The sequence below is a fragment of the Bacillus sp. XF8 genome (genome assembly GCF_017498755.1).
Lineage (GTDB): Bacteria > Bacillota > Bacilli > Bacillales > Bacillaceae_G > Bacillus_A > Bacillus_A bingmayongensis.
Genome location: NZ_JAGDQK010000010.1, coordinates 173,015 through 230,685, shown reverse-complemented (window position 1 = coordinate 230,685; position 57,671 = coordinate 173,015). Strand labels below are relative to the sequence as shown.

Annotated in this window: 50 protein-coding genes, 3 pseudogenes and 1 riboswitch (1 of these 54 cut by a window edge); of the genes and pseudogenes, 47 read left to right on the top strand and 6 right to left on the bottom strand. The window is 35.0% G+C overall.

All coding sequences use genetic code 11. The features are described 5' to 3' along the window. Positions 1 to 294 precede the first annotated feature (294 nt). The 7 genes from J4P91_RS07905 to J4P91_RS07875 all read left to right on the top strand — a co-directional run bounded on the left by J4P91_RS07905 (position 295) and on the right by J4P91_RS07875 (position 9,916). On the top strand, positions 295 to 1,818 hold the full coding sequence (locus J4P91_RS07905) for a sensor histidine kinase (RefSeq protein WP_207993503.1): 1,524 nt from the start codon (positions 295 to 297) through the stop codon (positions 1,816 to 1,818). Further along, a complete protein-coding gene (locus J4P91_RS07900; protein WP_207993502.1) occupies positions 1,781 to 2,440 on the top strand; it encodes a response regulator in 660 nt (219 codons plus the stop codon). Before J4P91_RS07905 ends, J4P91_RS07900 begins: the two co-directional genes overlap by 38 nt. Before the next feature lie 395 nt (positions 2,441 to 2,835). Further along, the gene (locus tag J4P91_RS07895; RefSeq protein ID WP_207993501.1) at positions 2,836 to 3,927 is read left to right on the top strand and encodes a hypothetical protein; all 1,092 of its coding nucleotides are present in this window, start codon (positions 2,836 to 2,838) and stop codon (positions 3,925 to 3,927) included. A gap of 975 nt (positions 3,928 to 4,902) precedes the next feature. Continuing rightward, positions 4,903 to 6,063, top strand: coding sequence for a non-hemolytic enterotoxin subunit A (nheA, locus tag J4P91_RS07890; RefSeq protein WP_207993500.1), 1,161 nt, complete (start codon positions 4,903 to 4,905; stop codon positions 6,061 to 6,063). Between the two features lie 52 nt (positions 6,064 to 6,115). Further along, a complete protein-coding gene (gene nheB, locus J4P91_RS07885) occupies positions 6,116 to 7,324 on the top strand; it encodes a non-hemolytic enterotoxin subunit B (protein ID WP_207993499.1) in 1,209 nt (402 codons plus the stop codon). A gap of 183 nt (positions 7,325 to 7,507) precedes the next feature. Further along, positions 7,508 to 8,596, top strand: coding sequence for a non-hemolytic enterotoxin subunit C (gene nheC, locus J4P91_RS07880; protein WP_207993498.1), 1,089 nt, complete (start codon positions 7,508 to 7,510; stop codon positions 8,594 to 8,596). A 372-nt stretch (positions 8,597 to 8,968) separates the two neighbouring features. Next, positions 8,969 to 9,916, top strand: a complete 948-nt coding sequence (locus J4P91_RS07875) for a DNA-binding transcriptional repressor DeoR (RefSeq protein WP_207993497.1) — start codon at positions 8,969 to 8,971, stop codon at positions 9,914 to 9,916. Positions 9,917 to 9,977: 61 nt separating this feature from the next. Here the strand turns inward: J4P91_RS07875 and J4P91_RS07870 are convergent, their stop codons facing one another. Further along, entirely contained in the window at positions 9,978 to 10,340 is a 363-nt protein-coding gene (locus tag J4P91_RS07870; protein WP_207993496.1) for a hypothetical protein, read from the bottom strand. Positions 10,341 to 10,503: 163 nt separating this feature from the next. Between J4P91_RS07870 and deoC the strand changes: the two genes are divergently transcribed. The 4 genes from deoC to J4P91_RS07850 all read left to right on the top strand — a co-directional run bounded on the left by deoC (position 10,504) and on the right by J4P91_RS07850 (position 14,242). Beyond that, complete coding sequence (gene deoC, locus J4P91_RS07865; RefSeq protein WP_207993495.1) at positions 10,504 to 11,175, top strand: deoxyribose-phosphate aldolase; 672 nt, start codon at positions 10,504 to 10,506, stop codon at positions 11,173 to 11,175. 112 nt (positions 11,176 to 11,287) lie between these two features. Beyond that, on the top strand, positions 11,288 to 12,469 hold the full coding sequence (locus J4P91_RS07860) for a NupC/NupG family nucleoside CNT transporter (protein WP_207993494.1): 1,182 nt from the start codon (positions 11,288 to 11,290) through the stop codon (positions 12,467 to 12,469). A 36-nt stretch (positions 12,470 to 12,505) separates the two neighbouring features. Further along, positions 12,506 to 13,807: a pyrimidine-nucleoside phosphorylase gene (locus J4P91_RS07855; protein ID WP_207993493.1), complete on the top strand. Its 1,302-nt coding sequence runs from the start codon at positions 12,506 to 12,508 to the stop codon at positions 13,805 to 13,807. 39 nt (positions 13,808 to 13,846) lie between these two features. Further along, the gene (locus J4P91_RS07850) at positions 13,847 to 14,242 is read left to right on the top strand and encodes a cytidine deaminase (RefSeq protein ID WP_207993492.1); all 396 of its coding nucleotides are present in this window, start codon (positions 13,847 to 13,849) and stop codon (positions 14,240 to 14,242) included. A gap of 149 nt (positions 14,243 to 14,391) precedes the next feature. Here the strand turns inward: J4P91_RS07850 and J4P91_RS07845 are convergent, their stop codons facing one another. After that, a complete protein-coding gene (locus J4P91_RS07845; protein ID WP_207993491.1) occupies positions 14,392 to 14,622 on the bottom strand; it encodes a DUF896 domain-containing protein in 231 nt (76 codons plus the stop codon). Between the two features lie 506 nt (positions 14,623 to 15,128). Here J4P91_RS07845 and J4P91_RS07840 point away from each other — a divergent pair. The 15 genes from J4P91_RS07840 (at position 15,129) to mobB (ending at position 32,330) form a co-directional block, all read left to right on the top strand. Further along, positions 15,129 to 16,025: a LysR family transcriptional regulator gene (locus J4P91_RS07840; protein WP_017152231.1), complete on the top strand. Its 897-nt coding sequence runs from the start codon at positions 15,129 to 15,131 to the stop codon at positions 16,023 to 16,025. Between the two features lie 58 nt (positions 16,026 to 16,083). Then, on the top strand, positions 16,084 to 16,917 hold the full coding sequence (locus J4P91_RS07835; RefSeq protein ID WP_207993490.1) for a YitT family protein: 834 nt from the start codon (positions 16,084 to 16,086) through the stop codon (positions 16,915 to 16,917). Positions 16,918 to 17,534: 617 nt separating this feature from the next. Continuing rightward, positions 17,535 to 19,679 (top strand): DNA topoisomerase III, encoded by a 2,145-nt coding sequence (gene topB, locus J4P91_RS07830; RefSeq protein ID WP_207993489.1) that lies wholly within the window; start codon positions 17,535 to 17,537, stop codon positions 19,677 to 19,679. Between the two features lie 537 nt (positions 19,680 to 20,216). Further along, positions 20,217 to 23,156 (top strand): formate dehydrogenase subunit alpha, encoded by a 2,940-nt coding sequence (gene fdhF / locus J4P91_RS07825; RefSeq protein ID WP_207993488.1) that lies wholly within the window; start codon positions 20,217 to 20,219, stop codon positions 23,154 to 23,156. 15 nt (positions 23,157 to 23,171) lie between these two features. Then, positions 23,172 to 23,654 carry a helical membrane plugin domain-containing protein gene (locus J4P91_RS07820; RefSeq protein ID WP_207993487.1) on the top strand — a complete coding sequence of 161 codons (483 nt, stop codon included), beginning with the start codon at positions 23,172 to 23,174 and terminating at the stop codon, positions 23,652 to 23,654. 179 nt (positions 23,655 to 23,833) lie between these two features. Beyond that, positions 23,834 to 24,178, top strand: coding sequence for a Na-translocating system protein MpsC family protein (locus J4P91_RS07815; protein ID WP_017152226.1), 345 nt, complete (start codon positions 23,834 to 23,836; stop codon positions 24,176 to 24,178). A 16-nt stretch (positions 24,179 to 24,194) separates the two neighbouring features. Beyond that, on the top strand, positions 24,195 to 24,992 hold the full coding sequence (gene fdhD, locus J4P91_RS07810) for a formate dehydrogenase accessory sulfurtransferase FdhD (RefSeq protein WP_207993486.1): 798 nt from the start codon (positions 24,195 to 24,197) through the stop codon (positions 24,990 to 24,992). A gap of 66 nt (positions 24,993 to 25,058) precedes the next feature. Next, positions 25,059 to 26,075 carry a GTP 3',8-cyclase MoaA gene (moaA, locus tag J4P91_RS07805; RefSeq protein WP_207993485.1) on the top strand — a complete coding sequence of 339 codons (1,017 nt, stop codon included), beginning with the start codon at positions 25,059 to 25,061 and terminating at the stop codon, positions 26,073 to 26,075. A gap of 251 nt (positions 26,076 to 26,326) precedes the next feature. Then, the gene (locus J4P91_RS07800; RefSeq protein WP_207993484.1) at positions 26,327 to 27,112 is read left to right on the top strand and encodes a formate channel; all 786 of its coding nucleotides are present in this window, start codon (positions 26,327 to 26,329) and stop codon (positions 27,110 to 27,112) included. A 69-nt stretch (positions 27,113 to 27,181) separates the two neighbouring features. Continuing rightward, complete coding sequence (locus J4P91_RS07795; RefSeq protein ID WP_207993483.1) at positions 27,182 to 28,198, top strand: molybdopterin-synthase adenylyltransferase MoeB; 1,017 nt, start codon at positions 27,182 to 27,184, stop codon at positions 28,196 to 28,198. An 18-nt stretch (positions 28,199 to 28,216) separates the two neighbouring features. Next, positions 28,217 to 29,503, top strand: coding sequence for a molybdopterin molybdotransferase MoeA (locus J4P91_RS07790; protein ID WP_207993482.1), 1,287 nt, complete (start codon positions 28,217 to 28,219; stop codon positions 29,501 to 29,503). Positions 29,504 to 29,535: 32 nt separating this feature from the next. Then, positions 29,536 to 30,000, top strand: coding sequence for a molybdenum cofactor biosynthesis protein MoaE (locus J4P91_RS07785; RefSeq protein WP_207993481.1), 465 nt, complete (start codon positions 29,536 to 29,538; stop codon positions 29,998 to 30,000). Positions 30,001 to 30,004: 4 nt separating this feature from the next. Beyond that, on the top strand, positions 30,005 to 30,241 hold the full coding sequence (moaD, locus tag J4P91_RS07780) for a molybdopterin converting factor subunit 1 (protein WP_207993480.1): 237 nt from the start codon (positions 30,005 to 30,007) through the stop codon (positions 30,239 to 30,241). 332 nt (positions 30,242 to 30,573) lie between these two features. Continuing rightward, complete coding sequence (locus J4P91_RS07775; RefSeq protein ID WP_207993479.1) at positions 30,574 to 31,623, top strand: P-loop NTPase; 1,050 nt, start codon at positions 30,574 to 30,576, stop codon at positions 31,621 to 31,623. A 152-nt stretch (positions 31,624 to 31,775) separates the two neighbouring features. Next, complete coding sequence (mobB, locus tag J4P91_RS07770; RefSeq protein ID WP_207993478.1) at positions 31,776 to 32,330, top strand: molybdopterin-guanine dinucleotide biosynthesis protein B; 555 nt, start codon at positions 31,776 to 31,778, stop codon at positions 32,328 to 32,330. A 401-nt stretch (positions 32,331 to 32,731) separates the two neighbouring features. On the opposite strand, the gene J4P91_RS07765 is transcribed toward mobB, so the two are convergent. After that, a complete protein-coding gene (locus J4P91_RS07765; RefSeq protein WP_207993477.1) occupies positions 32,732 to 33,925 on the bottom strand; it encodes a nucleoside transporter C-terminal domain-containing protein in 1,194 nt (397 codons plus the stop codon). Between the two features lie 369 nt (positions 33,926 to 34,294). Beyond that, positions 34,295 to 34,373, top strand: a riboswitch (ZMP/ZTP riboswitch). 57 nt (positions 34,374 to 34,430) lie between these two features. Between J4P91_RS07765 and J4P91_RS29900 the strand changes: the two are divergent. The 6 genes and pseudogenes from J4P91_RS29900 to J4P91_RS07740 form a co-directional block, all read left to right on the top strand. After that, positions 34,431 to 34,691 (top strand): annotated as a pseudogene (locus J4P91_RS29900) (amino acid permease); the annotation flags it as partial. A 56-nt stretch (positions 34,692 to 34,747) separates the two neighbouring features. After that, on the top strand, positions 34,748 to 35,080 hold the full coding sequence (locus tag J4P91_RS29895) for a hypothetical protein (RefSeq protein WP_026049232.1): 333 nt from the start codon (positions 34,748 to 34,750) through the stop codon (positions 35,078 to 35,080). Between the two features lie 512 nt (positions 35,081 to 35,592). Beyond that, a complete protein-coding gene (brnQ, locus tag J4P91_RS07755; protein ID WP_207993476.1) occupies positions 35,593 to 36,942 on the top strand; it encodes a branched-chain amino acid transport system II carrier protein in 1,350 nt (449 codons plus the stop codon). 197 nt (positions 36,943 to 37,139) lie between these two features. Continuing rightward, positions 37,140 to 37,559, top strand: a complete 420-nt coding sequence (locus J4P91_RS07750) for a VOC family protein (protein ID WP_017152213.1) — start codon at positions 37,140 to 37,142, stop codon at positions 37,557 to 37,559. A 301-nt stretch (positions 37,560 to 37,860) separates the two neighbouring features. Continuing rightward, positions 37,861 to 39,540 carry a copper resistance CopC/CopD family protein gene (locus J4P91_RS07745; protein WP_243763749.1) on the top strand — a complete coding sequence of 560 codons (1,680 nt, stop codon included), beginning with the start codon at positions 37,861 to 37,863 and terminating at the stop codon, positions 39,538 to 39,540. Positions 39,541 to 39,595: 55 nt separating this feature from the next. Next, positions 39,596 to 40,222 (top strand): YcnI family copper-binding membrane protein, encoded by a 627-nt coding sequence (locus tag J4P91_RS07740; RefSeq protein WP_207993475.1) that lies wholly within the window; start codon positions 39,596 to 39,598, stop codon positions 40,220 to 40,222. Between the two features lie 47 nt (positions 40,223 to 40,269). Here J4P91_RS07740 and J4P91_RS07735 read toward each other — a convergent pair whose 3' ends face one another. Then, positions 40,270 to 41,181, bottom strand: a complete 912-nt coding sequence (locus J4P91_RS07735) for a DMT family transporter (protein WP_207993474.1) — start codon at positions 41,179 to 41,181, stop codon at positions 40,270 to 40,272. Between the two features lie 98 nt (positions 41,182 to 41,279). Between J4P91_RS07735 and J4P91_RS07730 the strand changes: the two genes are divergently transcribed. From J4P91_RS07730 to J4P91_RS07705, 7 genes and pseudogenes are all read left to right on the top strand, one after another. Then, positions 41,280 to 42,152: a LysR family transcriptional regulator gene (locus J4P91_RS07730; protein ID WP_207993473.1), complete on the top strand. Its 873-nt coding sequence runs from the start codon at positions 41,280 to 41,282 to the stop codon at positions 42,150 to 42,152. A gap of 120 nt (positions 42,153 to 42,272) precedes the next feature. Continuing rightward, complete coding sequence (locus J4P91_RS07725; protein WP_207993520.1) at positions 42,273 to 42,704, top strand: Rrf2 family transcriptional regulator; 432 nt, start codon at positions 42,273 to 42,275, stop codon at positions 42,702 to 42,704. A 115-nt stretch (positions 42,705 to 42,819) separates the two neighbouring features. Then, positions 42,820 to 43,470: a DsbA family oxidoreductase gene (locus tag J4P91_RS07720; RefSeq protein ID WP_017152207.1), complete on the top strand. Its 651-nt coding sequence runs from the start codon at positions 42,820 to 42,822 to the stop codon at positions 43,468 to 43,470. Positions 43,471 to 43,545: 75 nt separating this feature from the next. Beyond that, entirely contained in the window at positions 43,546 to 44,148 is a 603-nt protein-coding gene (locus J4P91_RS07715; protein ID WP_207993472.1) for a nitroreductase family protein, read from the top strand. 170 nt (positions 44,149 to 44,318) lie between these two features. Next, on the top strand, positions 44,319 to 44,450 hold the full coding sequence (locus tag J4P91_RS29385) for a hypothetical protein (RefSeq protein ID WP_017152205.1): 132 nt from the start codon (positions 44,319 to 44,321) through the stop codon (positions 44,448 to 44,450). Positions 44,451 to 44,864: 414 nt separating this feature from the next. Further along, on the top strand, positions 44,865 to 45,899 hold the full coding sequence (locus J4P91_RS07710) for an AI-2E family transporter (protein WP_017152204.1): 1,035 nt from the start codon (positions 44,865 to 44,867) through the stop codon (positions 45,897 to 45,899). Positions 45,900 to 46,052: 153 nt separating this feature from the next. Beyond that, a pseudogene (locus J4P91_RS07705) lies at positions 46,053 to 47,291 on the top strand (transglutaminase domain-containing protein); the annotation flags it as partial. Between the two features lie 95 nt (positions 47,292 to 47,386). Here the strand turns inward: J4P91_RS07705 and J4P91_RS07700 are convergent. Further along, positions 47,387 to 48,331 (bottom strand): L-lactate dehydrogenase, encoded by a 945-nt coding sequence (locus tag J4P91_RS07700; protein ID WP_026049228.1) that lies wholly within the window; start codon positions 48,329 to 48,331, stop codon positions 47,387 to 47,389. A gap of 254 nt (positions 48,332 to 48,585) precedes the next feature. On the opposite strand from J4P91_RS07700, the gene J4P91_RS07695 reads away from it, so the two are divergent. Together J4P91_RS07695 and J4P91_RS07690 are read left to right on the top strand one after the other, a co-directional pair. Next, positions 48,586 to 50,028: a flavin monoamine oxidase family protein gene (locus J4P91_RS07695; RefSeq protein WP_207993519.1), complete on the top strand. Its 1,443-nt coding sequence runs from the start codon at positions 48,586 to 48,588 to the stop codon at positions 50,026 to 50,028. 279 nt (positions 50,029 to 50,307) lie between these two features. After that, complete coding sequence (locus tag J4P91_RS07690) at positions 50,308 to 51,234, top strand: CobW family GTP-binding protein (RefSeq protein ID WP_017152200.1); 927 nt, start codon at positions 50,308 to 50,310, stop codon at positions 51,232 to 51,234. A gap of 88 nt (positions 51,235 to 51,322) precedes the next feature. On the opposite strand, the pseudogene J4P91_RS07685 reads toward J4P91_RS07690, so the two are convergent. Next, positions 51,323 to 51,571: pseudogene (locus J4P91_RS07685) on the bottom strand (SDR family oxidoreductase); the annotation flags it as partial. A gap of 166 nt (positions 51,572 to 51,737) precedes the next feature. On the opposite strand from J4P91_RS07685, the gene J4P91_RS07680 reads away from it, so the two are divergent. From J4P91_RS07680 to J4P91_RS07655, 6 genes are all read left to right on the top strand, one after another. Beyond that, complete coding sequence (locus J4P91_RS07680; protein ID WP_207993470.1) at positions 51,738 to 52,961, top strand: serine hydrolase domain-containing protein; 1,224 nt, start codon at positions 51,738 to 51,740, stop codon at positions 52,959 to 52,961. Between the two features lie 292 nt (positions 52,962 to 53,253). Further along, entirely contained in the window at positions 53,254 to 54,471 is a 1,218-nt protein-coding gene (locus J4P91_RS07675) for a substrate-binding domain-containing protein (protein ID WP_207993469.1), read from the top strand. A 111-nt stretch (positions 54,472 to 54,582) separates the two neighbouring features. After that, entirely contained in the window at positions 54,583 to 55,356 is a 774-nt protein-coding gene (locus tag J4P91_RS07670) for an ABC transporter ATP-binding protein (protein WP_207993468.1), read from the top strand. Continuing rightward, on the top strand, positions 55,334 to 56,038 hold the full coding sequence (locus J4P91_RS07665) for a branched-chain amino acid ABC transporter ATP-binding protein (protein WP_207993467.1): 705 nt from the start codon (positions 55,334 to 55,336) through the stop codon (positions 56,036 to 56,038). Before J4P91_RS07670 ends, J4P91_RS07665 begins: the two co-directional genes overlap by 23 nt. A 25-nt stretch (positions 56,039 to 56,063) precedes the next feature. Further along, a complete protein-coding gene (locus J4P91_RS07660) occupies positions 56,064 to 56,924 on the top strand; it encodes a branched-chain amino acid ABC transporter permease (protein WP_017152194.1) in 861 nt (286 codons plus the stop codon). Between the two features lies 1 nt (position 56,925). After that, on the top strand, positions 56,926 to 57,671 hold the 5' portion of the coding sequence (locus J4P91_RS07655) for a branched-chain amino acid ABC transporter permease (protein ID WP_051128664.1). 259 nt of this gene lie beyond the right edge of the window; the window shows 746 of its 1,005 coding nt (coding positions 1-746); it begins with the start codon at positions 56,926 to 56,928; its stop codon lies off the right edge, out of view.

Sequence of the window (57,671 nt, the reverse complement as noted above, 5' to 3'; positions counted from 1 at the left end):
CGATACCAAATTATGATTTTAAGAAGTCGTTAAAACAGAATGAATTATAAGTCGGAAAGGAATTTGATTTATAAAGAAGCAAGAACAGGGTATATTTGTGCACAAATAATTTTAAAAATATACCAGGAAACCCCCTGGTTTATCAAGAAAAAACATATCTAGTATGAATTATATAAAGAAGAACCTTGAGAAAGGAATATAAAAATTCAATACATATCATATAGTAGAGAATAAATTTTAGTAAAAATTGAACAATACGATGGTCACAATACTTTCAATTAGGAAGGAAAAAACATGAAATTTCTACCTCGTTTTGTCCAACATTTCCGCCGCTTGCAGTGGAAATTGACTTTATTTTATGTGTTAACAACCATTGGTGTTCTATTGATACTTGAAGTGGTGGGCTTTCTTATTTCGCTTAATCTCGTGAAATATAATGCAGACCGAATGTTTGAACAACAGATAAGTATACAAGCCCAAAATATATCCTCTAACTTTAACGGACCATTTATTAATCAAAATCAACTGAAGAAAGCATTAGAAGATTGGCCCATTGAAGTAGGAACTGAATTTGATGGATTTTCTGTGGTCACTGATCCTGATGGGAAATTAATTGCAAGTGCTGGAGAGGGTGTGCCTCAGTTCATTGATTTTAAAGAAGAATTTCCTGCGAAAGTTTATCAACATATATATACAGCCCTGTCATTGAAACCATCTGAAGCACGTAAATTAAAAACATATAGCTACCATAAAGGTGGGATTTTATATGTTATTTCTCCATTAGCGAATGAGAAAGATGTTCGTGGGGTATTAGTAGTTAAAGCAGAAAACATACATTTTTCTTTGTTCGATTTTTGGAAGGTTACCTTTCAGTTTTTGGGATTTAGTATTTTGGCTTTCTTGATTGGTGCAGCAATTGTTGGGATTACCTTTGGAATTATCACGTCTCGAAGTCTCGTTCGTCGTATTCAAAAGATATTAAATTCTACAGCTGAATGGAGCCGAGGAGATTTCACAACATTTGTACATGATCCTTCAAAGGATGAATTGGGGCAGTTGGCACGTAAGCTGAATCAGATGGCGAGACAACTAAGTACCTTATTTAGAGTGCGGCAAGATTTAGCGACACTAGAGGAACGTAATCGATTAGCACGTGAGCTACATGATAGTATTAAGCAGCAACTGTTTGCTACATCAATCTGGCTGAATACTAGCAAATCCCTTATCGGAAAAGACGATGACACCGCTAAAGAACATTTGTTAAAAGCAGAAAATGTGTTAAATCAAACGCAGCGTGAGTTAAGTGCGTTGATTCAGGAATTACGCCCTGTTGCGCTTGAGGGGAAGGATCTGGCACATGCATTAAGGGATTATGTGGGGATGTGGCAAGAACAAACGGGTATCATGGTTAATTTGGAGACAAGTGGACAGCAACCAATATCACCTATTATTGAAGAAGCATTCTTTCGCATTACACAGGAGGCACTGAATAATGTTGCACGTCATAGTCAGGCAAATATGGTAATAATTCATCTAGTTTGTGAAGAAGTTGTAACGCTTTCTATTCATGATAATGGTTGTGGGTTTGATATTCAAAGGGTTGATCAACAAGGAGTAGGGTTGTCGTCTATGCGTGAGCGGATTCATGCATTAAAGGGGTACATTGATATCCAAAGCGAGATGGAGAGAGGTGTGAAAATTACCGTTCAATGTAAGCAAACAGACATTCAAGAAGATAACAAGCCGAATGCCAATTGCTATTTAGAAGAGGTGATAGGAAATGGAGAAGGAAGATCTGATTTCGATTTTAATTGTTGATGATCATGCAATTGTCAGACAAGGATTGAATACTTTGTTCACAATTCAACCTGACTTTCACGTAGTTGGAGAAGCAGAAAATGGTGAAAGTGCTACGGCTCTAGCTGCTGAACTTGTGCCAGATATCGTACTCATGGATCTAGTGATGCCAGGTATCAATGGTGTAGAGGTGATTCGAAGAGTTAAACAAGTTAGTCCTCGTTCTCAAGTGATTGTGTTGACTTCTTATCATGAGGATGAGTACATTTTTCCAGCATTACGTGCAGGAGCAATATCATATGTGCTTAAAGACATTGAGCCTAATCAATTGGTTGAAACTGTCAGGAGAGGCGTACAAGGCGAATCCATGATGCATCCACGGGTGGCTGCACGGGTTGTTAATGAGATTCGTGCTACGAAACTGACACCTCTCAATCCGTTTTCCGAGCTAAGTGAACGAGAATTGGAAGTATTACGATTGATTGCTAGGGGGCTCACGAATGCTGAAATTGCTGAAGGGCTTTTCATTAGTGAAAAGACAGTTAAAGGCCATGTTAGTAACATTTTAAGTAAGCTTCATATGCTCGATCGTACGAAAGCTGCTGTTTTTGCCTGGGAACAAGGGTTTATGCGTCCGAATTAGGAAAGAGATTATTAATCTATATTAGACGGTTTCTCATACCAATTCCTTTACGTGGAATTGGTATTTTTATTTTTCGATATTTATAGTTTGCCAACTTACAATCTTGATCGTGCAAATTTTTTTCTAAATGGACCTCTAGAACTGTTTATAAACAGTTCTGTGGATTCGTTTCAAATTGCCCCTTTTATCATAATATGAACTTACTCATCAATATACAGTAGGGAGTTGAAGAATATGGTTTTGAAATTAAATCATATACGACGGTCGAATAATAACCCTTCACAAAATAAATAGAAATGTTAGATGGAAAATCAAATTTCTTTAGTTATTCAAGTGGTAGTAGTCGTTTTTTATGCTAAATTCTAAATTTTTAAATAGAAGGAGCTGTTTTCGGGATGTTAAATGTTAAAAAACAAGCAAAAGGCGGTATTGGGTGGTTATCACTATGGCCAAAATGGATTGGGTATGTTGCGGGTGCATGGTCATTGATGTATTTCATATTAGGTTTGTATTGGACAGTGGGAGGAACTGGGTTTCCCATTGGTATAGGGGATCCGCAACCTGGATATTCAATGTTAGGTGGTCTAAGTCAAGAAATTGGTGCACCTGTGATGGTTGGATTTGGAGTAATGGGAGTCATTGTAGCTGTCATGATGATTCGTGGCTTAGGTAATGGACTTTTACGAATTATATTACTCGCGTTTGTGTATATGTTAGTAGGGATTCTATTATTCGCAGTTATTGACTACCGTGTTTTAGTGACTGTAGCATATGGAATTGTATTTCTGGTTGGAGCGCCATTTGATTTTCCGCATGGATTGAATTTTTTTGAACAGATGATGTACGGGACGATCGTGAATCAATATATTAGTATGCTAGGAGCCTTTTTATGGAGTGCTACTGCTCTAGTCTACCAACGCCAAACACGAAATGCTTGTCCATATTGTGGCCGAAGTAGTAATCCTTCTAAATGGACATCACAATCCTCAGCAGCATCTTGGGGGAAATGGTGCACTTACATTGCAATTATTGTTCCTATCTGTTATTCCATAACAAGATGGTGTTGGGCGATAGGCATTCCACTAGGAACTACTAAAGAATTACTTGATTCTTTTGAACGTGATGCACCTGGAATTTGGTTAATAGGAGCATCGTTGGCTACCGTAGCACTCGGAGGGGCAATTCTTACTCTAGGGCTTATTCAACGCTGGGGAGAACATTTTCCGCGTTGGTTTCCGTTTGTTGCTGGTAAGCGTGTACCTCTTTCATTAGCGATTATTCCTGCTTCACTGGTTTCCATTATGGTTACTTCAGCTGGTTTGATGTACATCCGAAAGGTTATTAATACAGGTGGCTTAGATCATAGGGGATGGGCATTGGAAGGCCCAGAGCTATTATGGCCAATCTGGGGAATAGCTCTGTTTGGTGCTACGATTGCTTACTATTATCGGAGGCGTAATAGATGTAGACACTGTGGTAGTTTGTAGCTTACTTTGCTAATCAAAAAGTAGAAATAAAATGGGTGTCGGTGAATTTTGTTATTGATTTGAAGATAGTAAGGGCTCGCTTTCAAATAATGAATATAGGATGGGACTTACTACCTATGAATAAAAGAGCGGAAAGGAGATGTTTTCATCAGGATGATGATTAATTAATTGTTTTTGATAAAAAGAAGAAATGAGTCGTTTTCTGCAAGGGAGAAAAAGTTTTAAAGTAAGGAAATCTGCTTTGTGAAAAGAGTGTATGCATAATTGCATACACTCGAAATAATTATCTTAATATAATTATTTTCATAAAAATTCTTTTAGAGATAAAGGTGCTTTTCAATGAAAAGTACTCTTATTAATATTTTATAAAGTTAATGTTATTGTATATTGAAATAAAGACAAAAAGCCTATGGAATAGCGAAAGAAAAAATACTCCTTTACGATGAAAAATAGCTGTGTTTAAATGAGGCTACAGTATAAAACTTGAATTTAAACACAACTATTTGTTTTATAATTTTATTAGCGAATTGTGAAAAATGAATAATATTTTTGTGTAACATATGCAATCTATAAATGGAATCTTCCTTCTCAGTTTTATAGGGAATTGGAAGGAGATTTATGGTAGGAAATTCATTCAGTAAATAAAGGTATGATGAATAGCAAATCTGATTTATTTTAAGTTCAAGTAGTACTGCATTTTAAATTTAGTTAATTAAAAAGAGGTGGGTATAGTAAATTATTATTCTATTTTTTATTCAGAAAGTGTTGTTAGTTTGCTTTAAACAAGCAAGCATTAGAATTGTTAATAAAGAAGTAAAAAACTAGCAGTTAGAAATAAAGTTGACACATACTTGAAAACATTTAATAGGTATGGGAACGTTTCCTATATTTACCTATTGAAGGGAAAGAAAAACACACAGGTTATTAAATCTATATGAAATATAATTAGTTACTCATACATTAGGAGGAGTTAAAGTGAAAAAGACTTTAATTACAGGGTTATTGGTTACGGCAGTATCTACAAGTTGCTTCACTTCTGTAAGCGCTTACGCAGAAGGGGGGCAATCTGAATTGAATCCAACATATGTGCAAAATGTAATGGCTGCAAATACATTATCAAACTCGATTAGGATGTTAGGGTCGCAGTCCCCTTTAATACAAGCGTATGGATTAGTTATTTTACAACAGCCAGATATTAAAGTAGAAGCTATGAGTAGTTTGGCGAATCATCAAAAGTTTGCAAAAACGAATGTCCGTGAATGGATAGATGAGTATAATCCAAAGCTTATTGATTTAAATCAAGAGATGATGAGATATAGTACAAGGTTTAATAGCTATTATAGTAAGTTGTATGATTTAGCAGGGAAAGTAAACGAAGATGAACAAACAAAGGGAGAATTCGTAGGAGCATTTAGTAGACTTCAAGTTCAATCACAAACGATTCAAGATAACATGGAACAAACTTTACTTGAGTTAAATCGCTTTAAAGATTTATTGGATAAAGATAGTGCAAGCCTATCTCAAAAGGCTGAAATAGCAATTCAATCATTAAAGGGTTCAAATGGAGATATTGCACAGATAAGAGCGGATATTAAAAGAATTCAAGAAGAGATTCAAGTGGAACTTACAAAGATTTTAAATAGACCAAATGAAATTATTAAAGGCTCAATTAATATTGGGAAGCAAGTTTTTACAATTACGAATCAAACAGCTCAAACGAAAACAATAGATTTTGTATCAATTGGATCTCTTAGCGATGAAATTGTAAATGCTGCAGATAGTCAAACGAGGGAAGCGGCTCTTAGAATTCAGCAAAAACAAAAGGAATTGATTCCGCTTATTCAAAAGTTATCACAAACTGAAATTCAAGCAACTGAAATTACATTTATTGAAGATCAGGTAAAAAGTTTTACAGAGCTAATTAATAGACAAATTACTACTTTGGAATATTTGGTACATGATTGGAAGACACTGAATGAAAATATGCTTCAAATGAAATCGAATCTTGAAACAGGTGTTTCTATTGATAGTAATACACTCCAAAAACAATTCAGTCAGCTTAAAAGAATAAGTGATGAAATGACTAAACAAACGAATCAATTTGAAGATTACGTGACAAATGTAGAGGTACATTAAATATAAGCAGGCTATACATCATAATAATTAATGATATAGGGAGAGAAGAAAAATGACAAAAAAACCTTATAAAGTAATGGCTCTATCAGCAATCATGGCAGTAGTGGCAGCAGGTAATATCCTGCCAGCACATACTTATGCAGCGGAAAGCACAACAAAACCAATTTCGATTCATGCTAGTGTAACAGATGCATCGGACAAATACTCTGAGTATTCGCTAGGGCCAGATGGTTTAAGAGATGCAATGGAACGAACAGGGTCAAATGCTTTAGTAATGGATCTGTATGCCTTAACAATTATTAAACAAGCTAATGTTAATTTTAATGGTATAACGACAGTTGATGATTCTTTAAAAACAAAAGTCGTTCATCATCAAGATGTTGCTAGAGGAAATGCGAACCAATGGCTAGATACAATTAAACCGCAATTGATTTCTACGAACCAAAATATTATTAATTATAATACGAAATTCCAAAACTATTACGATACGTTAGTAACAGCTGTAGATAATAAAGACAAAGCAACACTAACAAAAGGACTTACAAGATTATCTACTAGTATTACAGAGAATAAAGAAAAAGTAGACAAGCTAGTGGAAGACCTAAAAAAATTCCGAAATAAAATGACAGCAGATACACAAAACTTTAAAGGTGATGCGAATCAATTAACGTCTATTTTAGCAAGTCAAGATGCTGGAATCCCACTTATGCAAAATCAAATCACAACGTATAATGAGGCGATTGGTAAATATAACGCAATTATCATTGGATCATCAGTTGCGACAGCTTTAGGCCCAATTGCTATTATAGGTGGTGCAGTTGTAATTGCTACTGGTGCAGGGACTCCACTAGGAATTGGACTCATTGCGGGTGGAGCAGCAGCGATAGGAGGAGGAACAGCTGGTATTGTTTTAGCGAAGAAAGAACTTGATAATGCACAGGCAGAAATTCAAAAGATAACAGGGCAAATTTCACAAGCTCAATTACAGGTAGCTGGCTTAACGAATATTAAAAATCAAACTGAATACTTAACGAATACGATCGATGTAGCTATTACTGCACTGCAAAATATTTCAAATCAATGGTATACAATGGGATCAAAATATAACTCTTTACTTCAAAATGTTGAATCTATTAGTCCTAACGATCTAGTTTTCATCAAAGAGGATTTAAGTATTGCTAAAGATAGCTGGAAAAATATTAAAGATTATGCTGAAAAGATTTATGCTGAGGATATTAAAGTAGTAGACACAAAAGCATAATGAATCACTAATGCTTTATATAGAGATGTTTGACAAATCTTTCAAATACGTAAAGTATGTGATGCAGGTCTCCTGTTCAATTTTGAGCAGGAGATTTTTAATCTCATTATTCGTGAGAATTGTTGAGATAAAGAAGATTTCAGTTGATAGAAGTTTCACTTTATACAAAAAGTAGGTGGAGATATGAATAAGAGGTTTTATAAGAAAATCATGTTGTCAGTGATGGTTCTTGGGGTTACGACAAGTAATATCGTACCACTTCATCCTTTTGCAGCAGAACCAAAAAATCAAATACATTCATTACAAGAAAGTGATAAAAACTATTCCCTTGGTCCTGCTGGATTCCAAGATGTAATGGCGCAAACAACATCTAGTGTATTTGCAATGGATTCGTACGCGAAAACAATTCAAAATCAACAAGAAACAGATTTGGGTAAGATAAGTTCGATAAACGGTGATTTAAAAGAGAATATGCTCAAGCATCAAAAAGATGCAAAAGTGAATGCATCTTTTTGGCTAGATGAAATGAAACCTCAAATTATGAAAACAGATCAAAATATAGTGGAATTTAACGGGACGTTTCAGTCTTATTACAGCAGTCTAATAGCAGCTGTTGACCAAAAAGACAGAGGGAAATTGAAATCTGATTTAGAAAAATTATACAATATTATTTTGACTAATCAGAGTGAAGTGGACAAGCTATTAGAAAAGTTAAAAACGTTTCGAAGTAGAATGGCAGAAGATACAAAAAGCTTTAAAGATGATTCAAATCAGTTAACAGCAGTTTTAGCAAGTACGAATGCTGGAATTCCACTTTTAGAGCAGCAAATCAATACTTATAATGATTCAATTAAAAAAAGTAATGATATGCTGATTGCCGGGTCAGTGCTTTGCGCGGCGTTAATTACTTGTCTTGCCGGTGGACCAATGATTGCTGTTGCCAAGAAAGATATTGCAAACGCAGAGAGAGAAATAGAAAATTTAAAGGCGAGAATTTCTGGGGCGCAGGCAGAGGTAGCTATTTTGACTGATGTGAAAAATAAAACAATAAATATGACGGAAACAATTGATGCAGCCATTACTTCTCTTCACAATATTTCGAATCAGTGGTATACAATTGGTGCTAAGTATAATAATTTGTTACAAAATGTAAAAGCTATCAGTCCTGAGGAGTTTACTTTTATCAAAGAAGATCTGAATACAGCTAGAGATAGTTGGCAGGATGTCAAGAATTATACAGAAAAATTACATGAGGATGTAAAAGTAAAATAAATTGAGGATATAGAAAACGTATATGTTGTAGTAAGGAGAACAAAGAGAAACTTGATGGTGAAAATTTTCACGCTATAATTCGGTCATTTTGAAGTGATTTATCCCGCATTAACGGGCAGTAAGACCCCTACCTCAAAATTCAGCGAAAGTAAAGCCGTTAGGTGAGGGATTACCTGCCTGTAAAAGCCCGATTGGTGAGGGTTAATAATCAGTGGGGATAAAGAACCCCTCACTGATTAAAGTTTCACTTTATCCTTGGGAAGTTGGCTATTAATTCAGATGGTCGAATTTTCAGGAATAAAGCGGTATAATGCTTGTAAGTACAATGCATATGATGTTAGAAAATATAGAAAGGATACATAAATAGTTATTATGGATAAAGAGAAACAACAATTAAGCGTTGAAGTTGCAAGATTATACTACCAATCGGATTATAGCCAACAAGAAATTGCTAATAAACTGAATATCTCCAGACCGACCATCTCAAGGCTGTTAAAATATGCAAAAGAAAAAGGTTTTGTTCAAATTAACATCGCTGATCCATTTGCTGATTTAGATAATGTAGGAAATCTACTTAAAGAAAAATATAATTTATTAGAAGCACATGTCGTATTTTCTCCGGTACCAGAGTATGCGACTATTACGGAATATATTAGTAAGTATGCTGCTGAGTATATGGAGAAGACTGTTACAAAGGGTGATATTGTTGGGGTGAGTTGGGGAACGACGATGTATGAAATCGCTCGAAAGATTGTACCTCAGCATGTAAAAGGAGTAGAGGTTGTTCAACTAAAAGGAGGTATTAGTCACTCGAGTGTTAATACATATGCGAATGAAACGATTGCTTTATTTGCAGATGCCTTTCAAACAACACCACGAAACTTACCGCTTCCAGTTATATTTGATAACGCGGTTACAAAGGAATTAGTCGAACAGGATAGGCATATTCACCATATTATTGAAATGGGAAAACAAGCGAATATTGCAATCTTCACAGTTGGAACTGTTAGGGATGAAGCGCTATTATTTCGATTAGGCTATTTAGATAAAGAAGAAATGAGCTTATTGAAGGAACAAGCTGTCGGTGACATTTGTTCACGTTTCTTCGATGGAGATGGAAATATTTGCAGTGAGGAAATTAATCAGCGTACAATTGGCATTGATTTAGAGGAGTTGCGCTTAAAGAAACGCTCCGTTCTTGTTGCGGGAGGTTCTAGAAAAGTAAAAGCAATTGATGGTGCATTAAGCGGAGGATATGCGAATGTGTTGATTATCGATCAGCATACTGCAAAAGAGCTTTTAAATTATAAAAAAAATTAGAAGTAAAAAGCTCTCTCAAAATAATACTTTTGAGAGAGCTTTTTTGAATATATCGTTTATTTTAGTATGAGTAAATCAGGGTATAGTACCTTGTATAGTATTTATAAGAAACACTCTTCGATTGATCTCCTTTTTCAAAAGTTAGGGAGTTAGCCATTATATCTCTTTCCACAAAAGTCCAACCATCTTCCTCCATCATATTGATAAACGGTTTCATTTTTCCACGTTTTACTAAGTAAGGATATTCATTATCTGTCGGTTCTACTGCTACCATTTCTTTATCTTGAATAACCATTTTTGAAATAGCTATAGCAAATGGTATTGGGTTCCCTTCTTGGAAAATTACTTTCCTTTTTTGAAAAACAAATATAGATAGTGCCATGCACATTAGTAATGCTAGTATAAAGGGTTTCGATTTTAGCAAATGACTCACATCCTTTGTTTCCCGTTTTATATTACAAATAAGATTCGTTTTATTGGGTATAGTTTCCTCCTGAAAAACATTGAACAAAATTTCAAAAGTGTGTTTACATTTGTTCAATTAAGGGTTAGAATGAAGTTGTTAAAAGATATGAGGAGTGAAGAAAATGAACATTGCAAAGTTAATTGATCATACAGTTTTAAAACCGAATACAACAAAAGAAGATGTGATGAAAGTTTTAGAAGAAGCAAAGAAATATAATTTCGCTTCTGTTTGCATTAATCCTACATGGGTAAAATTAGCTGCTGAAGAATTAGCAGGACATGATGTGGATGTTTGCACAGTTATCGGATTCCCTTTAGGTGCAAATACAACTGAGACAAAAGTATTTGAAACAAAAGATGTAATTGCAAAAGGTGCAACTGAAGTAGACATGGTAATCAATGTTGGTGCTTTAAAAGATGGCGATAATGAATTTGTTGAAAAGGATATTCGTGAAGTTGTACAAGCTGCAAAAGGAAAAGCACTTGTAAAAGTTATTATTGAAACTTGCTTATTAACAGATGAAGAAAAAGTCCGTGCTTGTGAATTATCTGTAAAAGCTGGTGCTGATTTTGTAAAAACTTCAACTGGATTCTCAACTGGTGGAGCGACTGCAGAAGATATCGCATTAATGCGCAAAACTGTTGGAGCAAACGTTGGTGTGAAAGCATCTGGCGGCGTTCGTACACGTGAAGATGCAGAAAAAATGATTGAAGCTGGTGCTTCTAGAATCGGTGCAAGTGCAAGTGTTGCAATTGTATTAAATGATAAAGAAGGCGCTTCAGATAACTACTAATTCATAAGAAATGGGAAGTAATAGATACACAAAATGTTAAGGAACATAGTGTATCTATTGCTTTAATAATTGAAAAATATGTAAGCGGATACGGAAAAGGAGGGAGAATTTTATGAAATATGTAATCGGTATCATAGGCTTGATCATTGTGTTAGGTATTGCATGGCTTGCTAGTAATAATAGAAGGAAAGTGAAATATCGTCCTATTATAACGATGATTGTACTGCAGTTTATTTTAGGTTTCTTACTATTAAATACAAGCATCGGGAATGTGCTAATCGCTGGAATTGCAGATGGTTTTGGACAATTGTTAAAGTATGCTGGTGATGGTGTTAATTTTGTATTTGGTGGTTTAGTAAATCAAAAAGAATTTTCATTCTTTTTAGGGGTATTAATGCCAATTGTTTTCATATCAGCTTTAATCGGAATCCTGCAACACATTAAGGTATTGCCATTTATTGTGAAATATATTGGTTTAGCTTTAAGTAAAATAAATGGAATGGGGAAACTTGAATCGTATAATGCTGTAGCTTCAGCGATTCTAGGACAATCAGAAGTATTTATTTCGGTTAAGAAGCAGCTCGGTTTATTATCAGAAAGAAGATTATACACATTATGTGCGTCTGCAATGTCGACGGTTTCTATGTCTATCGTTGGATCGTATATGGTTTTATTAAAACCGCAATATGTTGTAACCGCTTTAGTACTTAATTTATTTGGTGGGTTTATTATCGCTTCGATTATTAATCCGTATGAGGTTACTGAAGAAGAAGACATGTTAGAAGTACAAGAAGAAGAGAAAAAGAGCTTTTTCGAAGTATTAGGGGAATATATAATAGATGGTTTTAAAGTTGCTATTACAGTAGCAGCTATGCTGATTGGATTCGTTGCTTTAATCGCTTTCATCAATGCTGTGTTTAAAGGTGTAATTGGTATCTCATTCCAAGAAATTCTTGGCTATGTATTTGCGCCGTTTGCATTTATTATGGGAGTTCCTTGGCATGAAGCTGTTAACGCAGGTAACATCATGGCGACAAAGCTTGTATCGAATGAATTTGTGGCAATGACAGATTTAGCACAAGGGAACTTTAATTTCTCTGGAAGAACAACAGCTATTATATCCGTGTTCCTTGTTTCATTTGCGAACTTCTCTTCAATTGGAATTATTGCAGGAGCTGTTAAGAGCTTAAATGAAAAACAAGGGAATGTAGTAGCAAGATTCGGTTTGAAATTACTTTTTGGTGCAACATTAGTAAGTTTCTTATCAGCAACGATTGTTGGCTTAATATATTAAAAGTTTCATAGAATATAAAAAGGAATGGTGATTAAGATGAGAATGGTAGATATTATTGCGAAAAAACGTGATGGTAAAGAATTAACAACAGAAGAAATTCGTTTCTTCATTAAAGGGTATACAGATGGATCAATACCTGATTATCAAGTGAGTGCTCTTGCGATGGCCATTTTCTTCCAAGATATGTCTGATCGTGAACGGGCTGACTTAACGATGGCTATGGTGAATTCTGGAGAAACAATTGATTTATCAGAGATTGAAGGAGTTAAAGTAGACAAACACTCAACTGGTGGTGTTGGGGATACAACAACATTAGTTTTAGGACCATTAGTAGCTGCTTTAGATGTACCAGTTGCAAAAATGTCTGGTCGAGGCTTAGGTCATACAGGTGGTACGATTGATAAATTAGAAGCAGTGGAAGGCTTCCATGTCGAAATTACGAAAGAACAATTTATTGATTTAGTAAATCGCGATAAGGTTGCAGTTATTGGTCAAACAGGAAATTTAACGCCTGCTGATAAAAAAATATATGCACTCCGTGATGTTACTGGAACGGTGAACTCAATACCGTTAATCGCAAGTTCAATTATGAGTAAAAAAATTGCAGCTGGTGCTGATGCAATTGTTCTTGATGTTAAAACGGGTGCAGGTGCATTTATGAAAACAGAAGAGGATGCGAAAGAATTAGCACATGCGATGGTACGAATCGGAAATAATGTTGGTCGTCAAACAATGGCTGTTATTTCAGATATGTCACAACCACTTGGCTTTGCAATTGGTAATGCTCTTGAAGTGAAGGAAGCCATTGATACGCTAAAAGGAGAAGGGCCAGAAGACTTAACAGAATTAGTACTTGTATTAGGAAGCCAAATGGTTGTGCTTGGTAAAAAAGCAAATACATTAGAAGAAGCACGTGAAATGCTAATAGAAGTTATGAAGAACGGAAAAGCAATCGAGAAATTCAAAGAGTTTTTACGTAATCAAGGCGGAGATAGCTCGATTGTAGATCACCCAGAAAAGTTACCTCAAGCGAAATATGTAATTGATGTACCGGCTAAAACTTCAGGTGTTGTCTCTAACATTGTGGCAGATGAAATTGGTATTGCGGCAATGCTTCTAGGAGCAGGTCGTGCAACAAAAGAAGATGAAATTGATTTAGCGGTTGGTTTAATGCTACGCAAAAAAGTGGGAGAAGCTGTAAAAGAAGGAGAATCACTTGTTACGATTTATGCAAATCGTGAAAACGTTGAAGATGTAAAAGCTAAAATTTATGAAAATATTTCTGTATCAGAAAAAGCAGAGACTCCTAAATTAATTCATACAATTATTACTGATTAATGGTTAGTAGAATGGAATTTACTTTGAGGAGGAAATAGTATGGATAAAAAAAGATACATTGCAGAAGCGACAAAAATGTTAGAGAAAGCTTATATTCCATATTCTAAATTCCCTGTTGGTGCAGCGTTAGTTACGAAAGAAGATAAAATTTATACAGGTTGTAATATAGAAAATGCTTCTTACGGTTTATGTAATTGCGCTGAAAGAACAGCAATATTTAAAGCGGTATCAGAAGGGGAACGCGATTTCAGTTATTTGGTAATCACAGGTAAAACAGATGGGCCGATTTCACCATGCGGAGCTTGTAGACAAGTTATTGCAGAGTTTTGTGAGCCTAAAATGCCAGTGTTATTGACAAACCTAAAAGGTGATGAAAAAGAAGTAACAGTGGAACAATTACTGCCAGGTGCTTTTACAATAGCGGATTTATCTTGAGTGTAAAAGTGCTTTAAATTATGACGTAATAGAATTAGAGATAATTAGATTACATGCTAAAAAGAGCCAGGATTTCTAAATATAGAAATTCGGCTCTTTTTATGTTGATGTTATTTTGTAAAATGGTTTGTTTGAATCAATATTAGATTTCATTTTTTTAGGTTCATACGATTTTGTGCATGCTGTAAAGCAAGTGGAGTAACGTTTTCTCCGTTAGGATCCATAATTGTCGTATTTAATAAAATGGAATTTAAACTCCCACGAAATTCTTTCGTATAGCTTTGTCTTAACATTTGTTGTTCTTGTTTTTCCGTTTCTTGTAGTCCTGAAGTTTTTTCTTTTTTTGCTAATTCATTAATGCGAAATAATATATTTTTCATTTTCTTCACCTCTTTTTGTTTAACTATAAATTAGTAACTTACTAATTTATAGTTATTTTAATGTTTCTTTTTGATTATGTCAATAGTTGTAAATGAAAAAGCCACCCTTTTCTCCAAGAAGGGGGCTAACTATATTATATTAGATTCATCCATCATTTTTATAAATGATTTCTATTAAAATAATTCATTTTATTTATTTGTATTCTAAATATATAATAGCGATTAGGTGAGTGCACAGGAACTGTTATTTAATGAGTAGTTAGGATAGAGAATAAATGATTTTATTAGAGAATCGCTCAAGTTGAAAATATATGAGATTGTTACTAAAACCAACTAATTGCATGAGAATGATGACTTTTATGATGTCTTGTTAGATAATGGACTGTATTTTCGCGTAAGAAGAAAACGATGTAACTTACATATTCATTTTCTCATTATTATGGAGATATGGATACAACAAGAAAAACATCAAGAAATTATATGATTGTACAACAGGAGGAGTAAGTATGGAGCTGCGCCATTTGAAAACTTTTATTATTGTAGCGGAAAGCGGTGGCTTTACACGGGCCGGTGAACAACTTGGGTATACGCAATCGACAATCACCAATCATATTCGATCATTAGAAGAAGAGATTGGGAGTCCATTATTTGATCGTCTTGGCAAAAGAGTAATTTTAACTGAGGTAGGAGAGCATATGCTTTCTTATGCACATAAAATATTGGAATTATCAAACGAAGCATTGGAATCATCTCAAATGAACGGCAAATCGTCAGGAACAATACGCATTGGAGCGAATGAGTCTTTAATGATTTATCGATTACCTGCTGTTTTATATGAATTTAAAAGGAAGTATCCACAAGTCCATATCATTTTACAACCATCAGAGAGTCAAGAGTTGCATAATGAATTAAAATCAGGGAAATTTGATTTTGCTTTATTTACACATCCGGAACAACTGGGGGCAGACATCGTTACTCATTCTCTTGTTCAAGAGAAGATTGTGCTTATTGCTCCGCCGAAACATCCGTTAACAAAAAAAGTGAGCGTTAGTCCTGCTGATTTAGAAGGAGAAATGTTGTTGCTCACAGAGCCAGGGAGTTATCGAGATTTGCTAGAAAGACGGATTAAAGAAGATGGAATTAATTGTTCCCATATTCATTTTTGGAGTATTGAGGCGATTAAGCAAACCGTTATGTGTGGGCTAGGAATATCTTATTTACCGTTTATAACGGTTAAAGAAGAAGTCGAGCAAGGAAAGCTAAGTGTACTGCCATGGACGTATAGTGAAGATTTCGTTACAACTGAATTGGCGTACCATAAAAGTAAATGGTTAACTCCTGCAATGAAGAAATTAATTGAAATGATAGAGAAACATGCAGAAAAATGGAAAGAATTCGCTTGATTCTCTGAGATGAAATTAGGATAAAAAATATGTATTGGGGTAGATAGGGGGAAAAGTAATGAACGCACGAGTAAAAGAAATAGCACTTGTCGTAATTGGATCATTGTTGTTTGCGATTGGAATTAACTTTTTTGCTATTCCAAATCGATTATCTGAAGGTGGCATTATTGGACTTACAGTTATTACATATTACTTGTTTGAATGGTCACCAGGTACTGTAAACCTTTTAATAAATGCAGTATTACTTGCAATTGGGTATAAGTTTTTTGATAAAAAAACAATGGTGTATACAATACTTGGTATTGTCTCTTCATCTTTCTTTTTATATATCACAGAAGATATTGCGACTCCGGTAAATCATGATACATTATTAGCGGCTCTTTTTGCTGGTGTTTTCGTTGGTGTTGGTTTAGGATTTATGTTCCGTGCAGGTGGTACATCAGGTGGGTCTGCGATCATAGCTCAATTAGCAAACCAATATTTAGGCTGGAGCGTTGGAAAAGGCATATTGATTATTGATATCGTAGTTATTGCAGGTTCAGTATTTATTATTGGACAGGAAAAGGCTATGTATACGCTTGTAGCGGTATTTATAGGTGCAAAGGTTATTGATTTTATTGTAGAAGGATTGAATACAAAGACTGCTGTAACAATTATTTCAAGTTATCCAGACATGATCAGAGAATCTATTATGAAGAATATGACACGCGGTGTAACAGTATTAGAGGGGAAGGGCGGTTACACAGGAAATAACAAAGAAGTATTATATATTGTCATTAATAAACAAGAACTCGTGCAATTAAAGAAAGTCGTGAGTCAAAAAGATGAAAATGCATTTGTTGTCATTCACGATGTACGTGATGTATTAGGTGGTGGCTTTAAAGCGAGTTAAAAAGGCTGGTCTTCAAATTTTGAGGACCAGCTTTTTTGTTTAAGTTGGTAAAAAGATTTACTAGTAGAAGAGTTTAATAATTAAGGATATTGATTATATCAGGATGAAAGGAAGAAGTAGAAGGTGATGTGATTCTACCTGTGTATGGAATACGTTTTCTGATGTTTGGATGGATGATTAATGTATTAATAATTTCTCCTTTATCCCACTATTCGCGGGTAGTAAGACTCCCACCTCAAAATTCAGCGAAAGAAAAGAAGTTAGGTGGGGGACGGGCTGCCCGTAAAAGCCCGATTCGTGAGGGCTAATAATCAGTGGTGATGAAGAAAAAACTCACTGATTAAGGTTTCACTTTATTGTATCTGCTTATGAAAAAGAGGGAGTCAAGATATTGGAAAATCGTTAAATGTAAAGAAAAGAGTATAGTGGAATTTTTATCGTTCACAAGACGTATATAATTAACCCTATTGTGAAGGTGTGAAGATTAAGCGTATAATATTATAGGTCTAAAAAATATAAGACGAATTGTGAATGATAAAAATGATAGATATTTTTCATCACTTATAAAAAAGAGATAAAATGAAAGTAGCATTGGAATTTAGATAGGGAGTTATAAAATGAAATTAATTATTGCTGAGAAACCAGATCAAGGTTTGGCCCTTGTTTCTCAATTTAAATATCGCCGAAAAGACGGCTATTTAGAAGTGGAAGCAAATGAGTTATTTCCAAATGGAGCTTACTGTACATGGGCAATTGGTCATTTGACGCAGTTATGTAATCCGGAACATTATCACACTGAGTGGAAAAAATGGTCATTAGATACATTACCAATGATTCCGGAGCGTTTTCAATTTGAAGTCACCAAATCGAAGTATAAGCAATTTAATGTTGTGAAACAGTTGTTACACAATCCGCAAGTGACGGAAATTATTCATGCAGGCGATGCGGGGCGTGAAGGGGAATTAATTGTACGAAATATCATTAATCTTTGTAACGTGCAAAAACCGATGAAACGTCTGTGGATTTCCTCCTTAACGAAACAAGCTATTTACCAAGGATTCAAAAATTTACTCGATGAATCAGATACAATCAATACATATTATGAAGCATATACACGGTCTTGTGCTGACTGGGTCGTTGGAATGAATGCATCACGTGTCTTTAGTATCTTGTTAAAGAAAAAAGGAATGAATGATGTGTTTTCGGCTGGACGTGTACAAACACCGACACTAGCTTTAATCGTAAAACGTGAAAAGGAAATTGAAAACTTTAAATCAGAACCATTTTGGGAAGTGTTTGCAACTTTTAATATAGAAGGAAAGAAATATGAAGGAAAGTGGGAGAAAGATAATGAGTCCCGCTTAAAAGATCCTGATATGGCAAATAAAATTGCAGCATTTTGCCAAAATAAACCGGCTGAAGTAAAAGAAATGAAAACGGAGCGGAAAGAGTTTCAACCACCGTTTTTATTTAACTTATCATCACTGCAAGCAACTGCAAACAAAGCATTTAAGTTTTCGCCGAAAAAGACTCTTGATATTACACAAGCGTTATATCAAAAAGGGATTGTTTCTTACCCACGTTCGGATTCTAACTATGTAACAAAAGGGGAAGCAGCAACGTTTCCTGACATCTTACAAAAATTAAGCCAATTTGATGATTATAAAGAATTGTTACCAGCACCGATTGAATCTATTATGAATAATAAGCGGTATGTAAATGAGAAAAAGGTTACGGATCACTACGCTATCATTCCAACGGAACAGGTTACAAATCCAGGTAAACTATCTGGGGATGAAAAGAAAATTTACGATATGATTGTTAGAAGATTAATTGCGGCTCATTATGAAGTTGCGATTTTTGACTATACAACAATTACAACACTTGTTGATGGACGTGCGGAATTTATTTCAAAAGGGAAGCAGCAAATTCAAGAAGGATGGCGCAAAGTTATTTTCCAAGATGATAAAGACGATGAAACCATTCTTCCAATCGTAGCAGAAGGTGAACAAGGAAAAGTTGTAAAGGTGAAAGTGAAAGAAGGAAAAACGCAGCCGCCAAAGCGTTATACAGAAGGACAACTTATTACGCTAATGAAGACAGCTGGGAAGTATTTAGATAATGAAGAGCTTGAGAAGGTCTTAAAAAAGACAGAAGGTTTAGGGACTGAAGCGACTCGTGCAGGCATCATTACAATGTTGAAAGACCGTAAGTATATTGATGTGAAGAAAAACCAAGTGTATGCAACCGATAAAGGGAAAGTATTAATTACCGCAATTGGGGATAAAATTTTAGCCTCTCCAGAAATGACAGCAAAGTGGGAGCAGCGTCTTGCAGAAATTGGGGAAGGGACAGCTTCACCAGCAACTTTTATGGAACAAACGAAAAAATTATCAGCGAAGATTATTGAAGATGCGGTTGAAATGTCTGAGAAATGGGATTTTACCGGATTACATGTTGAATCGATTGAACGTAAAGGATCAAAGTTTACAACAGGTAAAAAAGTAGGGAAATGTAAAAAGTGTGATGGTGATGTGATTGACAAATCTACTTTTTACGGTTGTTCGAATTATAATACAACGCAGTGTGACTTTACTATTTCTAAAAAGATACTAGGAAAAACGATTTCGCAAAAGAATATGACTAAGCTCTTAAAAGACGAACTGACAGATTTAATTAAAGGGTTTAAGAAGAATGATAAAACGTTTGATGCGAAGCTAGAGTGGAAAGAGAATAAAATTAATTTTGTATTTGAGAAGTGAGAGTGTCAACAAATAAAAAAGTCCTTTACTGGGTAAAAGGTTCTTAATAAGTTAGGACTAAAAAAGATTATTCATTGAAAACAATGAGGCGAAGCATGACGATAAAATGTCATGCTTTTTTATTTTATAATTGCAAAGTGAGAAAGGATTTTAAGAGGTTTTGAAGAATTAATGATGGTTAGAGACTGAAAAGTTAATTCACCGAAAGCTCAGCGACGTGCGGCGCAATTATGCATTGTTAATGCATGGCTTAGTGATTAAACGAATATATCTAAAAAAGTCAGAGCATGGAGTGTTGTGATTTTTTACGAATTTTATATTGTGTATTTTCGGATTAAACGCTATAATCATAGTGTTAAAGATGGAATCGTGATATGACCTGTTATGAATCTATCATTTTATTTATGAATAAATGGATTGGTATTTTAGCAAGATGTGCTAATGAACTACTCCACCATGATGATATCGTACCTATTAATTCGGTACGTATATTTTCGTGGTGGAGTTTTTTTATTCTCAAAAAAGGGAGGAAAGACCATGAACGACAGCATGGTTCATATTACAATCGACGGAAAAAGGTATACAGCTGAGCCGGGTTCAACTATCTTGGACATCATTAATCAAAACGGGATAGAACATCCACAAATCTGTTACGTGCCTGAAGTGGATCCTATTCAAACGTGTGATACTTGTATTGTAGAAGTTGATGGAAAACTTGTGCGATCCTGCTCGGCAGTAGCAAAGAACGATATGAATATTGAGTTGTCCTCTATTAGTGCCAAGGCAGCACAAACGGAGGCGATGGACCGCTTATTGGAAAACCATTTACTTTATTGTACGGTCTGTGACAACAATAATGGGAACTGCAAATTGCATAATACGGCAGAATTAATGGAAATTGAGCACCAAAAATATCCTTACACGCCAAAAGTAGATGTAAGTGAAGTTGACATGTCTCATCCATTTTATCGCTATGACCCTAATCAATGTATTGCGTGTGGTCAATGTGTAGAAGTTTGTCAGAACTTGCAAGTAAATGAAACTTTATCTATTGATTGGGAGGCAGAGCGTCCTCGTGTTATTTGGGATGACGGAGCGGCTATTAACGATTCTTCATGTGTAAGCTGTGGTCAATGTGTAACCATTTGTCCTTGTAATGCTTTGATGGAGAAATCGATGCTTGGAGAAGCTGGATTTATGACTGGGCTGAAGCCGGACATTCTTGAGCCTATGGTTGATCTTATAAAAGAAGTTGAACCTGGATACAGCGGTATTTTCGCCGTTTCAGAAGTAGAAGCTGCGATGCGTGAAACTCGTACGAAGAAAACGAAAACAGTATGTACGTTCTGTGGTGTAGGGTGCTCATTTGAAGTGTGGACGAAGGGTCGTAAAATTTTGAAAGTCCAACCAACTTCTGATGCACCGGTTAACGCAATTTCTACTTGCGTTAAAGGGAAATTTGGTTGGGATTTCGTAAATTCTGAAGAACGTCTTACTAAGCCTTTAATTCGTAAAAATGGAACATTTGTTGAATCAACTTGGGAAGAAGCACTTGATTTAGTTGCCAATAAATTAGGTACTATTAAACAAGAGTACGGTAACGGTTCTGTAGGTTTTATTTCTTCTTCTAAAATTACGAATGAAGACAACTATGTTATTCAAAAATTAGCTCGACAAGTATTCGAAACGAACAACATTGATAACTGCTCTCGTTATTGTCAATCGCCAGCAACAGATGGATTGTTCCGTACAATTGGTATGGGCGGAGATGCAGGAACGATTAAAGATATTGCACAAGCAGGTCTTGTTATTATCGTTGGCTCAAATCCAACAGAAGGCCACCCGGTTTTAGCTACTCGCGTGAAACGTGCGCATAAACTTTACGGTCAAAAACTAATTGTTGTGGATCTGCGTAAAACCGAAATGGCAGAGCGTTCAGATGTCTTTATCAGTCCAAAGCAAGGAACAGACCAAGTATGGTTAATGGCTGTTACCAAATATATGATTGATCAAGGCTGGCATGATCAACAGTTCATCGACGAGAATGTAAACTTCTTTGAAGATTTCAAAGATAGTCTTGCAGAATATACACTTGAATATGCAGAAAAGATTACAGGTATTTCAAAAGAAGTGCTCATTCAAATGGCAGAAATGATTCGAGATGCAGATGGTACTTGTATTCTTTGGGGTATGGGTGTAACTCAAAATACTGGTGGATCAGATACTTCCGCTGCGATTTCAAACTTACTTCTTGCAACAGGAAATTATCGTCGCCCAGGTGCTGGTGCATATCCACTTCGTGGCCATAACAACGTACAAGGTGCTTGTGATATGGGAACTCTCCCAGGATGGCTTCCAGGATATCAGCACATTACTGATGATGTAGCCCGTGAAAAATTTGAAAAAGCTTACGGGGTGAAAATTGATAACAAGCCAGGTCTTAATAACATTCAAATGCTTCACGCAATTGAAGAAGGGAAAATGAAAGCCATGTATCTTGTCGGAGAGGATATGGCCCTTGTAGACTCTAACGCAAATCATGTACATGAAGTTCTATCAAGCCTTGATTTCTTTGTCGTTCAGGATGTTTTTCTTTCTAAAACTGCTCAATATGCCGATGTAGTGTTACCTGCAACTCCATCTCTTGAAAAAGAAGGGACTTTTACAAATACAGAGCGTCGTGTACAAAGATTATATCAAGTACTTCCTACGCTGGAAGATGCGAAACCAGACTGGTGGATCGTACAAGCGATTGCAAATACATTAGGCGCAAATTGGAACTATAGTCATCCAAGTGAAATCTTCGCTGAAATGGCAAGTTTATCGCCACTTTTTGCACAAGCAAACTATGAAGTGCTTGAAGGCTGGAATAGTTTCCATTGGGGAAGCTTTGAAGGAACGAATACGCCACTCCTTTTCCTAGATGGATTTAACTTCCCAGACAAAAAAGCTCGTTTCGCTATAGCTGACTGGGTACGTCCAGCTGAATTCCCAGAGGAATACGATCTTCATATTAATAATGGTCGTATGCTGGAACATTTCCATGAAGGTAACATGACCAATAAATCAAATGGTATTCAAGCTAAAGTACCTGGTGTTTTCGTTGAAGTTTCTCCAAAACTTGCACAAGAACGTGGAGTTAAAACTGGTTCGTTAGTGCGATTGGTTTCTCCTTTTGGAGCACTTAAATTACGTGCACTTGTAACGGATCGTGTAAAAGAAAATGAGCTTTATTTACCGATGAACTCGACAGACAACGAATCGGCAATTAATTTCTTAACGGGTCCTGCGGTCGATCAACGTACCAATACACCTGCATATAAACAAACGAAAGTTCGTATGGAAGTGTTACAAGTAGAAGGGGAAAATCCGATGCCAAAAACGAATCCACGTAACAAAAAGCGTCATCCTCAAAATGGGATTGAGGTAAATCGCAAGTGGGCTCGTCCAGGATATGTGCACTTAACGGATAACTAGGGAGGAGAAAAGAATATGGCAGCACCTATTAAAGCTATCCAAAAGGATGAGCCAACTGAGGAAGAACAACGACAACAAAAGTTAGAAGATTTAAAAGCACTTCTAGCTGATAATGAAGAAGCTTTAAATCAAATGTTTAATATTGTAGGTGAACTGAATGACATAGGGATGCTGGAAGCTGCAAGTTCTATGCTTCAAGCGAAAGAGAAAATCGCAAAAATTGTTCTAGGACAAGTCACTCGTGAACCAGTCACGAATTTGATTAACAATATGATGGGCGCTGCAGGAGCTTTAACAGAACTTGATCCGGAACTTACTAAAAAACTTGTAAGTAGTGCATTGATAGGTATGGATGAAGGAAGCAAGCACCTGCAAAGTAATAAAAAAGTAGGAATACTGGACCTTATGAAAGTACTTAAGGATCCAGACATTAACCGTGCTATCGGATTCGGTCTTCATTTCTTAAAAGGTATGGGTAAGGGGTTAAAAGACGAATAGGTAAGCAACAATAATATTATTTCATAGGTTTTATGTATGTTTGAAATAATTCTAAAAAATGAGCCTTTTTGTTTAATTATTTGAGTGAATAACTCAGACGAAAAGGTCATTTTGTTAAAATGTTTATGATGAAGTAGTATTCGAAAAGTATTATTGATGAATCGGGGAGGAATGTGAGTATGTCAAAAATGGTACATGAGTTTAATGATATGATACGAAAGCTTCGAAAAGATTTGTTTGGAAAAGGACCGGAACGAATTCATACTGTATTTGCTGAGAATATGGCTATTGCCACACTTTATGGAAATTTGACACCTACTGAGAAATTCATTTCGGGAACTTTGGATGGTGCGGAAATGGTTCATATGGCTAGAACAAAAATGATTCAGGAGGTCTATGCTGTCAATTCTCGTGAGCATTTGGAGGAACTTGTTGGAGCCAAATTAGTTCATCTGTTTTCGGATATGAAAGTGGATGAAGATATTGCAGTTTCAGTGTTTGTCTTTGATAAAAATATAACGTGAGGGAAGGATACTAATCGTGAAATCGATACAGATGGAACGGGAAATTTTCCGGTATGAACAAGGGGAATTTAAGCATATAGAGGACAGCATTGTAACAGAGTTTCCAGTTACGGTTAAAATTAACGGACAGGAATTTGTTACAATGGTTAGTACTCCAGAGTATATTGAAGATATGGTAATAGGCTTTTTAGCATCTGAAGGTATTATCCGAAAGTATGAAGACATTGATGAAATATGGGTACAGGATAAAGAAGGATATGTACACGTAACAACGACAAAGATCAATCCTTATTATCGTGACATCCAAAATAAGCGTTATATTACTTCATGTTGTGGAATGAGTAGACAAGGATTTGTTTTCGTAAATGATGCACTGACTGCGAAGAAGATAGATGATGTTCACGTAAAGATCTCTGCCCAGGATTGTTTTCGATTAATGAATGATATGCAGCAATCTGCGGCTACTTTTCAGCATACAGGCGGGGTTCATAATGCCGCCTTATGCGATGTGAATGGAATCATTTTAAGCCGAATGGATATAGGAAGACATAATGCTTTAGACAAAATTTACGGCTATTGTTTAAAAAACAACATTTCTATTAGTGATAAAATTATTGTTTTTAGTGGCCGTATATCTTCTGAAATTCTATTGAAAGTTGCGAAAATTGGCTGCGAAATAATATTGTCAAAATCCGCTCCAACTGAGTTAGCACTGGAGCTAGCAGAACAATTAGGGATTACTACAATAGGCTTTATTCGTAATCAATCTTTAAATGTATATACTCATCCAGAGCGGGTTGTAAATATTAAATAAATGCAAAGTGGTTAGCAAATAAAACTTGTACGAAATCATAAAATATGCAGAAGTGAGGCAATAAACATGAAATCTGTCACATTAGACAAATTGCACCGTCCTTTAAGGGATTTACGTATTTCTGTTACCGATCGCTGTAATTTTCGCTGTCGATATTGTATGCCGGAAGAAATATTTGGTCCTGATTATTCTTTTTTGTCTAATGATAAAATTTTATCTTTTGATGAAATTGAAAGGGTAACACGTATTTTTGTTTCTTTAGGTGTAAGAAAGTTGCGTATTACTGGGGGAGAGCCTTTACTTCGGAAAAACCTTCCTGAACTAATTGAGCGACTTAACAAAATTGATGGAGTAGAGGATATTGGTTTAACTACAAATGGATCTTTACTTAAGAAGTTTGCTCCTGATTTATATAAGGCGGGTTTATCACGTGTGACAGTTAGTTTGGATTCTTTGGAAGAAGAGCGTTTTACTTATTTAAATGGTAATAGAAGTAAAGTAAAAACGGTTCTTGGAGGAATACAGGCTGCAGCGGAAGTCGGGATGAAAATTAAAATGAACATGGTTGTCCAAAAAGGAAAAAATGAACAAGACATCGTTCAGATGGCGCAATACTTTAAAGAGAATAAGCATATTCTTCGGTTTATTGAATATATGGATGTCGGGAATTTTAACGGCTGGGAATTAGACGAGGTAGTCTCTAAACAAGAGATATTAGAGATGATTAATAAAGTTATGCCGCTGGAACGAATTGAAGCAAACTATCCTGGCGAAGTTGCCACTCGCTATCGTTATATCGGTAGTGATGAGGAAATAGGAATTATTTCATCTGTAACAGATTCTTTTTGTTCATCATGTACAAGAGCTCGTATTTCCGCAGAAGGAAAATTATATACTTGTTTGTTTGCTTCTAAAGGAAATGATCTTAGAGAATTGCTTCGTTCTGGGTATACTGATGAGGAGATTATCGATGTTATTCGTGACATTTGGAATAATCGTTCAGATCGCTATTCAAATGAACGGCTAAGCAATACAAATAAAAAAACATTGCCAAAAATTGAAATGTCGCATATTGGTGGTTGAGAAATAAAGGATATGTTAGGTTGACATTCAAAACACTATGAAAGAAGGCTATTAATAGATCTTCTTGTTATAGCAAATGTCGCGAAGTGGAAAGCGTGCAAGTTTTGCAGATTTTCTATTTTATAGTAAAAGTGATGATTGATACCTCTGTAAGAGAAATGCAGAGAGATTAAGCAGCATTCAAAAATCCTTACGATGTTAAGGGTCTATTGAAGTTGCTTTTTTATTTTTAAAAAATGGAGGAATTGGTTATGGCATTTCATAAACCGGAAAAAATCGCTGAGCTTGTGATTGAAGCCGGTGTTCAAAAGGTAAGGCAATCGTTATCCGCCATGCTTATCCTCGGTTTTTTAGGAGGAGCATTCATTTCGTTAGGGTTTTTACTTAATATTCGAGTTTTAGGTAATTTACCGGAGCATTGGGGAAGTCTAGTGAATTTTTTGGGAGGAGCAGTTTTTCCTATAGGGCTTATGCTTGTTGTCTTGGCAGGTGGAGAGTTAATTACGGGAAACATGATGTCAGTGTCCATGGCCCTGTATGCGCGAAAAATCTCATTGAAAAGTGTGTTAAATAATTGGATTTGGATAACTTTAACTAACTTTGTTGGTGCACTTTTCGTAGCTTATTGTTTCGGTCACCTTGGCGGGTTGACGGAGGGTGCATATTTAAATAAAACAGTGGCAATAGCCCAAGAGAAATTACATGAATCGTTTGGGAAAACATTAATTTCAGCAATTGGTTGTAACTGGCTCGTTTGCCTTGCGATTTGGTTAGCTTATGGAACTAACGATTTTGTTGGGAAAATTATCGGAATTTGGATTCCTATTATGGCATTTGTCGTGATTGGATTTCAGCAAGTGGTAGCAAATATGTTTGTAATTTCAGCAGTTATTTTTGCGGGTTACCTTTCATGGATGGATCTTGCCGAGAATTTTGTTCCGGTTTTTATCGGAAATGTAATTGGTGGAGCTGGATTTGTTGGATTTGCTTACTTTTCTTGTTATCAGAAACAAAGTCATATAGAGAAAGATTTCTAAAAAACAACCATATATGCAGCAGGTTTTTTAATTAATTGATGATTATTTACAAGAAAGGAAGGCCATCTAATGATAGAGCGGTATTCACGTCAACAGTTGTTCACTCCTATTGGGAGTAAAGGACAAGAAAAGGTTAGAAATAAGCATGTGTTGATTGTGGGGGCAGGTGCATTAGGAAGTGCAAGTGCTGAAGCGTTTGTTCGTGCAGGTATCGGAAAGTTAACGATCATTGATCGTGATTACGTAGAATGGAGTAATTTACAACGACAACAGCTTTATGTTGAACAAGATGCGATAGAAAAATTACCAAAAGCAATTGCAGCTCAAAATCGGTTGAAACAAATCAATTCAGAGGTACAGATTAATGCTTTCGTGATGGAGGCAAGAATAGAAAATATGGAAGCTTTGTTAGACGGTGTCGATATAATCATTGATGCAACAGATAATTTTGATATTCGATTTGTGATAAATGATCTATCACAAAAATATGATATTCCTTGGATTTATGGTTCTTGTGTCGGGGGATATGGCATGAGCTATACCATTATTCCAAAAGAAACACCGTGTTTACATTGTGTACTTAAAAGTGTTCCAGTTACAGGAGCGACGTGTGACACAGTTGGAATTATTAGTCCAGCTGTTCAAATAGTGGCAGCATATCAAGTGGCGGAAGCATTCAAAATTTTAGTGGAAGATTTCTCAGCAATTAGAAAAACCTTTGTAATGTTTGATATATGGAGTAATCAACACCATGCTATTAAACTAGAAAAAATAAAAACGGACAGTTGTCCTTCGTGCGGAACGCATAGAACTTATCCTTATTTATCTTATGAAAATCAAACGAAGACAGTTGTTTTATGCGGGAGAAATACGGTTCAAATTAGACCGGCGCATAATAGTCGTTACAATTTTGACCATTTAGAAAAACAACTAAAAAAACATGGGAAAGTAGATCGAAACCCGTATTTGCTTTCTTGCCAACTAGATGATTATCGTGTGGTCATTTTTCAAGATGGTCGTGTATTTATTCACGGGACAAATGAAATTCAAAAAGCGAAACAAATATACTATCGTTTATTAGGTTAATAGAAGGGATTGGTAATTATGGAAAGAAGAGTGCCGATTGCGGTTGGAGAGGCCGTTCGTAAAGTAATGGAATTTGCCAATCGTGGTTTAAAAGAACTGGTACCACTTGAATTAGCTTACGGACGTACATTAGCAGAGGATTTAGTAGCCGATCATGATGTACCTTCCTTCGATCGCTCACCATATGATGGATTTGCTATTAGGGCAGAAGATACTGTCTGGGCAAGTTATGAGAATCCAACTTTATTCGAAGTAATTGGCGAAATTGGGGCAGGGTCCATATTTCCTCAAGAGGTAGGTCAATTTCAAGCAGTTCGAATCATGACGGGAGCACAAATTCCAAAAGGATGTAACGCAGTTGTGATGCTAGAACTGACTCGTCAATATGAGGATGTCGGTAAAACCTATATGGAAGTGAGACGCTCATTCAAAGAAGGAGAAAATATTTCCTTTCAAGGTGAAGATACACGTAAAGGGACGATTCTTGCGAAGAGAGGTTCTTACATTAATCCAGGCATTTCAGCGCTCCTTGCTACATTCGGTTACAGCGAAGTACCAGTTGCCAAAAAGCCTGTGATTGGAGTATTAGCGACTGGAAGTGAGCTTCTTGATGTTAATGAATCACTACAACCTGGAAAAATTCGAAATAGCAATACGTACATGATATTGTCCCAAATTCGAAGAGCAGGGGGAAGAGTGAAATACTTTGGGAAGTTTAGTGACGATTTTGATACGTGCCACGCAGCCGTAAAAGAAGCATTAAGCCAAGTCGATATGTTAATTACAACTGGTGGTGTTTCAGTAGGGGATTATGATTATTTACCAGCTATATACGAAAAATTAGGAGCATCGGTTCTTTTCAACAAAGTTGCAATGCGGCCGGGCAGCGTCACGACCGTAGCACAATTAAATAAAAAACTATTATTTGGATTATCAGGCAATCCTTCTGCTTGTTATGTAGGCTTTGAGTTATTTGTAAGACCTAGCATTCGTACCTATATGTTAAGTGAAAAGCCACATTTAAAAAAAGAAAAAGCATTATTAGGAGAAGATTTTCTAAAACCTAATCCATTTACAAGGTTTGTACGAGCAAAGTTTAAATATAACGAAGGACAATTAATCGCCTATCCATCAGGATTTGATAAGTCTAGTGCGGTTTCTTCATTAGCTGAATCAAACGCTTTTATCGTACTCCCAGGCGGTACAAGAGGCTATGAAAAAGGGATGTTTGTAGATGTTCTCTTATTAGAAGATAATCAAGGAAGTGAATGGCCTTGGAGAAATATTATTCCATCCTATAAATAATAGAATTTTAAAGCGACAGGAGGATAATGTTGATGGGAGAGGTATTATTTGAAATTGTAGATATTCCTATTTTGGTCGAAGAAGTAACGAATAAGGTAGCAAGAAGAGAGGCAGGTGCTATTACAACCTTTATTGGAACAGTAAGAGAGTTGACAAAAGGAAAACGAACTTTACATCTAGAGTATCAGGCATATGAGTCAATGGCAGTAAAAATGTTTACTCAAATTGGTGAAGAAATCAAGAAAAAATGGCCGGATGCAAAAATAGCAATTACACACCGAGTGGGACGATTAGAAATAATGGATATTGCAGTTGTAATTGCAGTTTCGTCACCGCATCGTAAAGTGGCTTATGAAGCGAATGAATATGCGATTGAGCGTATTAAGCAAATCGTCCCAATTTGGAAAAAAGAATTTTGGGAAGATGGAACAATGTGGATTGGAGACCAGCTTGAAAATACTCCGTATCCAGAAGGAAAACCAAAGAAGGAAGAATGAGAAGATGATTACAATATTACTGTTCGCAAATTTGCGAGAGGAAGTCGGCGTAGACCAATTGGTAATAAGAGAAAAACAAGAGATTAGTGTTCAACAATTAAAAAAATGGCTTAAAGATAGTTATCATTTACAATCTTTGGATCAAGTCATGACGGCTATCAACGAAGAATTTGCAGTTAACGAAGATAATGTAAAAGACGGAGATACCGTTGCGTTTATCCCGCCTGTAAGTGGAGGATAATGTTGTTTGCTATTAAAGTTAACGCTATATTTATGATTATAATAGATGGAATGATAATAATGGATTGTTATCATTTTATCACTTTTTATTTATGTTATAAATGGTTGGATTGGTATATTAGTAAGTATTGCTAGTAATCTATTCCACCATGAGTACATAAGCCTATTTAATTAGGTTCGGGTACTCATGGTGGTTTTTTTGTTTGCAAATTAAGACCGGAGGGAGGAAATATACACTAATCCATCTCCGGTATTAAATATGAGACGTTGAATTCAAGGGTAATTTTATTTGTACTAAAAATTATCAAATAAAAATAAAAAGGACTGAGATTTATGCTTACTCATGAACAAATTATGAAAGTTCTAAGCCATGTTCAGGATCCAGAGTTGCACAAAAGTATCGTGGAATTAAACATGGTAAGAAATATTCAAATTGATGGCACACAGATTTACCTTGAAGTTATTTTAACTATTCAAGGTTGTCCATTAAAGGCGAAAATTCAACAAGATATTGAAGACTCTCTGCGGAACATTGGAGCCTCTAAGGTTTCTTTGACCTTCGGCTCCATGACACCGGAAGAACGAGTTGCATTAACAGAAACTTTAAAGAGAAATTCTAGAACGGAAACCGGCATGCCTAGTATATTGCGACCAGATTCAGGTGTACGTTTTATTGCTGTGACAAGTGGAAAAGGTGGAGTCGGAAAATCAACTGTGACGATTAACCTTGCTACTGCTTTAGCCCGTATGGGGAAAAAGGTTGGGATTTTAGATGCAGATATATATGGATTCAGTATCCCTGCTATGATGAAAGCTAATCAAAAGCCAACAATGATAGATCAGACAGCGATTCCGGTCGTTAGCCACGGCGTTAAAATTATGTCAATGGGATTTTTTATAGAGGATAATAACCCAGTTATGTGGCGAGGGCCAATGCTAAATAAATGGATTCAAAATTTCCTTGCTAACACTCACTGGGGAGAACTAGATTATCTTCTTCTTGATTTGCCTCCTGGTACAGGAGATGTTGCGATTGATGTGGCTGCGATGATCCCTCACGCGAAGGAAATTATAGTTACTACTCCTCATAATGTAGCTTCGTTTGTTGCTTCCAGAGTAGGGGTAATGGCAAAGCATACAAAACACGATATTTTAGGTATCGTTGAGAATATGGCATATTATGAGGAACAAGATGGTTCAAGGAACTATCTCTTTGGGAAAGGTGGCGGCGAAATGTTAGCAGAACAACTGCAAACAGAAGTGATAGCACAAATACCTTTTGCAAAGCCTGAAGAAAACAAAGGTTCGTCCGTATATGACGAAGAATCGCTTGTTGGAGAGATGTTTACATCATTAGCTCAAGATCTTATCTACAAGGGATAATTTATTAGAAAACTAAAAGGCTTTCATAAAAATAGAAGGGAATTTCTTTATAAAAATCTTCTAGTTAGCTAAAATAGCTTTTCGTCTCTTATGAATGGAATCGGCGATTATTGCTTATGAAGATAAAATATAAACAGAAATATAAGGAGTGAATGACCTTGGGGAAAAATTGTCCTATCCTGCAGATTGTAGGATTCCAAAATAGTGGAAAAACAACGCTCACGGAAAAATTAATTTTTAGAGCTAGTATAGCTGGATTAAAGGCTGCATCAATTAAACATCATGGCCATGGAGGAACCCCAGATACTGAATTAAGCTCCAAAGACAGTATACGTCATCATGAAGCAGGGGCTGTTGTTTCTAGTGTGGAAGGAGAGGGGGTCTTACAGATGCGTGCTAATTTTGATAATTGGGATCTCGAGGAAATGATTAAGTTATATCACTTTTTTTCTGTAGATATCATTTTCGTAGAGGGATATAAGAAGAAGGCTTACCCCAAAGTTTTTTTAATCCGAGATGAGGACGATCTTTCATTACTTAATTCACTAGTTAATGTCCGGTGTGTAATAAGTCATGTGAAATTGGATAGTAAGGAACTCGAGCATTATCAGGTTTTTCAGCTGGAAGATGATGATTTGTATATAGATTTTTTAATGAAAGAAGCAATGAAAAAGAGTAGGAATAGAACTATGTGGGGTTTTTTGTAATCTAGTACTTGTTGAAGAAATTATCAGCATGTTCTCATATGAATAAAGGATTTTGAGAATATGGAACAATATAGGGCAGGGGACAAAGGAATGATTCCGGTTCTATTTTTTCCGAAATACGTGAGGAAATTGGATTAGATTATTTAATAATAGAAAAGCAAGACGTAACGATTCGACTGGATTTGAGTCAATATTTTGGACACGAAAAAGTTAAATCTAAGCTGCTTTTTTAGCCAGATCTTCTATTACTTGAGGGGCTTTATCCCGCATAAACGGGCAGTAATACTCCCACCTAAAAATTCTTTGCCCTCTCTAAATTTTGAGGTGGGGGTCCTACGGTCTTACTGCCCATTAATGCAGGATAAAGTTGTTTAAAAATTTCATGTGAAGTAATTATAAAATTACCATACAAAAAGCCCCACAAGCATAGCGCTTAATAAGGAAACAGCCATGCCACTAACAAGAAGCTTCCAAACATTCTTACCGATAATTGCTGATTTTTCTCCACCAAATAATGAATTATAAGTCCCATAAATCATACCAACTGTACTAAAGTTAGCAAAAGAGGCTAGAAATGTTGTTGCAACTGCAACTGTATGTGAAGCTAAAGAGGGTAAATGTGACTTTAAATCCATCATCGCAACAAATTCATTAGTTGTTATTTTTATCCCCATTAATTCAGCTACATACATAGCATCAGTTCCTGATAAACCAAGTAAGAAAGCAAACGGACTAAAGATGATAGAAAAGATTTTTTGAATTGTTAAACCTGCTACAAAGAAACTTAGAATACCATTTAGACATGCCGTTAATGCTACATATCCAATAACCATGGCTAGAATAACAATAACCATATTCATACCAACTAACATACTGTTTGAAATGGTAGAGAAAAAATCTTTTTTTTCTTCTTTTGATGGTGAATAAACAATATCTTCTTCCTTAGTAATTTCTATAGGGTTTAAAACATTTGCCAAAATTAATGCATTTAAACAGTTTAGAGGAATTGCACTGAAAATATATGTCGCTGGAACCATCGATAGATAAGCACCAAGAATGGATCCACTAACACTACTCATACTCATAATTCCAAAAGTTAATAAACGATTTTCTTTTAAAACAGATAATTGATCACGAACAACAGCAAGTGCTTCTGTGTTTCCTAAAAACATCATTTGAATGGAAAAGAAACTTTCTAACTTTGGTAAACGAGAAATTTTTGAAATAATTGCACCTACTTTATCAATAATCCAAGTTAAGATTCCAAAATAAGAAAGAATATCAAAAAATGTAATAACAAAAATGATGGGAAGTAATGCGCTAAAGAAAAAGTCAATCGTTTGATTTTCCATAGCTGATGGAAATGCAAATCGAATACCTTCATTCGCGCACGATATTAGCCAAGTGAAAAATGATGCGATTTTATCAATTATGATGTTTCCAAATTTGGTCCCTAACATAAACCAAGTAATAAAAATTTCAATTATTATCAGAATAATGATTGGTTTCCACTTTATTTTTCTTTTATTAGGCGAACATAAGAAAACTACTAATAATACAATAAAAATCCCTATAATGTTTAATATCAAATTCATGTCAACAACTCCTTGAGATTTATCCCGCTATTCGCGGGCAGTAAGATCCCTACCTTGAAATTTAGTGATAGCAAAAATGTTAGGTGGAGGATCAACTGCTCGTAAAATTCCAATTGGTTAGTGCTAATAATCAGTGGAGGATGAAGAACCCCCCCACTGATTAAAGTTCCACTTTATTCTTTGTATATAAAAAAGCTCTTATTCTTCATAATTTGGATAATGACCAGAAATTATGAAGAATAGGAGGGAAATGTAAAAGATATTTGAAATGAATCGATTTTAGAGGGAGGTATTATTTTTCTAGGTATTTTAAATTCACGAAAATATTGTTAAGTTTGAGATAAAATTGTATATTAAATGAAGAATTGAATTCCCATATGTAACTGGCGCAACATGGATTACCATGAGGGAGCATATGGATTATGAGCCGCGCGCCTAGGCAAGCACTTGATATTTTTAATCAAGTGCTTTTTATTTTTCTAAAAAAATAAAGGAGTAGATGGGGATGAATTCTAAACACAAGAAGATGGGGACTTTTGCTCTTACAATGACAGGGCTCGGTTCTATGATTGGTTCAGGATGGTTATTCGGAGCTTGGCGAGCTGCTGAAATTGCAGGGCCAGCTGCTATTTTTTCTTGGATCATAGGTATGGTTGTTATTTTATTTATTGCTTTGTCTTATGCAGAACTAGGTGCTATGTTTCCTGAAACGGGAGGAATGGTGAAGTATCCACAGTATTCTCAAGGTTCGTTTGTTGGATTTTTGCCTCTCTTACTTTGTACTGGGCCCGCTGGCCGCTGACAGGTGAAGTTCTTTTCATTATGGCAATTGGATTACCAGTATATTTTTATTACCAAGCTAAAAATAAATGGCATGATTTTAAAAATCAGTTCTGTTCTGGGATTTGGTTGATTGCATATTTATTATGTATGATAACGATATCATATTGTGGAAGTAATAAATTTGGTGGACATAATTTTATTCCATATGGTTGGGATTTACTTCTAATTACTGCATTGGCACTATTCTTTTATTATTGGGGAGTGCGAAGTGGACGGTATACAAAATATATGAAAGAAGCTGAAAAAGTGAATGGAGTTTTATTACATGAAGAAGGCAAGAATAGATATACGTCTACAAGTAAAGTAGTTTAGTATAACTTTGTAATGAGTAGAAAACTTGTTAACATTATAGTGAAAATAAAAAAATGAAATTTATGTGTAAGAGGTTCGGGTAAAATGGACCTCTTTTTAAGTTGCTTTTTATACGGTGCGGATTCATTATTTTAGATGAATTATTAGGTTTATTCAAATAGTAATGAATTATAGCTACAATCAGAAAAAATATGGTTAGTGTTTTAAATTCTTTTTTATGGGAATACAGAAAAACATGTAAGAGGGAAGGGTATTGCATATAAAGATGAATAATATGAAGACGTTAATAAAGATTTTTGATAACTTTCAACGATGCTTTAAATCTGTAATATTTTTTCGGTTTTTTATGATGAAAATAAATTTAATTAAAAAATTCAAAAAATAGTATTGAAATATATTATTCTTAAGACTATAATAAGTAAAGAATAATTTATTTGTAAATTAAATATTCAGAATCTTCAATTAGTTAAAATTGGAAATGAGATAATTATTTTTGTAGTGGAGGTAATATCATGACGAATAAAGTACCGTTCTCGTTCATAGTCGTTATAGGGTTAATGTTATTTGCTCTATTCTTTGGGGCAGGAAATTTAATTTTCCCAGCGATGCTTGGTCAATCAGCTGGAACTAATATTTGGTCAGCAAATGCAGGGTTTTTAGTAACCGGAGTTGGGCTACCATTACTTGGCGTATTAGCATTTGGAATTTCAGGTAAAGAAGATTTACAATCATTAGCAAGTCGTGTTCACCCTGTTTTTGGAATTGTGTTTACAACAACTTTGTATTTAGCAATTGGTCCTTTATTTGCTATACCGAGAACGGGTAATGTTTCTTTTGAGATTGGGGTTAAACCTTTCTTATCAGAAAATGTTGGTTCTCTGCCTTTAATTATTTTTACAATTATATTCTTTAGCATTACTTGTTTTTTTTCGCTCAATCCTGCGAAAATTGTCGATATTGTTGGGAAAATCTTAACGCCAATTAAATTAACGTTCATTGGAATTCTAGTAATCGTTGCTTTCATTCATCCAATAGGGGATATGCAAGCACCTGTTGAGACGTATACATCTAACGCGTTTTTTAAAGGTTTTCAAGAAGGATACTTAACAATGGATACGCTTGCATCTTTCGTATTTGGCATTATAATCATTAATGCAATTAAAGAAAAAGGTGCGAAAACGAAAAAGCAAATTATGGTTGTTTGTGCAAAAGCAACTATCATTGCTGCATCCGTTTTAGCGATTATTTATACAGCACTTTCTTATATGGGAGCTTCAAGTGTAGCAAAGCTTGGGCATTTAGAAAATGGTGGAGAAGTGTTAGCGAAGGTTTCAAATTATTATTTCGGATCATATGGAGGGATACTATTAGGGTTAATGATTACAGTAGCTTGTTTAACAACTAGTGTTGGGCTTGTATCAGCATGTTCTTCATTTTTCCATAAGTTGTTCCCGAAGGTTCCATATAAAGCAATTGCAATTATGTTATGTGTATTTAGTGCCATTGTTGCAAATGTAGGTTTAACGCAATTAATCGCAGTTTCTGTTCCTGTATTAACAGCGATTTATCCACTAGCGATCGTGTTGATTTTCTTAACATTCTTCCACTCATTATTTAAAGGAAGGGCTGAAGTTTATCAAGTGAGTTTGATTATAACGTTTATCATCAGTTTATTCGATGGGTTAAATGCAGCTGGAGTAAACATCCAAGTAGTAAATCAGTTATTCATGAAGTTTCTTCCGATGCATGAAGTAGGTTTAGGATGGATCTTCCCGGCTATTATTGGTGGATTTATCGGATATGGTATTAGTGTTTTAAAAACAAAAAATCAAATCCATTCTACAGCTAAAGTAAATAAGTAATGATATTGTATTAAAAAAGTTATAGAATTTCTTTCTATAACTTTTTTTGTTACTATTTAAATGATATGAAAGTATTTTTGAAAGAAAGTAATATAATTTTATTTGAATATAAAATTGAACTGTAAAATGTATTTTGTAATATGATGATTACATATCTTTCATATAAGAGAAATAAATATGAAACTAGGAGAAATGAAATGAATAAAAAAATGGATCATATCGGTATTGCGGTTCGTGATATAGATAGTACCATAAGCTTTTACGAAAAGGTTTTACAAGGAACTTTAATAGATCGTTATGTAAGTGAGGCACCAGGTGTTGAAAGTGAAGTAGCTATTCTTGAAATGAATGGAGATAGAATTGAGTTACTTGCACCGACTAATAATACGACTTCACCAATAGCAAGATTTATAAAGCAAAAAGGGAAAGGTGTTCATCATATCGCTTATCGCGTAGATGATTTAGATCAAGCTTTAGAAGAGTTAAAAAGACAAGGAATTCGAACGTTAGAGCATACTCTTCGTATAAATAAGCATGGTAGAAGACTTATTTACCTTAACCCAGCGGATACAGAAGGTACAATTATTGAGTATTGTGATTACCCGGAAGAAAAATAAAGGGATTTTAATCGTGAGCAAAGGTGTTACGTATTAACGTAGCACTTTTTTGAATTAGATATTGTGTTATATATAAGAGGATTTCACATTTTCTTCACAAATGATTCACGATATCTTTTCTTCTTGAGAAACTTATATAAATATATTTTATGTTATAATAATAATCGACTTTAAAAATATAAGTTGTATTTTAGTTAGTAGTTACTAATATATTGTAAGTTAAGAGGTGAGGGATAGATAGAGTGTAATGTTATATAGTTTCTAACACTTAATGAGGTTAAGTTATTAACTTGGGAATAAAATGAAGTACGGAGAAAGAAGTGAAATAAGTGTGAGAGTGGTAAAAAAACTGGGGGCATGGATCTTAGTAGCGTGCGTGTTAATAATATTGATACCAAAAAACGCTTCTGCTCATGCGTATGTTGTGAAATCAAACCCTACTGAAAATGAAACGCTGAAAAAAGCACCTTCTGTTGTGAAAATTGAGTTCGATGAGGAGATACAAGTTTCGCATTTTAATACATTGTTCGTAAGGGATGCTTCAGGTAAAAGGGTAGATTTAAAAGATGCTCATATTGATAAAAGAAATAAAAAGTTATTAGAAGCTGGTTTAAAAGAGAACATAAAAAATGGTTTGTATTCTATTCAGTGGAAAGCTATTTCAGCCGATGGGCATCCAATTCAAGGAGTTATTCCATTCCGTATTGGATCAGCAGGAGAGGGAACAGATGACATACAAGTAGAAGAGATGGGTTATGTTCCGCAAATAGATATGATTATGGAACGCGGAATTTTATATACAAGTCTTTCCTTATTTATAGGTGTTCTATTTTTTAATCTTATCATTTATAAAGGGAATGCAATTCAAGTTCAATCAAGAAGTAAGAAATTAATATGGTTAACCTTATTTGGTATATTCATTAGTTTACTATTCAATCTACCATTGCAAGCGAAAATTAACACTGATGTTTCATGGTTGGAAGCATTCCACCCTTTATTATTAAAAGAAACATTACAGTTATCTGTTTTTGGATATGTATGGATGACTCAAATTTGCCTTATTAGTACGCTCATTATTGTTACATACTTTGCTTTGAAACGTGAAAAGTTCTCATCTTTTAAAGTATGGACAATTCCGATTTTGTTGTTTATTGGTTTACTCATAATGAAAGCCATAAATAGTCATGCATATGGTTTAAAGTATAAAGAAATTGCTGTAACTATGGATTTTTTACATTTACTTGCAGCTTCGCTATGGATTGGAGGACTAGCGGCAATCGTTCTTCTTTTACCTAAAGATCATGAGAATGGGAAATGGACGATGTATTGGGATGCCATTAAACGTTTTTCACCATGGGCAATATGCGCGGTGATTATTATTTTTGTAACTGGTCTCTTTAATAGTACATTCTTTATTCCAACAGTCCATTCATTATTTGATACAAGTTATGGATTAGCATTGTTAACGAAAGTCATTTTATTTATTAGTATGGGGATATTGGGACTTATTCATCATGTAAAGGGAAGGATGAGAGGGCAGAAAAGGTTGGGTGCTACGGTGAAAATCGAGTTTGGCGTAGGGATCGCTATTTTTATAGTAGTAGCCTTTTTAACGAATGTACAAACGCCACCAATGCCGCCGACGGGACCTTTTACAGAAAGTCAGAAACTCGATAATGGATATGAGCTTACTTTACATGTAAGTCCAAATAAGGTAGGAATGAATACATTTCGTATTGATTTAAAGGATACAAATGGTCAGCCTGTTACCAACATGGAGCAAATCGTACTGACAACAAAATCTTTAGATATGGATATGGGAAAAGGTACGTTTAGAGTTTCTTCAGTTTCACCAGGGTCGTATCAAGCAGAAGGAATGTATATTAACATGACAGGTAAGTGGAATATACATGTCCATGGATTAACGAAAGATCTTGATAACTTTGATACGGATTTTCAATTTATGGTAGGTGGACGATAAAATAAAGCGTCTAAAACCAGCTACTTATAGAGAGTCAAAAAGGAGTCGTAAGAAAATGAAACGAATAAAAAAATTTGGAACAACAATGATAGCAACAGTAATTGCAATGGGACTTTTCTCGTTACCTGTTAGTGCACATGTAACGGTGAAACCAGCTACTTCTGGAATTAGCTCTTGGGAAACGTATACAATAAAAGTGCCTGTTGAAAAGGATATAGCAACAACGAAAGTTACCCTTAAAATACCAGCGGGAGTCGAGTTCCAGCAGTATGAACCTGTACCGGGATGGAAAGTTAATGAACAAAAAGATACATCTGGGAAAGTTAAATCTGTTATATGGGAAGCGACTGGAGAAGGGATTTTACCTGGTCAATTCCAACAATTTACTTTTGTTGCGAAAAACCCAGATAAAGAACAAAAAGTAGTTTGGGATGCATATCAACAGTATAAGGATGGAGATATTGTAGAATGGACAGGTGATGAGAAAGCGGATAAACCACATTCACTTACTACAATTACAAAAGGTACAACACTAACAGGGGAACATGGAGAGTCAAAAGCATCGGATGTGAAAGAGAAAGAAAATGCAAGCCTGCAAACAATAGCTATTATTTTATCCATGCTTTCTATTATAGTATCATTCGGTACATGTATCTTTGTATTACGTCGTAAAAAGCAGTAAAAAGAAAGAGCCTATGAGATGGTAGGCTCTTTCTTTTTTATTTTTGATTAGCACCTTTTAGGTTCAACCGATTGTTTCATCATGAGTGATTTAGGTTTTATATTCACAAAGCAAATACTTACGACAATAAATAAAAGGCCGACAAATAAGCTAATTGTGATTGCTTCATGTAGAAAGATAGAACTTACAATAATTGCAATAAGGGGAATGAGAAATGTATAGGCACCAACCTTACTCGTTTCTCCAGCTCCGACAAGTGTAAAGTAAGCTAGCCAGCCCATTGCAATCACAAAGATTGAAATGAATAGTAGTACGATTACAAATGGTATGCTCCAAGCAATACTGGACCAGTTTTCAAACTCTGAACCAAATCCAATTAAGCAAAATCCTCCGATAATAAGTTGAAGTGTGACCATCCAAATTGCATTTACACGGTTTCCAGTCTTTTTAATGAATACTGTACCAAGGGCCCATCCAATTGCACATCCTAAAGCAAGCAAGATGCCGATGACAGAAATATGTCCGGTTAAGCTGCTAGAACTAATAACAGCAACGCCTGTAAATCCAAGGATAAGACCAAAAATTTTCAAGCCATACATTGCTTCTTCAAGCCAAATCCAAGAGAAAATTCCAAGTAAGACAGGCTGAAGAAATACAATAGCGGAAAAGAGTCCAGCGGGCATATATTGAAGTCCGACAGTTTGTAGTCCGTAAAATAAAATAATGTTGAGTAAAGCAGAAATAAAATATAAATGCCAAGTTTCTTTTAGATTTAGTTGTTTGTATTTCGGTAATGCAAATATAAGTAGAATAAATCCTCCTATTACTGTTCTGATCCCTGCAAATAATATGGGTGGTGTATAATGCAAAGCAAATTTAGATAAAGGCCAATTAATCCCCCACATAAGAACGAGAAATGAAAGGAGTAAGGCCGTTTTTGTTCGTGAAAGCTGTGTCATAATAATCCCCTCCTTGTTGTATTCCATTTCACTATGATATGATATTGAACATGATAAATAAAATGAATCTTTTTTATAAGGAGTATAAGTAATTAGTTATGACGATTACACAACTTCAAGTTTTTGTAAAAGTAGTTGAACTGGGAAGCTTTACGAAAGCAGCTCGAATCTTGAATATGACACAACCAGCTGTCAGCCATGCTATTTCTAGCGTGGAATCGGAATTAGATGTGAAACTTATTATACGTGATAAAAGAAAAGGTTTAATTCTTACTGATGTAGGAAATCGTATTTTGGTTCATTTTAGAGAAATTTTAAATGGCGTTGAGAAAGTAGAACAAGAAGTAGCGATGGAGAAAGGACATGAAGTTGGTACAATTCGAATCGGAAGTTTTCCAAGTGCATCGGCGTATTTCTTGCCTAAAATGATCAATATCTTTCGTGAGAAATATCCGAATTTAGAGCTGGTTCTCCATGAAGGAACACTGAAAGAAGTGGAAGAATGGCTATTATCACGTGTAATTGATGTAGGAATTGTGATTTTGCAAAATAAAGAAATGGAGATCGTACCTTTAACGAAGGGAAAGATGGTTGTTGTTCTAAGAGATGATCATCCTTTGTGTAAGAAAACGACGATTACAATAAAAGACTTAGAAGATGAACCAATCATTATTTGTAAAGGTGGCTATGAGCCGCCAATTATAGAAATGTTTAACCAAGCTTCAGTACCGCTTTGTATTGAATATGTTGTGTCTACTGTGACGACATCTTTGAATATGATACAAGAGGGATTGGGTTTAGCTATATTAGCTGAATTATCTTTATCAGATATACCTCCGAATGTTCAGACAAGAGAATTAGAACCACAAGTGTGGAGAGAAATTGCTTTAGCTGTTCCTTCATTAAAGGAAGCTTCGCTGGCTGTTCAACTATTTATTGAAGAATTTCAAGCTTTGTTTGCAGAATCGTAAAAGGTATCTCATTTGTGAGATGCCTTTTTATTGCTATCACGTATTTAAAAAAGTTTTTTAGAAAGGCTTGACTTATTTATCTGTTGTAACTATAATGATTACATCAAGGTGGTGATCATGATGAAAATTAGTAGCCGCTTTTCTATCGCTGTTCATATTTTATCTGTTTTGAAAAATAATCCATCATCTATTTGCACTTCAGAATTTATGGCTGAAAGTGTAAATACAAATCCGGTTGTGATTCGAAAAATAATGTCTTACTTAAAACAGGCCAAGTTTGTTTATGTGAATCGAGGCCTAGGTGGAGCAGGATTATTAAAGGATTTAAATGAAATCACATTATTAGATGTGTATCATGCAGTGAATGTGGTTGAAGAAGATAAGTTGTTTCACATTCACGAACAACCTAATCCGGATTGCCCGATTGGAGCGAATATTCAAGCTGTTTTAGAGGTTATTTTAGTTCAGGCACAATCTGCAATGGAAGATGTTTTGAGAAGTATTACTATGGGGCAGTTATTTGAATCTTTACAACATAAAATGAATGCTTGAAATAAGTATTGAGGAATGCAAATCTCTATAAAAAAGAGAATGCATATTTTTTTCTCAGTGATGTAACTAATTTGATTACAACGTTTAATAATAAAAGAAAGTAAGGTGCAATAATATGACTGTAAAAATGAAAGTGTACTCTGATTTTATTTGTCCATTTTGTTTCTTAGCAAAAGGTCCATTGGATGAAGTAGCTAAGGAGAAAGATGTAGAAATTGAATGGATGCCATTTGAATTACGTCCAAGTCCATATTCAAAAATTGATCCTTGGCAGGAGCCGGATAAATTAGGATCATGGGATTCCTTCATTCTTCCTACTGCAAAAAAATTAGGAGTTGAGATGCGTCTACCACGTGTTTCTCCTCATCCATATACGCATTTGGCGTTTGAGGGATATCAATTTGCAAAGGAACATGGCTTGGAGAATGCTTTTCATCATCGAGTGTTCACAGCATTTTTCCAGGAAGAACAAAATATTGAAGAGATAGACGTACTAACAAAATTAGCAGGTGAAGTGGGGCTTCCTGAAGCTGAATTTAAAGAAGCTTTAGTAACTCGTAAATATAAAGAGCAACACCAAAAAGCAATTCAACATGCATACGATGAAGCAAATATTATGGCCGTTCCAACTGTAATGATTGGAGAAGAAGTAATTCAAGGTCTTGCTAGTAAAGAAATGTTAGAAAGAGTCATTGATAAAGAAATACAAAAGGAAAAAACAAATTCATTTGATGGAATGCAATGTACGACTGACGGATATTGCTAAGCCAAATCTTTCATTAAAGAATCAAATCTATTTGTTTAAATAAATTATACAACTTATATACTTGGAGGAATTAACATGTCAGTAACTACAACAAACTTAAAAGAAGCAATTGTGAACCGTCGTTCAATTCGTAAAGTAACAAAAAATGCTACGATTACAAAAGAAAGAATCAATGAAGTTTTAAAAACAGCTTTGCATGCACCAACATCTTTTAATATGCAAAGTGGTCGTATGGTTGTATTAATGGATGCAGAGCATGAAAGGTTTTGGGATATCGTAAAAGAAACGCTTAGAGCTCGCGTGCCAGCAGAAAACTTTGAAGCAACAGTAGAAAGACTTAAAGGTTTCCGCGAAGGAGTAGGAACAGTATTATTCTTTGAAAATCAAGCGACAGTAAAACAAATGCAAGAAAATGCACCATTATATAAAGAACAGTTCCCATTCTGGTCTCATCAAGGAAATGCAATGCTACAACATACTGTATGGATGCTATTATCTGCAGAAGGAATCGGAGCATCATTACAACACTATAATCCAATTGTAGATGCTGAAGTGAAAGAAACTTGGAATATCCCAGCAGAGTGGAGCTTAGTAGGACAAATGCCATTTGGTGAGCCAAATGAACAACCAGGTGAAAGAACGTTCTTACCTATTGAAGATGTAGTGAAATTTTATTAATACGGAAAATATATGTAGTAGAAAAAGAAGCTATTTGCCAAATAGCTTCTTTTTTCATGCAATGATTTTAGCAGTTAGGATTTAACGAGTATGAATTCTTAGTTTAGGGAAGAAATATAACAAATAATATGTACTCGACTTAGTGGAATTTTATAAAAGGATGTGTCGTGATGAATAAAGAGAAGAAATATACTGTTGTAGGTACTGATATTGATGAAGTGAAACGCTTAAATAAAAATTCAGGGTTAACGTATAATCAAGTAAAGGAATTACTAGCGAAGCAAGTCGATAAGGGGAAATAGGGAATCTCCCAAAATCTAGAAAAAGGGTAGTGATGCTTTATATTTGTGTGTACAAATATAAAGAGGGATTATACGATTTAGAAAGAACACAATGTATATAAAGAAAAGTGTAATTTGCACTCTCTCGCTACGGATTATATGAAGTGGGAGAGTGCTTACATATAAATAAAGATAAATGATAGAATACATAAGATTGTGAATAGAGAGTTTTAGAGAATTATAATAATATGTGAAGTGAGAGTTGTTTGAGAATTTTATAATACAGATGGAAAATGAGACTTTTCAAAGTTAAAAGAAAGATTGAAGAGTTTTATTCATAAGATGTTTTAAATAGAGTGTTTTATTATTTAAGAATTGATAGAACTATTCATGATGAACAGGATAAAGAAACTGGAAGGAGGAGGTTTGAAATAAATGATGCAAATGAAAAATTTCTTTCAAAGTAGAGGGTTTCAGCGGCTTCTTGTATTAGTCATTTTGGCTCTTATACTATACGGGCTAAAAAGTATGATTAATTTAATATTAATTACCTTTATCCTTACGTTTTTAATGGATCGGTTTCAAAGGTTTATTTCTGAAAAGATTAATCGTTTTGTACGGATAAATAGGAAAGTGATTATCGCTTTTTTATACATTGTTTTAGTAGCGTTTATTATTACTACCTTATATAAATATTTACCTGTATTAACAATACAAATTTCACAATTGATTCACCAATTTAAGCTGTTTTTTAAAAATCCTCCTGATAATGAAATGATCAGATATGTGCTTGCTGCAATTAATCAGATGGAAGTATCGAAGTATATTGAACAAGGTGTGGATGTGATTTATCAATCGTTAGCGAATATCGGAAAGGTAAGTTTCCAAATTTTTCTTTCTCTTATTTTAAGTTTATTTTTCTTGTTAGAAAAAGAGCGTATTATTGCTTTTACTTCTAAATGTAGGGATAGTAAACTTAGTATTTTTTATGAGGAAATTGCATACTTTGGTCAGAAATTTGTCCGTTCATTTGGAAAAGTTATTGAGGCACAGTTTTTAATCGCAGTTGTAAACTGTATTCTTTCTGTCATTGCCCTTGTATTTCTAGGATTCCCGCAGCTACTTGTATTAGCAGTTATGATTTTTCTGCTCGGTCTTATTCCTGTTGCAGGTGTCATTATTTCACTATTTCCACTTTGTATCATCGCTTATAACATTGGTGGGATTGCGTATGTCGTATACATATTAATTTTCATTACAGTTATTCATGCGATTGAAAGCTATTTATTAAATCCGAAATTTATGTCTGCAAAAACGAATTTGCCAATTTTTTATACATTTATGGTTCTTATATTTTCGGAGCATTTTTTAGGGATATGGGGCCTTATTATTGGGATTCCGATTTTTATCTTTTTACTTGATGTGCTTGAGGTGAATAATGAAGAAGAGGATCGTATCCATAATAAATAGCAATGAATTAGAGATTTCTTCAGAGAATGATATAAGTATGATTATTCTCTAAGTCGATTTTATCAAGTAAGAACCCTACAAGAAGTTAGAAAGAAGCTGTCATAAAGGTTCGACTGGTGAAAGATAATGATTAGAGGAGGATGAGAATCTCCTCTAATCAAGAATGCTTTCAAAGTTCCTGTGCTTAATGAGCATACCTTCAATGATGTGCCAGAAACATCTTGGGCAAAGGGAGCTATTAGTGCAGTCAAATGGCATTGCATCAGGAACCAGTCATGGGAAATTTGAACCAAATAAGACAGTAACTCGTGAACAATACGCACAGTTTTTATATAATGCATTGGAGTATAAGAAACGTCTTAACGAGAATGTGTTGCCTGATGAGAAAAATTCTAGTGATACAAACTTATTAAAAGGGTTTCAGCAAGAATTAAAGCAGCATATTGATAATCGAGAAGAAAACATTACAATTACATATAAAACAAATCATAATAATCTTCAAGAAGTTATGGATACGCTTGTTAAAGAATACGGTAAGACAGTAGATTCAGATGAATATTTAAAACATAATGTAGCAAATACAAAGTATTCAATACGTGGTATACCTGGAAACTATGTATTCACATTGAATATTACATATCGTGAATCAAAAGAACAAACGCAATATGTAAAGGAACAGGCGAAATTGATTATTCATTCAATTGTTAAGGCTGGAATGGATGAACATGAAAAAGTAAAAGCAATTCATGATTATGTTGTGAAGCGTGTTTCATATGATACTTCATATAAAGCTTATACGGCATATGAAGCATTGGCAAATCGTTCAGCAGTTTGCCAAGGATATGCATTATTAACATATCAATTGCTAAAAGAAGCAAAGATAGAATCTCATATTGTAACAGGAACAGGAAATGGTATCATCTTGATACAACGTTTGATGACCCTGTTCCCGATAAACAAGGGTGAGTTATGTACTCTTACTTTAACATGTCAGATGAACAATTAAGTAAAGATCACCAATGGGACCGTAGTGCATTCCCGAAAGCAGTAACAAATTACTATGGTGAATTAACAAATAAAATAAAGGCAGGTAGTCCGAAAGCTTTGGTATATCAACAAATGTTACACGATACAAACCTTCTTTATTTATCTGCTCAATATGGAGCGGAAAACTACAATGAATTTAAAGGGAAATTGCAGCAGCAATTTGCATCAAAACCAACGAAAGTTGAAATTCGTTATAGGCAGTCTATGAATGGAGCAATTCAAGATATTAAGAAAGCATTAAATGAAATCTCTTGGCCTATAGGTGCAAAACAAGTATCTTATCAAGCAGCACCTTATAGCGCACAAGTTGGATATTCATTGGTGACAATTACATTTACGTACTAAAGCAGGAAAAAAGGGTGTCCTAAAAGGGCGATTTCATCAATCTTTTAGGACACCCTTATAAAAACATAAATTTTTTAATGAAAGAGCAATTCTCTTTAAAGGACAGGGGCCATTGTTTCCTTCAGTACTTGTACCGAATGATCAAATTTTAATTCTTCTTCTTCACTTAATTCAACTTCTAAAATCTCACGAATTCCTTGTCGGTTAATAACTGCAGGAACGCCAATATATACATCCTTTTGCCCATATTGTCCATCAAGATAAGCAGATACGGTTAGTACACTATTTTCATTATTTAAAATGGCTTTTGTTACACGTAATAGCGACATGCCAATTCCATAGTACGTAGCACCTTTTCGTTCGATAATATGATAAGCAGCGTCACGGACATTTACAAAGATGTCGTCTAAATCTTTTTGGTTGTGCTGATGGTCTTTTTCAAGGATTGTTTGTAGTTTTTGAATTCCAATGGATACGTGACTCCAAACTGGAAGCTCAGTATCACCATGCTCACCAATGATGTAGGCATGAATGTTGTGAGGACCAATATTGAAATATTCTCCTAGCATGTATCGGAAGCGAGCAGAATCAAGCGTTGTACCAGAACCAATGACACGTTCTTTTGGTAATCCAGATTCTTTCCAAGTTACGTATGTTAAAATATCGACTGGATTTGTCGCGATTAAGAAAATGCCATCAAATCCACTATCCATAATACTGCGAACAATTTGTTTAAAGATTTTAGCATTTTTTTCAACTAAGTCTAAACGAGTTTCACCTGGTTTTTGTGGTAAGCCTGCTGTAATTACAACAAGGTCTGCGTCTTTACAATCTTCATAGCTACCTTTCCAAACTCTTGTCGGTGCTGGAGCAAAGGGAACCGCATGACTCAAATCCATTGCTTCTCCCTCTGCTTTCGCTTCATTTACGTCAACAAGAACGAACTCTTCTGCAACACCTTGGTTAATCATACAGTAGGCATAGCTACATCCTACAGCTCCTGTTCCGACTAATACAACACGATCGATACCTTTTTTCATCTGAAAATTCCTCGCCATTTCATAAATTTTTTGATCTTGCTTTTTCAATTCAATCATATGTAAGAAAATATATAGGTCTTACTTCGACAGATTCAAAACTAGTTTATTACATTTCATAAAAGATATTCAAGTATTTGAAAATTCATCCATTATAATCTTTTTAGAACATGAAGAATTAAACATAGGCATCTTTTTCATTGAATATAATGCAATGAAATCCTTTTGAAGAGGAGAAAATTGGGATGCCTCATAATATGAATAACAAATTAACGACGGAACAAATGCTGCGAATCATTAAAGAAGGACTTTCTAAGTCGCAAGCCCCTAAAAATATTATTATTGTGGGGGCTGGATTAGCGGGATTAGTTAGTGCCTCGCTTTTAAAGGATGCTGGTCATAAAGTTAAAATTCTTGAAGCGAATAACAGAATAGGAGGAAGAGTACTTACGCTGCGGGCTCCTTTCAGTAAGGGACTATATTTTAATGCAGGACCAATGCGTATCCCTGATGTACAGACTTTAACTTTAGGATATATAAATAAATTTCGTTTGCCAATGAACGAATTTATAAATCGAACTCCTATGGATATCATTTATACAAATGGTATTCGAACACGCCTTCATACATTTGAACAAAATCCGAGTGTTTTACATTATCCAGTTAGACTAGAGGAAAAAGGGAAAACCGCGGAAGACTTAATGAATTTAGCACTACAGCCGATTATTGATTTCATTAAGAAAGACCCAGATAAAAATTGGACTATTGTAGAAAAACAATATAGAAGATATTCATTAGGTACTTTCTTAAGTTGTTATTTTTCAGATGGGGCAATTGATATGATTGGTGTACTTCTTGATATGGAAGCTTTTATGGGAATATCTTTAATCGAAGTATTGCGAGAAATGATTTTTTTTACATCTACCACGAAGTTTTATGAGATTACAGGTGGGATGGATGCATTACCCAAAGCATTTTTACCACAGTTAAAGGAAAATATATTTTTAAATTACAAAATGACTAAAATAATACAATACGATAACAGTGTTGCGATCCAGACAAATCACGAGCAAACTTTAGAACAGTTTATGGCGATAGGAGATCTTGCGATTATAACAATCCCATTTTCTGCTTTGCGTTTTGTAGAAATTGAACCGTATCATTCTTTTTCTTATTACAAACGAAGAGCGATTCGTGAGCTTAACTATATGGCTTCAACAAAAATTGCAATTGAATTTAAAAGTCGATTTTGGGAAAAGGCGGGGCAATATGGCGGAAAATCGATAACGGACTTACCAATTCGATTTACATATTATCCGAGCCGAGGGATCCATACAGCGGGAGTAGCTGTACTGTTAGCAAGTTATACATGGGCAGATGAAGCATTAACGTGGGACAGTCTGACTAATGAAGAACGTATTCGCTATGCATTAAGAAATTTAGCGAGAATTTACGGAAATCAAGTTTATGCTGAATTTGTAACAGGTACATCGTTTAGCTGGGGGCAAAATCCTTATTCTTGTGGAGCATTTACTGCTTTTGAATCAGGGCAAGAACTGGAACTATTCCCTTATATGCCGACACCTGAAGGGAGAATACATTTTGCAGGTGAGCATACAACACTCACTCATGGTTGGATGCAAGGAGCAATTGAATCTGGAATACGGGTTGCATATGAAGTAAATGACTTGCCCAAATGAATATATCAAATGTTCATAAGTAGGGGTCTAAATTATATAAATATGAATTAGACCCTTAATCGTGACTTGTATTTTAAAGCATTAATTGAAATAGATTATCATTTTTTATTTACAAATGAAAAAGTTTTTAATAGAATAGATTTCATAAATCGTAATGATTACTGTTTGAGGAGGGGTGTTATGGAATCCTCTTTTGTTAGTTGTAAAAAGTAAGAAAAACTATAATAATGAAATAGGAAATGATAAAAAGTAGTTAGAATGAAATGGATGGTTGGTCATATGAGTAAAGTAGAAATTCATATATTAGGCGGTTTTTTAGGTAGCGGAAAATCAACACTGCTACAAAATTTATTATTAGCGGAAAAAAAGAAAAATCGAAAAGTTGCTGTTTTAATGAATGAAATAGGAGAATACTCGGTAGATACAGATATTATAGGGAAAGAGAATGTTTTGAGAGAACTTCTCAAAGGTTGTATTTGTTGTACGTTGAAAGATGAACTTGAGATTCAGTTACATTCTTTATATCAACAAGAAAGACCGGATGTAATTTATATAGAAACAACGGGAGTTGCTCATCCAATTGAAGTGTTGGATGCATGCTTATCACCTATTTTAGCTCCGTTTCTTGAGGTGAAGTCAATTGTTGTTGTATTAGATGCAATGAGATGGTTAAATCGTGATACATTAAGTAAAAATGTTCAACAACTTCTAAATGAACAAATCAAATACGGAAGCCATATTCTTATTAATAAATCAGACTTGCTAAAAGATGAGGAAAAGAAACAGATTTTAGAAGAAGTAGCAGCGATAAATAAATATGCGAAATTGTATGAAACACAGTATTGCAATATATCTTTAGAAGATATAGAAGGCGTGAAATTAGAAGGTAATGAAGAACATAAAACGTTACATGTGAAACAGCATTTACATATACAAACGATGACATATCAATTTGCAAAGTCAATCGATCAAGATCAACTATACGAATGGCTTTCCAATTTGCCACAGGAAATATATCGAGTTAAGGGATTTGTGAAATTTCATGGAGATAAATATCCGCACCTATTACAATACTCATTTGGTGTACCCATTTTATTGGAGCAGGACTTTGGGTTCCCAACAAATCTTGTGATGATTGGTGAGAATTTAGATAAGAAACAATTGGCAGAAGGATTAGATGGTTTAGAGAGTAACTCAATTTCATAATTTGTGTTGATATAGAAAAGCAGCGTAGAATTATAGATTCTACGCTGCTTTTGCATGTGTGAAAATGATAGTGATTGGAAAGTTAATATTATTTAAAGGAAGCGTAACCTTCATCTGCAATAACAACACTCCCGTTAATTGTACTTGCTTCCTCCAATGAAATAAGATGAATAGTATCTGCGATTTGCTCAGGTTGAGTTAATTTATTTCCCATTACTTTTGCTTTCATTGCATCAATTAACCTTAAATCTTTATAGCCTTGAATAATGGGTGTATCAATGGCACCCAGTGCTAATGCAATCACGTGAATACCGTATTAAGCCAATTCTAAAGCAGCTAAGAGCTTTGTGAATAGATTCATACATGAACTGTAAATGGCACTGTATATTTTGTATTTTTGAAGTTAATCATAATCACATTGGAATGAATTTTTTGGAGATCTTTCCTTGCTGTTCATAATTAACGATATCGGGTTGAATATGTTTTAATTCAAGGAGAATAAGATGAATAAGAAATATAGTTTTACAAGAACTATTAGTGTTCCGGCTTCAATAGCTGTTAGTTTAAACGATTTACTGATTGTAAGGAATAGGAAGACCACAGATAAGAAGGGTTTTATGGATTTTTTTACACTATTCGATAAGAAAAACACAATTGAAAATTTCCGCAATCTTTATAAAATATATCCGGCTCAAAAGGTGAAACGTAAAGGAGCTATTTCTCAATTTAATTATGATTTGAAGGATATGAATGTTACGTATAGCTATAATGGGAAGCAATCAACTCTTGATGAGTTTCTTAAAAATACGATCACAACGGGTTTTATCATCATGAAAGATCATAAAGTTGTAAATGAACAATACTTTCATGGAAATACATGTGAATCACTTAATACATCATGGTCTCTCGCAAAATCTTTTTTATCAGCTTTAGTAGGTATAGCGATTGATGAAGGGCACATCAAATCAGTGCAAGATTTAATCATCACTTATTTGCCAGAGTTAAGGGACTCGGGATATAAGAATGTTTCTATTAAGGAATGTCTACAGATGTGTTCTGGCATTTATTTCAATGAAGATTATCATAATTTTTCATCAGATTTTTATATGCTAATGCAGGCATCATTGATTACAAGTAAGGGTGTGAATAATTATATAAACCGATTTAAGTATAAAGAATTTTCTGGGAAATTTTCTTATAAAAGTATAGATACACAAGTGTTAGGGATGCTGGTTGCGAAAGCAACTGGACGGAATTTAGCACAATATTTACAAGAGAAAATATGGGAACCGCTTGGAATGGAGTCACATGCATTTTGGAATATAGGTAGTGATGGGAGCACGATACCTTATTCTTTCTTGAATGCTACGTTGAGAGATTTTGCTAGATTTGGATTGCTCTACTTACATAATGGAAATTGGAAGAGGAAACAGATTATTTCACAAGAGTGGATTCGAGAATCAACCATACCTGAAAGACATAATCTACTGAAAGATAATCAATCTCATTTCACTGATAATTATCAGTATCAATGGTGGACTCCTGGACCAGATTATATAGTCGGAGAATTTCTTGCTATAGGAATTTGGGGTCAGAATATTTATATAAACCAACCAGAAAACCTTGTTATTGTGAGAACAAGTGCTGATCCTAGTTTTGAAAAACATCACTACGAAATGTATGCCGTTTATCGTGCAATAGTAGACTTTTTACGTAAAGAGTCTTAAGAGTAGTGCGATTGGTGGAAAAGACTAACTCACTTTGGAAGTTAGTCTTTTTTTGTAGGGCTAATATATTAGAGGAAGAGAACAGTTATTTAAATGTATAATTTAAATAATTGTATGAATATTTACAAATGCATTGGAAGGGATTTGTAAATGCCTGGCGAATGTAGAAGTACTTCGAGAATTTTCTATTGATAACATAATTCACATTGTTAAAAGCGAAAAGTCATGATTACGGATGGTTTACTATGGCGTATTTGATTCTATCAGAAAGTAAAGTATGGGGAGGATCACAATGTCAGCAAAAAAACGTAAGTGGCTAAAAATGGTGTTTACGGGATGTATTCTTGGCTCATTGTTAGTAACAGCCGGTTGTTCGGGAGAAAAAGTAAGTACAGACAATGAGAAAACGATTAAGGTAGGTGTTCTTGCTTCGTTAACGGGTCCGCTTGAATCGTATGGGAAACAAACAGTAAATGGATTTGAACTAGGACTCGATTATGCAACAGGTGGAACAGGGAAAGTCGAAGGAAAGAAGATTAAGTTTGTTGTAGAGGATACGGAAACGAAAGCGGATGTAGCGGTTAAAAAAGCTACGAAACTATTAGAAGAAGATAAGGTTGACTTTCTCGTTGGATCTTCAAGTTCAAGTGATACATTAGCAGTGTTACCACTAGCGGAAGAGTATGAAAAAGTAATGGTCGTTGAGCCTGCAGTTGCAGATAGTATTACAGGTAAGAACTGGAATAAATACATTTTTAGAACGGGAAGAAATTCATCTCAAGATGCAATTGCTGGCGCTGCATCAATTGCTAAAAAAGATGTGAAGATTGCGACGTTCGCACCAGATAATGCATTTGGTCGTGAAGGGATTGCTGCATTTAAAGCTGGGGCAAAGAAATTAGGTGCGAATATAGTAAACGAACAATATGCTGATACGAATTCTACTGATTTTACGGCAAATATTCAAAATATCATTAGTTCAAAACCTGATTATTTATTCATTGCTTGGGCTGGTGCAAACTCACCATGGAAGCAGTTAAAAGATATGAACGTGGAGGCACAAGGGATTAAGATTTCAACGGGAGCACCGGACATACCAGCATTAAAAACGATGGATGCATTAGTAGGTATGCAAGGATTTTCAGTGTATTATCATACCCTTTCGAAAAATAAAGTAAACGATTGGTTAGTAGAAGAACATAAGAAGCGTTTCAATGGAACAGTTCCAGATTTATTTACAGCTGGAGGAATGTCAGCGGCAATTTCCATTGTTGAAGCCTTAAAGAAAACGAAAGGCGATACAGATGTTGATACACTTATTAAGAAAATGGAAGGAATGGAATTTGATACGCCAAAGGGAAAAATGAAATTTAGAGAGAAAGACCACCAAGCTTTGCAAACGCTTTATTCTATAACGTTGCAAAAACAAGATGGTGTTGATTATCCAGTACCTGTTCTAGAGCGCGAACTAACAATGGAAGAAACAGAGCCACCAATTCAAAATAAATAAACAGAATATTCATTAAATTAAAAGGTGTAAGGAGAGAAGGATAACTCTCTTTACATCCGTCTCTCTTTTTTTACCCTAAAAATAAAAATTTTTATGGGGGAGGACAATAGAGTGAAGAATTTGTTAGAGACTAGAGACCTTTGTGTCTCATTTGGAGAACATCATGTTATTAAAAATGTAAATTTGACGATACAAAAAGGGAAACTTATTTCTATCATTGGACCGAATGGAGCAGGAAAGACAACTCTATTTAACTTGTTAAGTGGACAGATTACTCCAACAAAAGGAGAGATTTATTTTAAAGAACGTGATATTACAAAGTTATCGATTCCAGAGCGAACGCGCCTTGGAATGGGGCGTTCTTTTCAGCTCACGAACATCTTTCCAGAATTAACAGTGATTGAAAATGTACGTTTAAGTGTACAGTCTTTTGTCCAAGATTATTATCGTTTTTTTCCAAGTTTCTCTCGATTGAAACAACAGATGGGAGAGGCAAGGCGGCTTTTGAAGACAGTATTGCTTCATGAAAAAGAAGAAGTGTTAGCGAAAGATTTAGCACATGGCGAAAAGAGGAAATTAGAACTGGCTATGCTGTTGGCGCTCAGGACAGATGTATTGCTTCTTGATGAACCGACAGCAGGTATTTCTGTTGAGGAAGTCCCGGCTATTCTTCAAGTAATAGAGAATATAAAGAAAAATCGAGAGAATACAATTGTACTTATTGAACACAAAATGGATATGATTTTGCATTTGTCAGATCATCTTATTGTATTATTCCATGGTGAATTATTAGCTGAAGGAGTGCCAGAGGAAATTATGAAGGATGAGCGTGTACAAACGGCATATTTAGGAGGATTACACGGTGACACTATTAAAAGTGGATAATATAGAAACGTATTTGGATCAGTTTCATATTTTGCAAGGTGTTTCTTTTGAGGTTGAGAAAGGAACAATCACAGTGTTGTTCGGAAGAAACGGTGCTGGAAAAACAACAACTTTACGTTCTATCATGGGATTTCATCGGATTTCTAATGGAGAGGTTTATTATGGTGATGAAAAAGTAAATGGTTTATCCACTCATTTAATTTCGCGAAAAGGTATGGGGTATGTGCCAGAGAATCAAGGAATCTTTCATGATTTAACGGTAGAAGAAACATTTGCTCTTGCTGGAGCGAAGAAAGGGATAGAATATGCGGAAAAGGTAGAATGGATGCTCGATTTATTTCCAGACTTAAAACAATATTGGCATAAAAAGAGTGGATTTTTAAGCGGAGGGCAAAAGCAAATGCTAGCAATTTCAAGGGCGTTCATTAATAGTGATGGATTGTTGCTTATCGATGAGCCAAGTAAAGGGTTAGCACCAATTATGATTGAAAAGTTAATGTCGGCTATTTTGAAAATGAAAGAGAAAACAACTGTTTTACTTGTGGAACAAAATTTTATGATGGCAAGTCAAATAGGTGATTATTTTTACATTATGGATAATGGGAAAATCGTACACAAAGGTCCAATGAATGAACTGAAAGAAGATAAGGAAACATGTCATAAATATTTAGGGATTTCTTAACATTGATGCGGAGGAGGTATAGGACGTGGACGTGTTAGTTAACTTGTTTGTCAACGGCGTTTCAACAGGTATGCTTATTTTCTTGTTAGCATCTGGACTGTCACTTATTTTTGGCTTAATGAGCGTCCTTAATTTTGCCCATGGTGGCTTGTTTGCATGGGGAGCCTTTACAGGGGTTTGGTTATTCAATATGACCGGTAGTTATATACTTGCATTAATTGGAGCAGTTGTGATGGGAATGTTCCTTGGTTTCGTTTTAGAAAGATTTCTCATTCGGCCTGTCTATGGAAATCATGTTCGCCAACTTCTTGTTACACTTGGTGGAATGCTCGTACTTAGTGAATGTATAAAAGTATTTTGGGGACCGAATCCAATTGGAGCTAAATTACCATCATGGTTACAAGGGAGCTTCACATTTGATGGAATTATATTAATAAAGTATCGATTGTTTGTTATTGTTGTTGGGGTACTGATTTATATTGGCTTGATGTTGTTGCTACGTAAAACCAAAATTGGCCTTATGATTCGTGCGGGTGTAATAGATAAGGAGATGGTTCAAGCTCTTGGCATTAACATAAAGGCTATATTTTCATTTGTCTTTTTATTAGGGGCTGGAATGGCGGCGTTAGGCGGGTTTCTTCTTGCACCATATTCAGGGGTTATTTTTGCTGAAATGGGGATGCAGTATGCTATTTTAGCTTTTATTGTGGTCATTATTGGAGGATTAGGCAGTGTGCAAGGTTCAGCAATCGCATCATTAATTGTTGGTTTGGCTGGAGCGTTTACAGCGTATTATATACCTGATTTATCACTCGCAATAAATATGTTAATGTTATTATTTTTCTTGATAGTCAAGCCAACGGGACTTGTTGGTGAAAAGGGGTGAAATGGTGAACATCACATTTAATCGGGCCGGGATATATTTTGGGATAGCCGTATTGATTTGTTTAAGTGTATTCCCTTTCGTAAATGATTCACGGAGCTTACTCATTTTGTTCACACAAATTTTCATCTTTGCAATATTTGCAATGAGTTTTGATATTCTTCTTGGATATACAGGAATTGTTTCATTCGGTCATTGTATGTTTTTTGGAATAGGTGCTTATTGTGTTGCACTCTTATTAGATCGACAGGAAGTTTCTATAGCAAGTTTTTTAATCGGTATCGGGGTAGCGGTTGTACTATCAGCGATAATCAGTTATATAATTGGTTTGCTCTCTTTGCGATTAAAAAGCCATTTTTATGCGATGCTAACACTGGCTATTTCCCAGCTATTCTTTGTACTTGCTGAAAAATGGCGAGCTGTCACGCATGGAGGAGATGGTTTTACATTTGGTGTACCTGATATGTTTCGTGATCGTTTCGCATTTTATTACATTACACTCCTCTGTCTAGTTGTAATCTTTCTATTACTTCGTCTATTTACACAATCCTCTATCGGAAAAGTTTTGAAAGCAATTTCGCAAAATGAGCAACGTGTAGAAGCACTTGGATTTAAAATTCTTCATTATAAAATTATTGCGAGTGTAGTTGCTGGAATAGTAGCAGCGCTTAGCGGTGGTTTATTTGTTATCACATTGCGTTTTGTAAATACAACTGTTTTTTCAATTGAAATGACTTTAAACGCTTTATT

Bases quoted from the DNA above. Each gene is read 5' to 3' on its own strand.
- J4P91_RS07740 (WP_207993475.1), top strand. From the start codon at position 39,596: ATGAAACGAATAAAAAAATTTGGAACAACAATGATAGCAACAGTAATT.
- J4P91_RS07675 (WP_207993469.1), top strand. From the start codon at position 53,254: ATGTCAGCAAAAAAACGTAAGTGGCTAAAAATGGTGTTTACGGGATGT.
- J4P91_RS07745 (WP_243763749.1), top strand. From the start codon at position 37,861: ATGAAGTACGGAGAAAGAAGTGAAATAAGTGTGAGAGTGGTAAAAAAA.
- J4P91_RS07735 (WP_207993474.1), bottom strand. From the start codon at position 41,181: ATGACACAGCTTTCACGAACAAAAACGGCCTTACTCCTTTCATTTCTC.
- J4P91_RS07720 (WP_017152207.1), top strand. From the start codon at position 42,820: ATGACTGTAAAAATGAAAGTGTACTCTGATTTTATTTGTCCATTTTGT.
- J4P91_RS07895 (WP_207993501.1), top strand. From the start codon at position 2,836: ATGTTAAATGTTAAAAAACAAGCAAAAGGCGGTATTGGGTGGTTATCA.
- J4P91_RS07695 (WP_207993519.1), top strand. From the start codon at position 48,586: ATGAATAACAAATTAACGACGGAACAAATGCTGCGAATCATTAAAGAA.
- moaA (WP_207993485.1), top strand. From the start codon at position 25,059: ATGAAATCTGTCACATTAGACAAATTGCACCGTCCTTTAAGGGATTTA.
- fdhF (WP_207993488.1), top strand. From the start codon at position 20,217: ATGAACGACAGCATGGTTCATATTACAATCGACGGAAAAAGGTATACA.
- J4P91_RS07815 (WP_017152226.1), top strand. From the start codon at position 23,834: ATGTCAAAAATGGTACATGAGTTTAATGATATGATACGAAAGCTTCGA.
- nheB (WP_207993499.1), top strand. From the start codon at position 6,116: ATGACAAAAAAACCTTATAAAGTAATGGCTCTATCAGCAATCATGGCA.
- moaD (WP_207993480.1), top strand. From the start codon at position 30,005: ATGATTACAATATTACTGTTCGCAAATTTGCGAGAGGAAGTCGGCGTA.
- J4P91_RS07765 (WP_207993477.1), bottom strand. From the start codon at position 33,925: ATGAATTTGATATTAAACATTATAGGGATTTTTATTGTATTATTAGTA.
- deoC (WP_207993495.1), top strand. From the start codon at position 10,504: ATGAACATTGCAAAGTTAATTGATCATACAGTTTTAAAACCGAATACA.
- J4P91_RS07710 (WP_017152204.1), top strand. From the start codon at position 44,865: ATGATGCAAATGAAAAATTTCTTTCAAAGTAGAGGGTTTCAGCGGCTT.
- J4P91_RS07820 (WP_207993487.1), top strand. From the start codon at position 23,172: ATGGCAGCACCTATTAAAGCTATCCAAAAGGATGAGCCAACTGAGGAA.
- J4P91_RS29895 (WP_026049232.1), top strand. From the start codon at position 34,748: ATGGCAATTGGATTACCAGTATATTTTTATTACCAAGCTAAAAATAAA.
- J4P91_RS07900 (WP_207993502.1), top strand. From the start codon at position 1,781: ATGGAGAAGGAAGATCTGATTTCGATTTTAATTGTTGATGATCATGCA.
- J4P91_RS07905 (WP_207993503.1), top strand. From the start codon at position 295: ATGAAATTTCTACCTCGTTTTGTCCAACATTTCCGCCGCTTGCAGTGG.
- J4P91_RS07835 (WP_207993490.1), top strand. From the start codon at position 16,084: ATGAACGCACGAGTAAAAGAAATAGCACTTGTCGTAATTGGATCATTG.
- J4P91_RS07845 (WP_207993491.1), bottom strand. From the start codon at position 14,622: ATGAAAAATATATTATTTCGCATTAATGAATTAGCAAAAAAAGAAAAA.
- J4P91_RS07795 (WP_207993483.1), top strand. From the start codon at position 27,182: ATGATAGAGCGGTATTCACGTCAACAGTTGTTCACTCCTATTGGGAGT.
- J4P91_RS07700 (WP_026049228.1), bottom strand. From the start codon at position 48,331: ATGAAAAAAGGTATCGATCGTGTTGTATTAGTCGGAACAGGAGCTGTA.
- J4P91_RS07850 (WP_207993492.1), top strand. From the start codon at position 13,847: ATGGATAAAAAAAGATACATTGCAGAAGCGACAAAAATGTTAGAGAAA.
- J4P91_RS07860 (WP_207993494.1), top strand. From the start codon at position 11,288: ATGAAATATGTAATCGGTATCATAGGCTTGATCATTGTGTTAGGTATT.
- J4P91_RS07680 (WP_207993470.1), top strand. From the start codon at position 51,738: ATGAATAAGAAATATAGTTTTACAAGAACTATTAGTGTTCCGGCTTCA.
- mobB (WP_207993478.1), top strand. From the start codon at position 31,776: ATGACCTTGGGGAAAAATTGTCCTATCCTGCAGATTGTAGGATTCCAA.
- J4P91_RS07875 (WP_207993497.1), top strand. From the start codon at position 8,969: ATGGATAAAGAGAAACAACAATTAAGCGTTGAAGTTGCAAGATTATAC.
- J4P91_RS07800 (WP_207993484.1), top strand. From the start codon at position 26,327: ATGGCATTTCATAAACCGGAAAAAATCGCTGAGCTTGTGATTGAAGCC.
- J4P91_RS29385 (WP_017152205.1), top strand. From the start codon at position 44,319: ATGAATAAAGAGAAGAAATATACTGTTGTAGGTACTGATATTGATGAA.
- J4P91_RS07715 (WP_207993472.1), top strand. From the start codon at position 43,546: ATGTCAGTAACTACAACAAACTTAAAAGAAGCAATTGTGAACCGTCGT.
- J4P91_RS07840 (WP_017152231.1), top strand. From the start codon at position 15,129: ATGGAGCTGCGCCATTTGAAAACTTTTATTATTGTAGCGGAAAGCGGT.
- J4P91_RS07855 (WP_207993493.1), top strand. From the start codon at position 12,506: ATGAGAATGGTAGATATTATTGCGAAAAAACGTGATGGTAAAGAATTA.
- J4P91_RS07690 (WP_017152200.1), top strand. From the start codon at position 50,308: ATGAGTAAAGTAGAAATTCATATATTAGGCGGTTTTTTAGGTAGCGGA.
- J4P91_RS07790 (WP_207993482.1), top strand. From the start codon at position 28,217: ATGGAAAGAAGAGTGCCGATTGCGGTTGGAGAGGCCGTTCGTAAAGTA.
- brnQ (WP_207993476.1), top strand. From the start codon at position 35,593: ATGACGAATAAAGTACCGTTCTCGTTCATAGTCGTTATAGGGTTAATG.
- J4P91_RS07730 (WP_207993473.1), top strand. From the start codon at position 41,280: ATGACGATTACACAACTTCAAGTTTTTGTAAAAGTAGTTGAACTGGGA.
- J4P91_RS07775 (WP_207993479.1), top strand. From the start codon at position 30,574: ATGCTTACTCATGAACAAATTATGAAAGTTCTAAGCCATGTTCAGGAT.
- topB (WP_207993489.1), top strand. From the start codon at position 17,535: ATGAAATTAATTATTGCTGAGAAACCAGATCAAGGTTTGGCCCTTGTT.
- J4P91_RS07785 (WP_207993481.1), top strand. From the start codon at position 29,536: ATGGGAGAGGTATTATTTGAAATTGTAGATATTCCTATTTTGGTCGAA.
- nheC (WP_207993498.1), top strand. From the start codon at position 7,508: ATGAATAAGAGGTTTTATAAGAAAATCATGTTGTCAGTGATGGTTCTT.
- J4P91_RS07725 (WP_207993520.1), top strand. From the start codon at position 42,273: ATGAAAATTAGTAGCCGCTTTTCTATCGCTGTTCATATTTTATCTGTT.
- J4P91_RS07750 (WP_017152213.1), top strand. From the start codon at position 37,140: ATGAATAAAAAAATGGATCATATCGGTATTGCGGTTCGTGATATAGAT.